The following is a 57,111-nucleotide window of genomic DNA, read 5'->3' on the forward strand; positions in this document are numbered from 1 at the left end:
TACACGGGCGTAGCGGGAATTGAGTATACCTTCGATCACGTCGGCCCCATGGCGCGTACCGTGGCTGATTGCGCCTTGTTGCTTGAAGTCATCGCTGGAGAGGATGGTATTGATGGCCGCCAACGCAACGTAAAGGTTCAGCCCTATACCAAGGCGTTGGGACGCGGTGTGAAGGGCTTGAAAATAGGCGTGGTGAAGGAAGGGTTTGGGCGTCCCGAAACAGAGCAAGGCGTTGATGACGTTGTACGTGCTGAAATCAAGCGTCTGGAATCTTTGGGCGCTACCGTCGAGGAAATCTCCATCCCGTGGCATAACATCGGTTCGGCTTTGTGGTTGCCTATCGGTATCGAAGGCTCCTATCATAATATTGTGCGGGGTCATGGTGTGGGTTATGGCGGCATCGGCGCGTACTCTCTAACCTATATGAAAGCGTTCGAAAGCTGGCCGGCACATGCCGCCGAGTTGGCCGCACCGATAAAAGCTGTGTTGTTGTCGGGCCGTGTGCTGGAGCGCCACGGCGGCCGTCTTTATGCCAAAGCTCAGAATCTGCGTCGCCGCTTACGTAATGAATACGACGCATGGCTGCAGAAATTCGATGTGCTGGTAATGCCCACCACTCCCATGACAGCCACACCTATGCCGGGGGCCGACGCCGGGCCGCAGGAAATAGTGCATCGTTCGTGGGAAATGTTGCAAAATACCAGCCCGTTCGATTTAACCGGCCATCCTGCTATTTCGGTTAATTGTGGAGAGCACGACAGCCGACCGGTCGGCTTCATGGTAGTGGGGCGCCATTTCGATGAGCAAACGGTTTTTCAGGTGGCTGAAGCGGTGCATCGAGACTAAGGATTGCGAGCGGGGCGGGCAGATTACTCTATGTTCTGGGCCTGAACGTTGATTGGTAAATAAAAAACAATAAAAATCAATCAGTTAAATGTATTTTTCAGCCTATTTTTCAATTGTACCCACCAGTGTACTCACCATTTGGGTTGGGGCTTTAGCTGTCAGGCCTGTTTTTAGCACAGATAGGCTCACTTGCATGGTGCTATTTTTAGCTCTATATTTGTAGCTGATTTAACGGGAGGTACCTATGGACACCATTTACGCAGATTATTCGGTCAGCATGTCCGAGTTCAAAAAGAACCCCGCTCAGGTCCTGCGCACGGCGGGTGAGAAGCCCGTGGCGGTACTCAACCACAACCGCCCGGCGTTCTACATGATCACCCCCAAGCTCTTCGAAGCGCTGGTCGAGGAGCTGTCCGATCGTGACTTGGCGGAACTGGCCCGTCAGCGCCTGGCGAACAAGGGCGCAGCGGTCGAGGTGGACATTGACAGTCTCTGATGCCTCCCCGGCACCGGCGCGTTACCGTCTCAAGTTCTTGCCCGAGGCACTGGCCGAGTGGAACGCGCTGGACGGCAGTGTCAAGGCAGTCCTTAAAAAGTTGCTGTTGAAACGCCTGGAACAGCCACGTACGCCAGGCGCTGAACTGCGCGGTGACTTGCGCGATTGCTACAAGATCAAGCTGCTCAAACAGGGGTACCGGTTGGTTTATCTGGTTGAGGATGACGTTCTGGTCGTCCTCGTGTTGGCGGTGTCCAAGCGCGAAGACATGGAGGTCTACCGGGCAGCAGTTGATCGCTTGCTTTCTGGCTAACAGACGACAGACGTACATGACAGGCTATTGATGTCAGGACAACGATTGCCTGAGTCACCGTAACCCAGTCAGGCAGGCACTTGTGCCAACAAATATACCAACACGGCCGAATGTCCGCGTCATCTAGTCAAATTTCTCGCGGATCTCGGACTCTAGTCGTCGGTACTCCTTATTGATCAAATCTGACAACACTTCGTTAATCTGGCAGCGATTGTAACGCGCCAAAAGAGCCAACCGCTCTTTTACCTTAACGTCAACGTAGCTGTTGATGGCTTTTTTTTCCTTTTGATCTTGACGTCTTTGACGTTCCCGCCATGCCCTACTCATGTTTTTCAGCAGGAGGGTTTTCTCTGCCTTGTGAGCAGTCCAGTTTCGTAATACACCATATATCGCTAGAAATTTCTCATGATCGTTTATGGGGTGGAAAGAAAATAGAACGGGGATGCCAGGGCGGAAGTCCGAATTCTCTTTGCGGTGGTAGTCCTCCAAATAATTCCACGCCCATTCGCATTGCTCCCGTTCTGGTTTATTTAGCCAGTTTAGTGTTTTTACTTCGCTCAGCATGGACACCCAACGATTTTTGATGTTGTCCATGAAGAGCGATTTGCTGTAAGTCGAATTCGGTCCAATGATCCAGGTGTCAAAGTACAGCTTGATGCAGGCAAACCGCTCAGCGTGCGAAGACGGCGTTGGGTTAAGACGAAGTTGGTGGTAGAGAATCAACTGACGTTGATCGATCCAAGGCTCCTGGGTTTCTTGCCCGAAGAGAAAGTAATTGGCGGTGGTAGATAAATACCCCCAAATTGCCGAGCAGGCGTCTTGGTTCTCATTTAACCAATCAAACCGTTCATTGGGAATGATATTCCTGTTGCCCTCTGATATAAGCCAGTTTACCGCTCCCCATCTCGATTCGAGGTCGGGATATGTCGTGACGAGATGGTCAATAAGCGCCGATTTCAGCGTGTTTCTTTCGTTCGCGGCCAAGGCGCTTATGACTGGATGGTTGGCTGCGCTATTGAGTATATGGGCGAAACATTGGAGCGTGCGGAGATCACTGACTTCACGTATCAGGTCTTCCGGGTTCTTCTGTCGGTGATGAGGATAGATATGAACGGTCATGTCTGAAAGAGCGCCAATGTTTCGCTTCAAGTAAGCCACTACGTGGCCGGATGTGTCTTACATATGTCGATTTGTATCACAATATCACCTTGTTGTGGTGCGCCTACGTGGCTTATGGGTTAGCTATGCGTCCAGTCCACGTCGAGAAACCGTGTGATTTTTTAAGTTTTTGAGGTGTTATGTGAGTGATGCGGGAGTGTTCGGAGCAGCAGTATCTGGAGGCGGTTGTTAGCTCTGTTCGTAAACATGCCGGGGTAGATGCAGCGCTTACACCAACATGACCGATCGAGTTGGACCACTAATCTCGGAGTTGGCGTGACCACCCGGTACCCACTGTTTCCGTCTTTCAATAATGGCCGTCGACCACGTTTCTAGCACTTTTCAAAATTGGTCCTTGTCGGTTTAGTAATAGAAGAAGAACGAGAAGACATTCTGTAGGATGCAGAGGCAGCAAGCCTCTGTGTGACGATGAGTCAGTAAAAATATATACATCACCTCCCTCTGTATGAAACCAACCATACGGAGAATGTGATGAACACACCCTTTACATACAACCCCTACTACCAAGCACGGATCGTCGAGACAGTGGACAAGGCGCTCATACGCCATCCTCGTACGACAGCTATCCGGGTGGACTTGAGAATTCCTAATGCCTACTGGTCTACATTCCCTTCCGCACTAATCACGAGATTTTTCGAGTCATTAAAAGCGAAGGTGGCAGTTGACCTACGGAAAAAGGAACTTTCATGGCAAAAAAAATTAGCCTGTAAGTTGAGCTATGTATGGGTTCGAGAACTTGGACCCATTAGCGGGAAGCTGCACTTCCATGTCCTTTTGATGCTGAACAAAGATATTTACCTATCACTTGGCGATTTTCGACAAGTGAGTGGCACGCTTGCCTCGTTGGTTCAGCAGGCTTGGTGCAGCGCCCTGGGTTTGCCGTACCCCGAGTATCGGCAGCTGGTGCATTTTCCCAGAGGCGGAGTGATGCACATGGACAGTAATCATCCCGATTTCACGCAGCAGTGGCAGTTAGTTATGGGAAAGGCTGACTACCTGGCCAAGGAAGCCACCAAGCACTATGGGGATGGTCTGCGATCCTTTGGGTGTAGTCGCTGAGTAGTAGTTTTTTATCGCAACAGGCCATGTTGTGGAAGAGATGTCGGTTGACCTCGATCGACATCGACTTCTGCCTTTTACCAAGACAGGAGAGCAACATGATCAACGCCGTCCCGACAAATGTACGTTCTGCAGTTTGCCCAAATGACGACTCTTTTCCTTTGATGCAGGATCAGTTCGTGGATATGGCGTTCATGACGGAATACACGGGATTAACCGACAAATGGTTCTACAAGCTGATTCAAGACGGAAAGTTCCCCAAGCCGGTGAAATTCGGGCGCAGTTCCCGCTGGTTGAAAAGCGAGCTGGAGACCTGGATACAGGAGCGTATCCAGGAATCACGGGCAGCATAAGCCGACATGGTCGTGTGGAGCCGTACTTTCCGCTTGCCTTAGGAAACGGCCTTATCTACACATTCCTTCCAGCGTTTTCGGAGACATGCGTTTTCCGCCTTGAGCCTTTGATATCGTAGGTAATGCTGGTAGCTGTAATGCACCACTACGGCGAAGCCCACGGTGGCAAGCAGGTTCTTCATCATTGCGATTTTCCTTTATCGTCAGGGCGCTTGAATTGCTGGCGCTACCGAAACCTTAGACTGATGCCACTTCCGCTTCCGCTGCAATCCTTTCCAGCTTCGCGTTCAAAGACGGCGTCTGCACTGGCTTGGCGGTTTCTGCCGGTCGGTCTGGGTAGAACTCCTCCATCACATCCAATGCTTCGTCAGGATCATCTTCAAACGCGCCATTACCAAAACCGGCTCTGGCCACCGCATCCAGCGCCTGCTGGTCATAGGCCAATGCCTGGCGCTCCGCATGGGTCTGGCGAGCCTGCAACAAGGCCTGTTCAATCGTCATGCCTTCGCGCAGGGTGATATCGGCGTAGTAAATCGGGGTGCCACGCGATTGAGTGGTGCTTTTGCCGCGTAACCGAAGCTCCAGGGGTAGGCAGGCAAGCATGTCCCCTGAAATTGCCTTGAAGTATTGCAGCCTGGCCGCCAATGTGCGAATGCTGTTGTATCCGGTCGTGCGAAATACAAAGGTCCCCAGCTCATCATCCTCACCGATCTTGACGTTTAAGCGTCCGTAGGGCTTGCAAGCGCCGCCTTGTCCCGTCTCGCAGTTGTCGGGCGATGGACAGGGCAGCGCTTGTACGCCACTGCTGGTCACGCGTCGGCAGGTTTCGCCGTTACCTACGCACATCGGTCGGCCAGTTGTTCTGTCAAACATCGAATATTCGGCCCGAAGGTTCAGGTCAGGGTCGTTAAACAGTAGGGTGATGGGGATGGAGCGCAACTTGCCGTTTGGGTTGTTCTTGCGCAAGGCCTCATCCAGTGGGTGCGGCAGCCAACCTTCTTTGGTCTGTATTTGGCTGGTGATGGTGAACTGGTCGTCTTTTTCAGGCAGACGCTTGCCGTTGCGTTCAATGACGCGACCAATTGAAATGCGTCCAAGAACGGGTGGGGTGATTGATAAACCTTTGATCATGATGGACTCCAAAATAGAAAAAGCCCGCCGGGTGCGCAGCGGGCAGGGTGGTGTGGTGACGACGTGCGGTGAAGGTTGTGGCTTTACATCAGGCCTTTTTCAGCCAAGGAGGTACAACCCTGGGCTGCGACTACGATGTGATCCAGAACCCGGATATTGATCAAGGCCAAGGCTTGTTTCAGGTGCTTGGTCAATTGAATGTCGCTGCTACTTGGGGTTGGATCGCCCGACGGGTGGTTGTGTGCCATGATTAGTGCGGCAGCGTTGTGCTTGAGCGCCAGTTTCACGACTTCGCGCGGATGAACTGTCGTGGTGTCCAATGTGCCCTGAAACATTTCGTGGACACCGATGCTGCGCAGACGGGAATCGAGAAGGACTACGACAAAAACTTCGTGCTCGTAGTCTTGCAAAAGTGTCTGCATTTGCGATTGCACAGTGTCAGGATTGGACAGTTCCCGACCTTTGGCCAGACGTTGACGCGCAAATTGGTTGGCCATGGTCAAAATGTCCGCTTCGGTGACCTTGGGTGATTGCATGATGTAAACACCAGGTTCGTCGCTGGCTTTAAGCTTGTGATAACGCATGTGATGCTCCTTGACGGCAAAAAAGCCGTCGCTATGGACGGCCTGATTTAGTAAGTGGAAATGAAAGGCGGGGAGGGGCTATGTGCTGGCGTAACTTGAGTCGCCTAGCCTTGAACCAGAAACCGACGACTTCCCGGTCGGGGTTGGCTGTACTTGGCAGCCAACTCGGGGTAATCAGCCTGCAGCTTCTTTGAGTCCAGCGTGATGCCGTCTTTGCTGCGCTTCCAGCTCACGGCCCCCGTTTCGAAGGTGGCGTGGCTGGCTTCGCCCATGGCTTGCTGTATTTGTTGCTTGAACTGTTCTTCCAGCAAGGTGTATTTTTCGACCTGAAAGCGGGCGTCCTGCAGATCGGTAAAGAGCGCTGACATCTGGCTGTCCTGGCTAAAGTCCAGACGTACCCCATTGTCTCTGGGGTAAAGGCACTGCAAGGCGGTAGCTGCTGAATCTGAACCATCGACCGGTGGCGGAGTATCGGTCGTGACGTAGTGCCAGAATCGCTCTTGCAGGGTAATCAGACGGGCAATGAGCCCATCATCACGTTCAATGCGATAGACCTTCAAGGCTTGACCACACAAAAGCACGGCAACATCAGCGGCTTGTTTGCCCGTAACGGCCAGTTGATGCTGTACCTGAAGCTGCACGTATTCCGGTACGCCATCGCGCCAGAGCCGTGCGCCGAACTCCCCGGCTGTCTTACATTCCAGAATCTGTACATCAGGCGACCCAACGACCTCCCGGTCAATGTTGGCCAACATCCAGGGGATGTTTGGGTGCTGCAGTACGGCGTTGACCTTGCGTACCTTGCGACCGGTTTGCTTGGTATAGGACGCGGCCACAATCGGTTCTAGCAGGGTTCCCCAGTAAACCGGGGCCGTGGTGTCGTCGGGATCAGGTTTGGGCAGGTCGGCATCCCGGCCGGTCTTTTCCAGCCAGAGGGTTAATTGGCTCTTATAGGGATTCAGGCCAACGGCAGCAGCGGCGTCGGAGCTACCAATGCCGTGTTTACGTACTTCTAGCCAATCGTCGCGGGTGATCGTGTTGGTCTTGACCAGGCGAAGGGCGGGGCGAAGCGGTTGAATGTGTTCGTGGTTTAAGGCGATAGCCATGATAGTGCTCCATAAAAAAGCATAAGGCCCGGCGCAGTGAAGTCGCCGGGCCTTATGCCGTGGTGGTAGAGATCAGGTTTTTCGTAAGGGGCTAACAGCAGGCCATGGTTTGAGTGGCTTTGTCTTGATGCGTCACATTAATCAAGTTAGTTTGCAGTACATGGTCAGATATCACAATTGTGATATCAGCAGCCAGGAACGCTTAACTCATGACCGATCGTGACGGCGGTCACTTGAACGTTCTTGAACGCTTGAGCTGCAACGTCGTCGAAACGTGCTTCACAGTTAAAACGGGTATCCATGACATAGTCCTCGCCAGCGGCTTTTGTCATGTGCTCGCCCCAGGCGCTGGCAGCAGCGTAGGCGGCATCCTCAACCAGCACCACTTCCAGCAAGACCTGCATAAAACCAGCCGCTCGAGGGCCTTCCCAATGCGCGTAAGCCGACGGATCGTAGGCGTTTCCACACATGGTTAAGCAATTGGCCAGGTACCGTAAATCACCGCCAGACGTCTGTGCAAATGCCCCAAAAGTAAGTTTTGAGGTCGCGGCCGGTGCGTAGTCGCCAATAAAGGATCTAAGGTCGGCGCGGCACGTATCGCTAAGTGGCATATGCAACGCAGAGACACTGCCGCCTTTGATGGTGGCTGTGATGTCGCACCCCTTGACCCGAAAGGTGTGATTTTCACCAAGAGACTGGCGAGGAATGCCAGCAACGGACTCGAAATACCGCTGAGTCGTGCCAAGCATTTCACCGTTGAAAACTTCTTTGACGTCTGCCGCTATTGCTACGCTAGAAAAAACGCCAGTCAGAAGTGATGTGATGAGGGCGCGGAAAAGATACGACATAAGTGTGTTCCTTGTTTTTAGAGATCAATAAAGTTAAATGTTGATACATTTTGTATTGTGCCATTGTTGTCGGGCTGAAGTCCGAAGAGGGGCGACCGACATGACCGGCACTATGGGTTGTTGTGACACGCACGCTCATGCCAGCATCAGCAAAGTCCGATCCAGGGCCTTTTGTTTAAGGGCAGCCCCCTGACCGAACCAGGCAGAATCCAATCGGTAATCCGTGTTACGGGCACGACGCTCGTGGTCTACGAATTCGGTGATGGCATTAAGCAGCCCCAGGGCGGTGCCGCTTGACGTACCCAGTTCAGCCCCGCGGCCTCGCCCGTTGTAAAGCTCCAGAACTTTAGCCATGGCCGATTCGTTGGGTTGGATGCTTGCGCTTTGGCGTGGCTCGGAAAACAGATGGCGAATGAATGCTTCAGCTTCGACGTGTTTGACCTTGCGCTGGCTTAGGACTTTCATGCGGTACATGAACGTATCCCAATTTGAGACAGAAATGCCCAGTTGCCGTTTAACTGCCTGTGCGTCGAAGGCAGTGCTGTGGGGCACCTTGACGGCCCCTCTGCTGTCATCAATCGCCACGGCCAGGGTGTTGTTGCACACGACGCGAACGGCTGTGAATTGCGCGGTGGTCGCCAAGGTTCCATCGCAAGCGGTGGCCAGCAGCACATAGGCGTTGGTGACATCGTTACCCTGTATCGTGGCCGAATGGCCCGTGCGTGCCAGGGCCCATACTTTCTTACCACCCTTAAGAACGCCAGCCGTTTCCAGTTGGAAACCAGAGATTTCGGTTAGATCGCGGTAAAACTCGAGAATTTCGCGTGGCTGAACGACTTGATAGCGTTGGCTGACGACCGACAGGGGTGTGCGGTTGTCGGAGCGGTACAGCACTTTGCTTTGTGGGAAGGTGATCAAGCGTGATTGAGTGTCATCAACGGCATCCATGAACTGAACGGGGGCTTCTTTGATGTCCCAGTTCATTCCGGCTTGCTGTTGCCAGACCTCAATAGGTTGGTTTGGACTGAGTTGATTTCCCAAGCCATGCCAGGGGGTTTGGCCGACATAGGCCATTTGTTCAACAAGGTGAGCCATAGCGGTTCTCCAGACAAAATGTTCAAAAGGTTCGAAAGGTGTGACCACACGTGTGGCATATGTGGTTGTTCAGAATTGTTTCGTCTACGGCTTGACCCAACGCAGCGCCGGCAGCACAACCCACTGCGCCACCTGCCAGAGCGCCGAGCACTGCTGTCGTGACTCCGTTTAGGGGTGTTGATGAGGCCATCGCGCGAAACCCCATAAAGGCACCGATACTGGCACCCTTTTGGGCACCGGCCATCGCGCTGAAGACGCCAGCGCATGTACCGAGCGCCCCACCTAGCCTTTTGCCGTGATTTTTGAGTCGGGTTTTGGGTGATCCGCACAGCGGGCAGTTGACGGACCTGGAGGGTCTGTCTGGGCGATAAGTAAAGTGATATGCGTTTGGATTGGGAGGTGTTGTCATGCTGAAAATCCTTGGATAGGGAAGGCGGCATAAAAAAGGCCCCAGAGGGTGAGCTCTGGGGCCAGTACGGGTAGATTGGTTGGTCAGGAACGGGTAGCAGGAGTTGGGTAAGGTAGCAGGGCTATCGTGTCACTGATGCTTAGTGTTAATTCGGCGGCTAGCCAAAGTAGGTTGTCTTGAATTTCGGCAGAAAGGGTATTGAAGTTCTCTAGGCCATCAGCGTGCAGGCACGTTAATAGGGCGTGTAGCTGCCCGAGCTTGCCCGTGATTTGGCCGATGGGGTCGGTCGTGAGTTGAGGGTTCGGCAGGGTGTCTGTTTGGATTTGTGACCGATTTCTAGTCATACATACTCCTAGTGATAGGGTGACACCGTCTGGTGCTCGACTAGGTGATATGTGAGTAAAGAAATCTGGATTCTGCTTTGGACATTAGGACCGCGTTTTTAGCTGTCTAACTGGCTGTCACCAGGATCGCGCACCTTCTATAGGCGAACCAGGGATAGCGCCTTTCAAGGTAACGACTCGTCGATACAAGTTTTGGCAACAATAAGCAATGTCTATGTTGGGTCGGTCTTGGAGAGCCGCCTTTGGCTGCAATCGGGCTAGGCCGTGTGAAAACTTGTTGAAGTATGAAATTCAGGGGTCATCTCACCATTAACCTAGTCAAGAAAAATGCATACAGAACGATCTGAGAGGTCAATTTTTTGCCGCGGTCGGTGTCTGATGTGTTTTCACATAGCCTCGACCTTAAGCGGAAGTAATGCTGATTTGGCATCTGTAGTAGATACAGATATAGTGTAACAATTATTTTTGAACCGATGAGGTCCGGTCGGCAATGTGCTTTATTGCTATTGTCGCGCAGTGCGGATCAGAATAAAAACGAGGAAATGCGATCAATGAATGCAATGGAGGCAATGCAGTTGCATGTGCAGGACTGCATCGGCAAGTTGCCCGTCATTTTGCTTGGTAGCGGTGCATCTGCAGCGCATGGCATCCCAGGCATGGATTTACTGGGAAAGCACCTGGCGGCGTCGACTTTGCCTGCGGTCTGTCAGAGCGAGCCGCACCTTACAGGGTGGCTACAATTTCTGGAGAACGTCCAGAAGATGGATCTTGAGTCAGCTCTGACCAGTGTCAATGTTACTACCGAAGTGCTCGGGCACATTGTGCTCACTACCTGGACTTTCCTCAATGAAGCGGACTTCTTAATTTTCGAGCGGGTGTTGGCCGACCGGCGCCTCTTGCCGCTCAGTCAATTGTTTCAGCATCTTCTACGCAGCACTGCCATGCAACTCCAGGTCGTGACTCCAAACTACGATCGGCTTGCTGAGTACGCTGCTGAGGCAGCCGGCTATTGCGCCTACACAGGGTTCACCTTCGGAATGTTTGGCGTGCGTGCAGTCGATTTGCCGCGGATTTATACAGGGCAGCGACAGGTGCGAACGGTTAACGTTTGGAAAGTGCATGGCTCACTGGGCTGGTTCAGCGGAACAGACGGCTCCATCGTCGCACTGCCACCGATGAGAGCCGTCCCAGATGGCTTCACTCCGGTCATCGTCACGCCAGGTACTGAGAAGTACCGGCGTACGCATGAAGAGCCGTTTCGCAGCGCCATGCACAGTGCAGACGATGCGGTTGCCCGGGCAAGCGCTTTCCTGTGCATTGGGTACGGTTTTAATGATGACCACCTACAGCCCCTGATGATGGAGCGCTGCACGCGTCCGGATGTCCCTTTGGTCTTGATCACGAAGGAAATTAGCTCCACGGCCCATCAGTTTCTCAAGAGCGGGCGTTGCAGCCGCTATGTAGCACTCGAGGAGTGCCCAAATGGCACCCGGATGTTTAGCCACGATGTGCCAGACGGCCTCGAGCTGCCCGGCGAATCCGTTTGGCGTCTTGATCGCTTCCTGTCCTTTGTCACTGGATGAGCACATATGAGCATTCTCAACTATAAAGACAATGAGTCGCTAGGGCGCGTGCGCTCAGTTGACACCGCGACCGTCGTCATTGCCGTGGATGATGTTGAGCGCCTGCGTAAGCTGCAAGTAAATCGCCTCGCAGTACTGCAGAGTAGCCGCGCTGGCCAGCACCTGATTGGCATCATCCAGAAGATCACGCGCACAGCCGTCGACGGCAAGGAAAACTCGGTCGATGCTGAGGAACCACTGGACGACGACCGGATGGGCGAACTCAACGTGGTGCGTATCGCACTCATCGGTACGCTGATGGACAAGGTCGGACTCCGTAACAACGTCTTTTTGCGCACGCTCGAAACGGTTCCAGAGATTGACGCTAACTGTTTCGCACTTGAAGGAGAACGGCTTACTTCCTTTATGCGTGTCATCGCCAACATTTCGGGCGACGGGCAGAAACTCTCGCTTGGTCACTACACACTTGACGAGAGTGCAGATGCGTTCCTGAACGGAAATAAGTTCTTTCAGCGCCATGCGGTCGTCGTTGGAAGCACGGGCTCCGGCAAATCTTGGACCACGGCCCGAATCCTTGAGCAAGTGGCAGCCCTACCAAACGCCAATGCGATCGTCTTCGACATTCACGGCGAATACGCGCCACTCGCTTCAAAAGGCTTCCAGCATTTCCGGATCGCTGGACCTGCTGACCTTACCGACGAGGCTTTGCTCGGCGATGGCGTGATTTTCCTCCCATACTGGCTACTTGGCTACGAGGCTATGACGTCAATGTTCGTTGATCGCTCTGACCAGAACGCGCCTAATCAAGCGATGGTAATGTCTCGCGCTATCTTGGCAGCCAAACAGAAATACCTGGAAGGGCAGGGGCGCAAGGACGTGCTCGAAAACTTCACTATTGACAGCCCCATTCCCTTCGATCTCACCAGCGTTATTGACGATCTTCGCAAACTCAACGATGAGATGGTGCCGGGCGCACGCGCTGGTTCGGAGAAGGCGGGCGAGTTCAACGGCAAATTAAGCCGGATGATTCAGCGGCTCGAGAACAAGCGTACAGACCGGCGATTGGGTTTCCTGTTTCAAGGCACCGGAGAAACGCAGGCGTTTGACTGGCTCGATCGATTCGTCAGCGCATTGCTGGCCGGATCGGTCGACCAGAAGTGCGGCGGAGGGGGCGTGAAGGTAATCGACTTCTCTGAAGTCCCGTCCGACGTGTTACCGCTGATGGTGAGCCTAGTTGCAAAACTCGCGTTCTCGGTGCAGCAGTGGACCGAAGCCTCGATGCGCCATCCCATCGCTATCTTCTGCGACGAAGCGCACCTCTACATTCCCGAGCGACAACAAGCCGGTGGAGCAGGGGAAATCTCTGTTGAGATCTTCGAACGGATTGCTAAGGAAGGCCGCAAGTACGGCGTCGGCCTGGTCGTCATCAGCCAGCGCCCTTCCGAGGTTAATCGGACGGTCCTGAGCCAGTGCAATAACCTGGTGGCCATGCGTTTGACCAATGGCGACGATCAGGCGGTGGTGCGCAGGCTGTTGCCGGATAGCTTGGCAGGATTTGGTGACCTCTTGCCAGTGCTAGATACGGGCGAGGCGCTTGTTGTGGGGGATGCTAGCCTCCTGCCGACGCGGATCCGGGTCTCAACACCGGAGCATCGGCCCAATAGCGGAACCGTCGAATTCTGGGAACGCTGGGCCTCCGACCAGGCAGTCGGTGGCCTTGCTGTAGCCGTCGACGCCTGGCGAAAGCAGACTATGCAGGCTTAGAATGTCAGTGTCTCTTGATAGCGCCCCGGGTCAGAGCAGAGCTGGGGACGCAGCACCATTGCGAGCGACCGATCCCGGCCGAGGCTGTGTGAAAACGCATCAAGCACTGGCACCGGCAAAAAACCGACCTCTCAGATCGCTCCGCATGCGATTTTTTTGCTATAGGTAATGGTAAAAGAAGACCCTTGAATTTTGTAGTTTCCTGAGTTTTCACACAGCCTCGGCCAGAAGCGGACGATCACCAAGGGCTGCTTTGAGACGCCTCTGCTGCGACGAGTGCATTGAGCGGGTTGCGCGCCGCCCTGCCCGTGCGTGTAGCTCATGGTGGTTGCAACGTCGGCATGCCCCAGCAGCTCTTGTAAGGTACGGAGTCGCTGCCGGCTTGCAGCAGGTGGGTTGCGAAACAGCGCCGCAGCGTATGCTTGCCGGCTTGGTGATGCCGGCCAAGCCCAACACCCACTCTAAAGCGCGGTGGAACGTCTTGTCGTGGATGTGGTGGCGCCGAACGACGCCACTGCTCGGAACGGTCGAGAGATGGTCTTAAGGAAAGACCCAGAAGCAAGCCCATGACAGACCGGCCCGCGATTACTTCCGTTCCAATGCATATGGCTTCTCGAGCCGGGCTGGCCAACCTCTATATCGGCGGCCCCCACCAGCCGTGCGCGAGCGAGTTTGGCATGGAGCTCAACGGCCAATGACTGCGGCAGCATTGCCACTCGGTGCCTGCGGTCCTTGCCGTCCTTGACTGAGCGGACGATCAGCGATTGAAGCGCGAAGTCGAGATCCTTCAGTAAGGTTCCGGTAAACCCACATTGACGAACGGCCGCATGAGCGGCCGTTGTGATTTATTCGTTTGCTTGCAGCTGCCAATGATGCGGCAACAATTCTTCAATGCGGCGATTGGGATGGGTTGGCAAGCGGGTCAGCACATCTTTCAAATAAGCATGCGGATCGTGACCGTTGAGCCGGGCCGAATGAATCAGGCTCATTACCGCTGCAGCACGACGCCCAGCCCGCAGTGAACCCGCGAAGAGCCAATTCTTCCTGTTATGTCTATCTTGGCATAAGGGAATTTATGTTCAGCCGTTGATTATGTTGAGTCGCCGACAGCGGTCCGCCCTATTTGCGGCGGTCCGATCCTGTCGGCTGCACATAATCAAAGAGCCTGAAGAAACTCCAACAGTGCATCTGTCGGCCGGTAGCGCGTGCGTGGAATTTCAGGGGGCGCGATCGCAGCCAAGGCGCGTTCCTTCATAGCCAGGTCCGCTTCGACGTAACTGTGAGTCGTTACAGGGCTTTCATGTCCGAGCCACAAGGCAATGACGGTGAGGTCGACGCCGGACTGCAGTAGGTGCATAGCGGTCGTGTGACGCAGCGTGTGCGGGGAGATGTTCCGCCCTTGGAGCGACGGACACTGTGGCGTCGCCGTGCTCACAGCCCGTGCGATCCGTTGTGCGATATTGGAGCGAGTCATCGGTTTGCCCCAGCGGTTGGGCAGCAACGGTTGCTCCGTCTGAAGGCTCGTCGATTGAAGCCAACGGCGGATTTCTACGACGGTTTCCTTCCACAGTGGTACGGTGCGCTGCTTGCGCCCCTTACCGTGCAAACGCACTGACGATGTGACTTCGAGTTCCAGATCGCGGACGCGGATGCCGATAAGTTCAGATACGCGGGCGCCGGTGTTGTAGAGCAGTTGAAGCAGCACTCGATCCCGGCGGCCGCACCAGGTCGTCGGATCAGGCGCCGTCAGGAGTGCATGCACCTCATGGCGGGACAGGAATCCGAGCAGGGGCTTGTCGAAGCGTTTCATCGGAATAGCGAGAATGCGCTGGATGATCAGCAGTGCCGGCGGGCACTGCACGGCAACGTACCGGGCAAAGGCACGGACCGCAGCGAGCCGTGCATTGCGGCTGCGCACCGTATTGTGGCGCTCGGCCTCAAGGTGTTCCAGAAAGTCGAGAATCAATTCCGCATCGAAATCATTCAAGGCCAGCTTGACAGGCGGCTTGCCGAGTTTGCGCTCGGCGTAGCCCAAAAGGAGCCGGAAGGTGTCCCGGTACGCCGCCACAGTCCGGGAGCTGACAGCTTGCTGCTGAAGAAGACGGTTGGCAAAGAAGTGCTGGATCAGGGCGGAGAATTCGGCGGGATCGGTCAGTATTGGACTCATGTCGGCTCCCCTTGGGCATAACGATGGAAGCGCTCAGCCGCGACGGCCATCAGCTCGGGGGTCCCCGTGAGGTACCAGTAGGTATCGACCACCTTGGCGTGCCCCACGTAGATCGAGATTGCCGGCAGACCTTGCTCAACAGCGCCGCCTTGCTCATAGAGGCGCAGTACGCTGCGGACGATGAAGGTATGGCGCAGATCATGTAACCGGTGATGAGCATGATCTCCGCGCGATTGCCAGCCGTGTTGGCGACACACCCACTGCAGCGCGTATAAGATATTGCGCCGATCAACGGCCTTGCCGTCGTCGCGCAGGAAGAAGTGATCGCAGCACGGGCGAGGGACGAGTTGGTCTCGCAACTGCGCATACGCCTGCAAGTGTGGAATCGTGCTCGAATGCAAAGGAACAAAACGGCGCTGGTGACGCTTGGCGTCTCGGATGTCGAGCACACCCGCCTCGAGATCTACATCGGCCCGGGCCAGCTTAAGTGCTTCTGAGATGCGCAGTCCGGTGGCTGCCAGCAGCCCGAAGACGGTTCGGCAGGTCGCCGGACGCAGCCTGCCTGGTGGGCTCAGCAGGTCACTCGCTTCCAGGAGGCTTCGCAGTTCGTCGTCGGTATAGATATGCGGCACTAACCGTCGGTGTGCTGGGCCGAAAAGCTTGCGTGGGGGCACTACCGTATCCGGGTCAGTGCGAAGGCAAAAAGCAGCAAACCCGCGTAATACCTCGATGCGACGCGCCCAGCTGATCGGACGGGGATGGCGTGAGGCCCGGGCCCAGTCTGCGGCCAACTCCAGCGTGAGCCGTTCGGCTGCGCGTTGGTCAGCAAAGCGGGCAAACGAGCTAAGCTGCCCACCCTCAACCGAGAGCCCAAAGCCGAAGCTGCGTCGATAGGCGAGGTAGGCGGCCACCCGAGCTGCCCAGGTTATGGCGGCGGCGTTCATGATGTGCTCCCCGGCCAAGGCAAGGCGACAGAACGCAGGCGTTCCAGGTCAACACGGGCATACACTCGGGCGGTGTTCACATCCCGATGACGTAGCAGATCGGCGATCTCCTTGATTGATACGCCGGTCTTCTGCAGTCGAGTGGCCATTGAGCGCCGAAGCACATGGGTATTGCAGAACTGGCCTGCTAAGCCGCAACGGGCAAAAGCACGATTCATCGCGTTGCGGATAGCCGCCACGCTTAGGGGAATACCGAATGGTGCCCGATGCCGTATGAACAGGGTACGGCTATCGGTCTGTGGGCGTCCTTCGCGCAGGTAGCGGACGAGCGCTTCACCGGTCAACGCCGGCATAGGCAGATGCTGGACTCGCTGACTCTTGGTGTGGTGGAGCTTCATAGTACCGTTTCGCCAATCCACGGCCTCCAGCGTCAAGTGGGTGACCTCGGCGCCCCGCAGGCCCAGATCAAGCAGGCATCGGGCAATGGCGTAGTCACGCAGCCCGACCGGATCGGTCAGGTCGAAAGCTTGCAGAAAACGCTCAATCTGACTATCCGTGAGCACTTTAGGAGGATGCCGACGGGGCCAGTTGGCGATGACGGGCAACGTCGCCGATAGTATCCGCGTGTCGTCGCCCAGCAGAGTGCGGAAACGCAAATAGCTGCGCAAGCTTGAGCAGACCACCTTACATGACGAGGGCTTCCAGCGAGTAGCCAAGCCATTAAGAAAAGTATCGATATCTCCAGCGGACAGCCGTCCAATCTCGAGGGTGTCATTCCCGAAGCAACTAACCAGGAAGGCCTCCACATGGCGAACCCGATAAGTGCAGGTCAGCGGCGCCAAGCCGCACGTGTGGCGCAAATGATGGGCGAAGTGCTCAACCTCGGCGGCAATGTGGCCCGTCGTCGCCACATCGTCTGACTCGGGCAGCAGGTCCAGCAAATGGTGAAGAGCCGCCCGCATATCCGTTATCTCTGATCTGCACGGCGCAGGACAGGAGCAAGACGGCAAGTGGTTCTGCAGAAACCGCTCGATAAGCACCTGATCGATGTCCGCAGCAGTCAGCCCTTCACCCCGCATCCAATAGCTGAAATGCGCCAAACAGCGCAGATAAGCGATGAGGGTGTTCCTTGCATAGCGCCGACTCTGAAGTGCCTCGATGTACGAAACGATGAGTTCGTTCAGCGGGCCGTCCGTCAGCCAGTCACGGCGAACAAGGTGAGCCAGGAATTTATTGGTGGGCATGATGGCCTCCTGTAGTGAAGAATGGAAACCACAGAAAACCACCAATGATTATGCGTAGGCAAGATTAGCCGTTGACTCTTGTAGGAAGCACGAGCCTTACCGTTACGGCTCCCCGCCACGAGCGACTCAACATAATCAACGGCTGAACATAATTCCTGCCCAGGGCTACCGGACGAATCTGATTTTCGATGTGATTGTTATCAATGGGAAGCCAGCCGTTATCCAGGTAACGCGTCAGCGCCGCCCAACGCTTCAGGCTGTAGTCCAGTGCCTTGGCAATGCCCGAACCATCGGGCACCCGCAACCGCTGCGCAAGCAACCAGGCATGCAACTGATCAATAATGGGTTTGGCGTGCGTCTGCCTTATTCGCCTTCGTTCCTGTGGCGTTAAGGTTTTGGCTTCGCGCTCAATGTCATACAGTTGGCCGAAGTACTGTAATGCCTGCTCGGCAATCTGGCTCTGGTTGTTTGCATGTAGCTCGAAGAACTTGCGCCGTGCGTGCGCCATGCAACCGATTTCGGTCACGCCTTGCTCTTGGAAGGTCTTTTTGTAGCCGGTATAGTCGTCCGTCACCAGGTTACCTTGCCAGCTTCCCAGGAAGGCACGGGCATGCTCGCCGGCACGGCTGGGTGCAAAGTCGTATACAACGGCTTTTAGGTCTTCAAACGCACCGGGGGCATAAGCCCACAGGTACGCACGATGGGTCTTTTTGCCCGTTTCCGGGCGCAGCACCTGCACCGGCGTTTCATCAGCATGCAGTACATCATGCTTCAGAATTGCTTGATGCAAGGCATCGACCAGCGGTTGCAGATGAACCCCGCAGACACCCACCCAGTCAGCCAAGGTGGAGGTGGGTAATTTGACGCCAGCCCGCTCGAAGATCTTTTGTTGACGGTACAGCGGAAGATGATCGGCATATTTGGACACCAATACATGGGCCAACAAGCCGGTTGTCGGCAAGCCTTTATCGATGATGTGCGCCGGAACAGGCGCCTGCGTGGGTGTCTCGCACTGGCGACACGCCCATTTACCTCGAATATGGCGTTCAACACGTGCGATGCCGGGGATATAGTCCAGTTTCTCAGCCACATCTTCGCCAATACGTTGCAGTTGGCAACCGCAGGAGCAGGCGGCGGAGTCGGGCTCATGGCGAATCTCGACTCGAGGCAGATCAGGCGGCAGGGCCTGGCGTTTGGCCTGTTGCTGTGGCACAGCCTTGCGCGGATGGTCGGTCAACTGTTGTAGTTCTTGTTCAATGGCGGCAATGTCAGCCGTCACAGCTTCTTCCAGCAAGCTGCCCTGTACGCCATTGACTTGTTCACTCTTTTTGCCGAACCTGAACCGGCGCAGCACCGCAATCTCATGCGTGAGTTTGGCGATGGTGGTGTCTTTTAAATGGATGACACGTTCGTGGCGGGCGAATGCTTGCTCATGATCGGACAGCCGTTGATGCGCTTGCGCCAGTTGCTGATCGCGCTCACGCAACAAGGCGCGTAGCGCATCAGCATCCAGATTCTCTAGCGGGTCAGACAACGGCAAACTCATGGATCAGCAGTGTGCCACAGCCCGTGGCCCGCCCACCATCGGCGCATGCCCGGATTGATTTTATGGTGTAGTTTGGTGCCTAAATAACGTCGATAATGCCGCCATCACCGATACGTTGCCAAGGTAGCCCAATCACCAGGGCTTGCAACTGTGCGTCGGTTACCTCAACGTGTACTTTACCTGCGCGTGGCCAGACAAACCGACCCTGATTCAGTCTTCGTGCAGCCAGCCAGACACCTAAGCCGTCATGCACCAGTATCTTCAAGCGGTTGGCGCGCCGGTTCGCAAAGACATAAGCATGGTGTGGGTGGGCAGCGCCGAAGTCTTTGACCACACGAGCCAGCGCCGTGTCAGGGCCGGCACGCATATCCATGGGTTGTACGGCTAACCACACCCGCTCAACATGAATCACGCCAACACTTCCCGCGTCCAACGGGCAAAGGCCTGATAATCGCGGGTCGGCCAACGCACCTTCATCGTCAGGCCCCTGGCGGACAACTCCAGTTCAACCATCGTATCCGATGTTGCTGATCGTGAGGGCGTGGCGGCCGCCTTGGCATTGTTCGCTTTAGGTGCCTGCACTGCATGCGCAGGCTTTAACGCGACCCAGTTGGCCGGGGTGATATCAATTGTTTGATCATTAGGCGTTGGCTGGACGCTTTGCAGACTATGCTTGCCGTAACGCGCGTGCTCGGTGACCCAACGGTGCAGCACGTTTGGGTTCATGCCATGGTCTACCGCCAACGCGGTTAAAGATGTATGCCCCTCAAGGCACTGGGCCACCAGCTCAGCTTTAAATTGCGGGCTGTAGGTGCGGCGCTGGGGCTTGGAGTTAAGAGACTCGTCCATCAGATCGTATCCACGATAAATAAGCGGACACTTATATTCTCTTAATCGTGACACCCCGCTCAAGGTGGGTTTACCGGATGCTTACGGATGTCGACGACTTCAGCCCATTCCAACGCCCGTCGATGGCGCCGATCGAAATCAAATCTCTCGCAGGTAGACATATTCCGTTGCGGCTTGCCTTTTAAGCATGCCCAACCTTGTTTCGTGCTGCACGAACTGATTTTTCTCTAGCGCTCTGATTGAACCGATGTTTCGAGAGTCCACGGTTGCCCTCAGAGTTCGAATGTTTGAATCTAACTGCGAGATGGACTTTGCGATGATCTGTGATCCGAAGCCTCGCCGCCAATACGCACGTCCAAGCATAAATCCGACATCAGCGAGCCCAGCACGTTGGATGTTTACTTCAAGAAGCCCAATAGGTACTTTCCGTTCTGAATCTAGATAGGCGCCAAACGACAGCCTGGAGTTCATGAGGCTATGGCGGTTGCAAAAATCAGCCAGTGTTAACGGCTGCGGGGCTGGAATGAACTGATAGATGGCGTCGTCAGCTAATACTGAAAAAAATGCATCAATCGACCGGGGGGCGGTCAATTGAAAAACCAAGACTTGCTGCTCGTTCTCAAACATAGATTGCCACTGCTCCAATATTTCGAAAATCTGAGAAACGAAACGCTGTGTTTTCAATCATCTTTGCCAAGCCTTCCGAGCACTTCCCCATTTTTCGAGCGCTCGATGCAATCGCACTGTTGTCTTGACTCAACGTCTGGTAGACTTTCAGAAGGGCCTCTTGGCACGCTAGGCCGGCGAGCAATCGGTCCAGCAAAAACAGCCCAAACACCGCTGCATATCTAGGATCAACCGGCCAGAGGTGTGAAACGACAACTTGGCTCCCTGACGCGAGAGCAGCAGCCATTCCTGAGTTGTTTGGGTTATAGCTGATTCGGGTTGCTGCACCGTCGCAAAGATTCAAAATCAAGGTCTTACGAGAATTCCACTTGCTTTTAGTTTTCAGGAGTTCATCAACAGCAACCTCTGAGCTATTGGAGAAGTGTATCTTATCCGGCTCGCGTTCCCAGTGATCGAATTTGCCGTGTGCAGAGATGTAAATGTGCGTCAGTCGCTGATCATTGATTGCCGCAATGACATCGTCCGGTTTCGGATTAATGCGAATGTCAGCGGAATCACCAAATGCTCCCCTGATCCACTGCGACTCAAGTTCAACCGTGTAGGTCGATTCAGCCAAGAAGAATACAAAATTCTTATCCACTGATTCGTCCACCACATCTTGGAGGCTTGTTGAAAGAAAAGGTGGCAAAACACCCAGCGAGCACAGTGCACCTTGCACGGGGTGATTGTGTGATGGGACGAGGGTCAGCAGACTGACCTCCTTGAAAAAGTCATCTTGCAGGTGATAGTGCTCGATGACTGCCAGCCTCAGGGCTTCGAAGGCATCCTCCTGTATTGGCTTCCCGAAGTCATCGAATTTTTCAACGGCAGATCCGAGTTCCTCTTGACCTCGTATTGATATCGCAACGCCATTCAATTTATTACACAAACGCATCAGGCGAGCATAGTTGTCGCCATTCCCTTCGATTGAAAACTGGATGCGCTCGTTCGCTTTGAGGGCCGTAAATGCGTTGTTAATATTGGGAAGAACGAACGCGTGACCAGACTTGAAGCCTTCCTTCCTAATGTCCGATCGGAGACATCTGATAAGGAATAGGAGATCGTTGTAGTTGTTCTTGTCCTGAAGCGTCCAGATGACGGGCTCAAGCAATCCGATTTTGCCCACCCTGATATACGCCAATTCATGCCAATTCAGTGCCGAAATTATCCATCCCAGCACTTCGGACGAGGCGTCTAATTGGCAGTAGTAGTTGATGTACGCCTGAAGCTTTTGAATATGTGGCAGATGCGGAGAGAGCGCCAGTGTCTTTTCTACATGCTCAAGATGGTCCGATTGCCCTTGGTTGATCCTTGATGAAAGAATGAGCGATCGTATGGCCTCATCCTTTGCCGACGACAGGCGCACGGTTTTCAGGTAGCGGCGAGCTCGGTCGGCGAAGTCATCATCATAGACGGCTGCCCATGCGGCCATTTGACTCCTAGCGGCAAGCGTCGAATGAGACCGTTCGAACATGTCCAGGATCATCCAACAGCAATACCAAACACCTTTTGCTTCCCTAGGAAATGCAGCCATCTCCAGGAAGTAAAAATAGAGGACTTCAACCCACTTGATGAAGAACTGCGGTGCGCTTTCAATCGCGACCTGCATTTGTTTGTCTTCGAGAAACACAGAGATGTGTATTGGACTAATGGCAGCTGACGGTTCATGCTGCTCTTTGCCCGAGAAAAATGACATGACTGGCAAGCCAACAGCAGCAAGCCGTCCGGTTTCAAAGACCTCGATTGTGCGCTCCATCTGTTCCAAGTAGAAATGAAATGGAGAAAGTTCTTCACCGTCGATCAGAATTGGCATGTTTTCCGCGTATGGACTTTCATAGGGCGGCAAGCGTGACTTTATGAAGTACCGCCTGCCGCACGACCTATGAATCGACTAGAAAAGGTTGGTTGCAGGCCGTAGAACTGGCTTCGCTAGCAATGGCTAGGCGTTAGCTTAACGGAAAGAACCGCGACGCGCCGTAGAAAAATTGCGAGATGAGGGGCTGCTTTCGCTGTAATTTAGACGCCCGGCCACCCTGTCGGGACAGGTTTCCGAGCCAGTCGCGACCGACCGCTTCGAGGTAGCCATTTAGCGCTAGCCGGCGGCGGCACTGGGTCGATAACGGACGGCAGGCAAACGCCGCTATCGACCGAAGCAGTGTGAAAACGCATTAATAAGCGTAGACTTTTGCAAAACACCGACCCTAAGATCGCTCTGTATGCGTTTTACTTGCCCTAGGTGATGGTTATGAGATCCCTCAATTTGTTCGTTAAACGGGTTTTTACACAGATTCGACCCAGAGCAGACTGTCATACCAAAGGACTTTTCAGAGCCGGTTTCTAAGAGAAGCTGCCGCTAATACTTGACTACCAGCAGGTCAGCTAAAACTTCATGCACTGCGACTTCGATATTCGCTGATCTGGTTTGCCATTCCGTTTGCGCGATCACTGATAGTCATCTGCCAGTCCGCTGGCGAACAACTCCTCTGCATCATTGGCTATGGCAATCGCATCTCGCACTTCCGGTCGCTTCAAGTCGAGCACGCGCAGCTTGTCGTTGCCTTTAACTTGGGTAATGGACTCTATCCGACGATAGATATCAGCATGGTTGGCAGCGTACAGCGCCAAGCCTTGCAGCTTGACCAGCGCGTCGCTCAAATGCAGGCCGTGCGGGTCAACCAGATCGACTACGAGGGAGCCAGCCCCTTGCGTTGCAAAGAACAGAAAGTCTGGGCGAACAATCCCATACTGCCCCAATTTCTCATAAGCAATACCAAGCGAAGCCTGACCAGGCTGCTGCGGGTTGCGATACCAGAACGAGAATCCCGGTCTTGCCGATTCAGTCTCGACGACCGTTCGCTCCCAGTCATTCAGTTCAGCGGGATACTTGCCGTCCTCATTGCACAACAAGTGGCTATCCCAGACAGGTAGCATCTTTATCTTTCCGTTTTCGTTCGCCTTGGTCGCCTCATACCGAGCTTCAGGCTTGAGCAAGCCCACATCCTGCGGCTCTGTGCTCAGTTCGATGATCTGCCTGTAGGACTCCCGTCGATCATCGCTGAGCGCCTTGATCTGCGTCCCATACTTAGCCAGCCAGTCCCTTGCCAGCTTGTCGGCTTCGGTATCAAAATAATCCTGCGCCTCTATCACCAGCCCCAAACCTGCAACGGTTACGCGGGACTCTATGATGGCCTCAAGAAAGCCTTCTGGGTCTTCGTCGCGGTCGGCTACCTGACTTGCCAGATGGTCAACATACGAATGGGCAATCGCCGGGCTGAAGATGCGCGCTGCACGACGGTAGGCATCGTCGATCACCGCCACATCGGCATCTTCCCAGAACTGTTCCAGGCTCCGGCCTTGGCCCAGCAGGTCTGCTTTCACGGTCTTGCCGTCCACCACCAATACTGACTGCCGCTTGGCTTTAATCTTGGCTTCGTTGTCAGCCTGAAACGCATCCAAAACCGTGTGCATCTCAGCGTGAGCCAACCGGCCTGCGCCGGGCAGAATATCGTCGGACGCCAGTTCGTGAGCCAGCGCGGTTAGCCTGATCGCCGGTCTGGCACCACGTTGCGGCCGCGTTTGTGACGGCAGCGCCTCGAACGTTTCCCACACGGCAGGCGCAACAGCAGGGTTCGGCCGCACCTCAATGTAGTCGATCAACACGCGCCCAGGTGTTGCCGCTTCATTGCCGGTTGTCAGCTCATCGACCACCTGCTCCACAGTCTTACGATTAAATTTGGGCAATAAGCAATCCACTGAGTTCAGGCGGTCATTACCGGGGATACGACGGGCCAACGGCGAACGCACCAGACGGCCCAGCAACTGCGTGATATGCGTCTTATCGCTGGCTGCACGGAACGACACCATAACTTCGGCACGCGGGCAATCCCAGCCGGTGCTAATGGCATCCTTGGCGATCAGCACCCGCACCCAGGTAGACTCTTGAACCCTCTGTGGCTCGATGTAGGGCACGTCGCGGTTACCGAAGCGCTGAGTGATGTGATCTCCGAAAACGTGTGCCACGCTGGCAGACGGCAGATCAGGGTAACGCTCGAAAATGGTATCCAGCGCCCGCCCGATTTCATCTGGGTCAGGCATGTTGGGTACCTGCAAAACCATCAACGGCACGACAGCCTGGGCTTCCTGTTGCTGCTTGGAATAAGCGCTCCAGGCAAGACTGGATTCCTTCAATTTATCGGTCGCCCGTCGCACCAGCACGGTATCGAAATCACCAACATTCTCTGGAATATCCAGCAGGATGGTGTCCTTGATCAGGCCAGACTCCTGCACTTTTGAAGCGTCAACTTCCACGTTAGGCAGTTTGATATGCTTACCTGCCGACTCGATCGCCTTATTGAACCGCTCCACAGTAGCTGAAATACCCCAAACTGCCGGGATGCCAGGCACGCTGCCCACGCCATTGATCAGTCTCTGGACAATGGTGCTCTTAGCATTCTGACTGGCTGCTGTCTGTGCGCTCATGCCACGATGCGCCTCATCCAGTACCAGATAAAGTGTCAAATCCGGGTCTTCAATGGTGTTCTGGATAGTGTCCCAAATCGTGTATGCCCGCAGGTCAGGTCGCATATTCGCGAAGGTGCCGTCCAGCTTGGCTGCCATCTCCTCAGGGTCATGGCCACGGACCAGCAAGCTGTTCTTGCTGAGTTTTTGAGTGTTGAGGAAATAGATTTTCCCCGCCTGGAATTTCGGCCTGTTAAAGGTGTTTTCCACCACAACCAAGTCGGTGTAATTGATGCGGTCACTGGCCTCAATAAAGCGAAATCGCGTCTGCTCGTTCAATGAAGGGTCGTCGCTGAACCAGATCACCACAGCGCCGGGGTCGGCATCGAAGCTGAACTCATCGTCACCGTGAAACAGCGCCTCGAAAGTAGCTGCAGCCATCACGGTCTTACCCGCGCCAGTTACCGCAGTGAGTGAAAACGCCGTTCTGTCGGTCTCACCATGCCACAAACGGCGTGCCTTGCCCAGGTTGTTCAAGGATTCGCGGACGGCGTCGCGCTGGTAGTCTTTGAGCGTGAACTTCATCCGTTATTCTCCGTTAGTGAAACTGAAATTAGTCAGATACGATTCGTACAGGCGTACCGGCTCGACGCCATCGGGCAAGCGTCTGGCAATGGCCTGAAAGCGGCGGTCGTCATCGGTGACGATATAGGCAATGCCGATTTCAGCAGCCTTGGTCAGCGCCTTGATAAAAGGTGTGGCCGCATCCACATTGCAGAGCAATCCATAGGCGTCTGCTATCGCCCAGCCATCGCCGGGCAGCTTGTCTATGCGGCTGCCCCGCGCTCCGGCTCGCAGCCACAACAACGGCGCAATCCTGTTGAACGCCAGGTTGTAATTGACCGATACCGGCGTCTCATATGTCAGCGTAAAGAACTCAGCGTTTTCCTCGAAGCCATCGGCCATCGGAAAATCATCGGTGAATTTGTAGTCACCCTTGATCAACTCGCCATCTGGCGTTAAGCCGGTAATGGCGGCAGCAACGCGAGGTTTCGTAATGTAGTCACAAATACCCCACTTTTCCCATTCGGCATCGCCGGGCCGCAAGCTTGCTTCGCGCAACTTTCTTTGCTCTTCGGCAGCGACTTCATTGTTGGTGACCGAAATGCACTGGCGATGGCCACCGTCCTGCTTATTAAGACGCATCACGGCGTGAGCGGTCGTACCTGACCCAGCAAAAAAATCAAGGACAATGGCGGTAGGCTTATGGGCCAAAAAAAATCGTAACGCGTCCTCAACAGCATAAAGCGATTTAGGAAAAGGAAATTTTCTACCCGGTATCAACGCACGAATAAGAAGTGCGCCATTGACTGATGAGTCATGAGACCTGATATTCCATTGTGTTCCGGGCACAACCGTTGGAGTGTAGTCGACCTCATCTACCTCAATGGAGCCGTCAGCGCGCCGACTTTTTATGGTGAATATGCCGCTCTCCACCTTACCAACTTCGCCGCGCGAGATGTACTGAAGAGTTGTATCTGCGCCACGAGGCCGACCAAGTCGTATATAACCCTTCTTTATTAGGTCTCTCACTCCATCTGCAGACACACGCCAACGCCCCTCCGATCCATCAGAGCGAATGGGCCAGCGGGCGACTACACCCTCGGGGTGTTTTACAGCATTTCTATCTTCACCAATCGAAATCGGTTCACCAACCGAAATAAATTGCGCAGCATCAGATGATATGTAAATTGGAAAAAAAAGATTAGGTGAGTCTTCCCGTCTTGCGCCCGGCCCAGTGCGCATCAACTCATTCCAATATAGGCCCATGCGTCTAGAGTTACCTCTGCCTGACATCCACTCATCTTCAAGATGTAGTGCTTTTACTGCGGCACTTCCAAACTTAACAAAATATATGTACTCGTCAGTCCTCGAAAAAGAACCTGGGCGCGATGATCCGGCTTGGTTGATAACAGAACTCACCATTTGAATGTCGCCATCTGGAAAAACTTGCTCAAGCAACAATCCAAGTCTTAAATACTCCTTCTCATCAATTGTGACTATCAGCACCGAATCAACAGGATTCAATATCTCTTTCGCCACCAACAAGCGCCGCTCCATCATTGCCAGCCATTTGCTGTGGCGGTATAGATCGTCGCCTTCCACGTAATCGTTGTTGTACTTCCAGTCCTTTGCCCCTGTGTTATACGGCGGGTCAATATAGATAACATCGACCTTACCTCGGTGCGTATAGGTCAACGCCTTAAGGACGTGGTAGTTCTCACCATTGATAACTGTGTGGCAGGGCTTGTCGCCACCACGCACGACCTTGCCCCAGTACTGATCAGGCCTGGATAAATGGTATCGCGGAACTCGGCCACCACCACCAGATCGTCCAGCGCCGCAGTCTGCGTTTCGATATCTGCCGCACCCAGCAGCTCCACGTCAGCCGTTTTCTTCGCCTTGTGGATAGCCTTTACCTGCCATAGACGCTGATCACCCTTTTGGGTAGTGCCACGCTCCGGCAGCACGCGCACCTTGTCGCCCTTGCGTATTGGGCGAAGCGGTAGCTCTACCGCTTCGGGACTATGTCGTTCGAAATTCAGGCCGAAGGGAAGGCGCGACGACAGAATCTTGAACTCACGATCCAATTCGGCCCCTAGGGCCGAATCTTTGGCTTTTGCTTTGGCAATCAAATCAGTCAGTCTGGACACGGAAACTCTTTCTCTCTTCTATCTTCGCTATTGACGGATGAAGCGGTTGTACGACGCCGCAATGCTTATAAATCGTTGTTCTCGACACGCAGTAGTCACGGGCCGCCTCGGCAAAGCTGGTGTTTGGATCGCGAAGCAATGACTTGATCTGGCGCATCTGTTTTGCGTCAAGTTTCCCGGCTGAGGGCACGAGCTGGGGTCAGCCCAGCTTGCGTGCGCTCCCGGATCAGGCTACGCTCGAACTCTGCCAGCGCCGCAAATACATGAAAAACCAACTTGCCCGCAACGCTGCCCGTCTTGATTTTTCCTGCCAAGCTCTCATAGCCAATGTTTCGTTGCTCAAGGTCAGCGATGATCTGCGCCAGGTCAAGCGAACTCCGACTAAGGTGATCCAAGCGCCCTGTCACTAGCGTATACCCTGGTGGCAGGGTCTTGCTGCACTGCTCAAGCTCTGAACGCACAGCGCTCTTGCCGCTGACCGTTTCCTCATAGCTTACGTAGCACCCAGCCTGCGCAAGCGCGTAACGCTGTGACTCAAGGTGCTGGTCATAGGTCGATATGTGAGCGTATCCTATCCGCTGATTCATAGACGCAACCAGTACATTGAAAAATTGACGGGAATCTTAACACTCGGTGAGGACAACGGCGATCAGAAAACATTGGATGATAGAGTGCCCAGGAAGCCATCCTTTATAGACGAATTTAGGTTGTTAAAGTCGGCGTGTAGAACCACGTCTTAATCATGAGCATGGAAGTAAGGGCTTGGTGATTTCCATTTCGTTGACTAGGCATAATCGACCATTTAGTCAATTGACTTGACAGGGTCTGAATTGCGGCGAAACACCACATTTTTCTTGCAATGCCTCGCAGCTACAAGCGCCTAGGTTTTGTGGTTTAAGCATCTATCATCACGCGATGTTGTTTATCTTACTAGCAGTACTTGATTATTGATTATCTTCTGATTTCCACAATTTGCCCCCAGTCCGTCGTATACGCTGGTGTTTTGCGCTCTTGCTTCATGCTCCAAACGGCGTCACTGTCATGAAGCGTACTGGCGTGCACGATCGTTGACTTTCCGTAGCGTTTATTTACGCCATCCATGGCCGGCATAATTTTTGAAGCGTTAGGCGCCGCTTTCGCCTCAGTCAAAGGCCCGAATAACGCCATTTGTCGATTGGCACGACTCATGGGTTCTATGTCTAGTAGGCAAACTCCGGCCTTGCCATAGTTGAAACCCGGTCGGAATATCTGTTTTAACCCTTTGCGAACGGCGTGCAGCATAACACTGGTGTCATCGGTTGCCTGGTACAGCGGTACGACGATACTGCCAGAGTAGGGCGGGTCGTTTCGAAAGAAGCTGGTTCGGGCAAACACGTTGATGGCACCGGCGACACTACGCTGGGCGCGTAATCGTTCTGCAGCCCGTGCTGTGAAAACGCTTTTCCGCATTTGTTGAGGAGGCTCATCTCAGCTACCCACCATTCTGAAATTTTAGTTCCGGCTCTTGCGTTAAAATGTCCGCTTGGTGTATATTATTATCGCCAGACGGACATTTTGGGCTCTATCATCAGTTCACATCGAAGATACATTGGTTCGTAATACGAGCTGGAAGAGTCTTAATCGTTGATTTGTTTTGTCGAGAATTATAGGAGAGAGACATGTTTCAAAAGAATGCGTGGTACGTAGCAGCAACCCCCGACGAAATTGATGGAAAGCCTCTAGGCAGAAAAATCTGTAATGAGCAAATCGTGTTTTATCGTGGCCCTGATGGCAAGCCGGTAGCCTTGGATGATTATTGCCCGCACCGCGGCGCACCCTTGTCGCTAGGCAAGGTAGAGAGTGGAAAGCTTATCTGCGGTTACCACGGATTGGCAATGGGAAGCGAGGGTAAAGCGGTTTCAATGCCAGGGCAGCGAGTCTCAGGTTTTCCTTGTGTACAAAGCTACCCGGTAGAAGAACGCTATGGCTTTATTTGGGTCTGGCCCGGAGACAAAGATAAAGCTGATCCCGAGCTAATCCACAAGCTTCATTGGGCGGACAACCCAGATTGGGCCTATGGCGGTGGTTTGTACCACTTCAATTGCGATTATCGATTCGTTATCGATAACTTGATGGATTTGACGCACGAAACCTATTTACATTCTACCAGTATTGGTCAGCGTGAAATTGAGGAAGTGCCTCCGACGAGTCGAATGGAAAATGGTAGCGCTATCACCAGTCGCTTCATGCATAACATCATGGCGCCACCCTTTTGGAAAGCTGCATTGAGGGGCAATAATCTCAAGGATGATGTACCTGTAGATCGTTGGCAGATCTGCCGCTTTTTTCCACCAAGTCATGTAATGATTGACGTGGGCGTAGCTCACGCTGGTCACGGTGGGTTTGAAGCTGATCCCGCGCACAAGGTGAGTAGCGTCGTGGTGGACTTCATTACGCCAGAAACTGAGACATCGACTTGGTATTTCTGGGGTATGGCGCGTAACTTCAATGCGCGTGACCAAGGGCTCACTGACCAGATTACTAGCAATCTTAGCAAAGTGTTTTTAGAGGACAAGGAGATGTTGGAGCGTCAGCAAGTTAATGTCGAGCGGACTCGTCGGCCTCTGCTCAGTCTCAATATTGATGGCGGCGGTATGCATGCGCGTAAGATTATTGATCAGCTTGTATCAGAAGAGCAGTCTACGTCGTGATTTGATGTGCAAGGCGCACGACATCTTATCTGATGTTGTACGCTACCGTTGAATTGAGCCTTATAAGTTAAAAAGACTAAGCCCCATGATTGGGGCTTAGTCTTTTTCCTGATCGTTTGACTCAGTTTTGTCGAGATCGCAGGTTTTAAACCTAACCACCAAGTTGACTTGATAGTGTCTTTGTTTCTGTCATGAGTAATTCGCCAAGCTCTTTGATTTGAGCAGTTCCTAATCTTACATTGGGGCCAAACACACCAATTGAGCCTGCGACCTGTGTTCCTCCGGTAAAAAAAGGTGCGGCAATAGCTACGGCGCCCGGGATAAGCTCTTGAAGACTAACGGCGTAGCCTTGCTGACGGGTTCTCGCCAATTCTTCTTGAAACTGCTTTGGGTCGAGATGAGTGTTTCTCAGGTACCCATTGAGTTGGTCTTGGTCAACGTCTGAGTACGCCAAGATGGCACGGCCACTCGCGCCCAGGACGATACTTTCGCGATAGCCCACACCCCTCTTAAAGCTTAACGGTTGAGCGCTAGGGAGCTCACTGATACATGTCCTGTAAGCGCCTTGAGGTATGAAAAGAGCGACAGTTTCACCTGTGGCTTCCCATATACGGCGTAGTACAGGCTTTGCAAATTCGCTTAGTTCAAAGCTCGATGTCCAGACGTGAACCAAGTGAGCGACCGATGGGCCAAGCCTGAACTTTTGTGGTTCTCCAACAGACATAACAAAGCCACTTTGCTCTAGCGTGTAGAGCAGTCTGTATAAAGTGGGTCTGCTGAGATCTACACGCTTTAGTAGTTCACCAGCGGATAGCTCATAGTCCGCTGCCGTGAATGCCATCAGGATATCCAGTGCGCGATCAACCGCGCGAACACTGTCCCCGAGCCTTTCTGTGGTCATGAAGTTCCTTCAGATGAATATTAAGTCGATACCTTGATCCGTAAAGACCCTGATAAAAAACACCGCAAGAATTTATCCGTCAGACGTATAATAGTATCGTCTGGCGGACAAATTCAATAAGGTCACTGCTAAGGGCGGGTTGTACTGTTGATTGACACACACCAAATGGTCGTCATTAGCAGTCTCCTTGTAGCTCGAAATTCATCGCCCCAATGCCCTGATAATTACTGGAATTGTATCTGAAACAGCCGTCTGGCTACCAGACTAACGAAACACAAAAGATCCATTTAATCAAACCATTGAGGACTAAGAATATGGATAGGAGCAAAAAATTAAGCGGACGCGTTGCCATCATTACTGGAGCTGCGCAGGGCATAGGCGCGAGCTACGCAAGCGCGTTGGCAGATGAGGGGGCTGCAATAGTGCTAGCCGATATTTTGGATGCTGAGCCATTAGCGCAAGAGATCCGCCAGCGAGGAGGGAAGGCGATGGCATTGAAGGTTGATGTCACCAGTGCGTCGTCGGTCAAGTCGATGGTCGCTAATTCGGTAGAAGAGTTTGGATCTGTCGATATTCTAATTAATAACGCAGCGCTATTCGGGAATGTTCAACCCAAGCCTTTTCTTCAAATTACATCCGAAGAGTGGGACCGAATGATGTCCGTAAACGTTAGGGGGGCGTTTGAATGTGTTAAAGCCGTTGCCCCGCAAATGAAAAAACAGAAATACGGAAAAATCGTAAATATTGCATCTGGGACTGTTTTCAAAGGTATACCGTTGATGCTGCACTATGTGTCATCCAAGGGCGCCATCGTAGCAATGACACGTTGTTTGGCGCGCGAGTTGGGTGACGATGGAGTTCGGGTTAATACGCTGGCACCCGGTCTCGTAATGAGTGAGAGCGTCTTGGACAATCCAGCTTGGCGTGGAGCCGTTGTTCAAAATAATGTGAATAGCCGCGCAATCAAACGTGATGCTACGCCAGAGGATATGTGCGGAACGATGGTTTACCTGTGCTCTTCTGAGAGCGACTTTGTCACTGGGCAGGTGCTTGTTGTTGATGGTGGGTCAGTGACTCATTAATGACCGCCAACGTTCACTTAAGGGTATGTAGATGAAAAGTCGTAATTTAATCGATGGCAATTGGGTTGAGGCTATAAGTGGGGAGCGTGCTAAGAGTATTGATCCCTCCACCGCTTTGCCGATTGGATCTTTTGCGGCGGGTGCGCGGGCCGATGCACAAGCGGCAATTGTTGCTGCATCAAAAGCATTTGAAGATTGCCACTGGGCGCAGAATCCTCGGTTGCGCCAGCTAGTGATGTTGCGCTGGGCAGATCGACTAGAGGAAAAATTAGAAGAGTTGGCAACACTCCTTGTAACGGAAAACGGAAAAATCATCCCTCACGCACGGGCCGAAATGGCGATTGCTATATCGGAAATTCGTTATTACGCTGGACTTGCCCGGCATATTCCAGGAAATGTTCTCGAGGTCGAACCGGGTGTATTTTCCACACTGTTGCGTGAGCCTGCCGGGGTCGCCGCGCTTATTATTCCTTGGAACGCCCCAGTTGCCTTATTGATTCGTTCCCTGACACCAGCCCTAGCTGCTGGGTGCACAGTCGTAATCAAGCCAGCGCCTCAGACTGTTCTGATCACGACTGAAATCATACGCGCTTTGCATGAAGATGAGGCACTCATGCCGGGCGTCGTGAATATGGTTGCAGAAACAGGGCATGAAGTGGCTCAAGAGTTTGTGACGTCGCCAGACGTTGCCGTTGTTAGTTTTACTGGGTCCAATTTGACTGGGCAACGCATCATGGCTGCAGCTGCGCCGACTATGAAAAAACTGTCGCTGGAGTTGGGTGGTAAATCATGTGCTCTTGTTTTTGAAGACGCTGACATAGCTCGGATGGCCCCTATGCTAACGGCCGGTGCCATCATTATTTCAGGACAGCAGTGTACGGCCGTACGCCGGATTTTGGTGCATGACTCCAAATATGAGGAGGTGAAGCGAGCTTTGAAGGTGAGCTTTGAGCAGATTGTTGTAGGGCCCGGTCATCAAGCGGGAGTTGATATGGGACCTATGATTGATGAGGCCTCTTTGTCTTTGATCCAATCAAATATATTGGAGGCGACGGATATTTGCGATGAAGTGATAGTGAGTGGTGGACGTCTAGGCGGTGCACTTGCGCGAGGTTACTTTTTAACGCCCACGTTAGTTGCACATGATGACCCCTCCGCTGACTTCTGTCAGAAAGAACTATTTGGCCCTTTTGTGGTGTTGGAAAGGTTTGCGGATGAAGCGGAGGCAATCGCGAAGACGAACTTTACCGAGTACGGGCTCTCAGCCAGCGTTTGGACACGTGACGGTGCCCGCGCAATGCGGCTGGCACGAGCACTTCGTAACGGTACCGTTTGGATTAATGACCACAATAAATTGTTTGCTGAGGCTGAGACTGGTGGCTATAAGCGTAGCGGTTTAGGTCGCTTGCACGGTTATGATGGTCTTATGGACTTTATGGAGATTAAGCACATTTACCAATCCGTAGGTGTTGCTGCGTGAACGTTTTTTGATCCTAACTGTAGATATATTTCTTTGCTGTTTGACTCTGAAACCTCGAGCTGCCGATAGGAAGCTCGGGGTTTTTTCATTGTTAGTCAATGTTCCTTTGCGAGCCATAGTCTGGCCTATCCGACAGCCTATAACTAAGTAATAACCCGCATTTTAAGCTGCCCTAAATATCCATACAATGGATACTTATCTTGCTAGACGGACATTTGCCAACCAATCAAAGGAGTTAAACATCATGAATTTAGAAATGTCGGAAACATTAGTTCGTACTGGTTCAGGGACCCGCATGGGTAGTTTGATGAGGTGTTATTGGATACCTATCCTGAAGTCCAATGAGATCGCTGAGCCCGATTGCCCCCCCGTCCGTGTGCAGGTATTGAGTGAAAAGCTCCTGGCATTTCGCGATACAGATGGCAATCCAGGGATCATCGATGAGTTTTGTTCTCACCGAGGGGTGTCTCTTTTTTTCGGTCGTAACGAAGAGAATGGGATTCGCTGCGCATATCACGGTGTGAAGTTTGACCGAAATGGTCAATGTGTTGACGTGCCATCCTCGCCAAAGGCTTGCGCCCATATGCATATCAAGTCATATCCGTGCATTGAGCGTGGTGGAATTGTGTGGGCCTACATGGGATCAAAAGATCGCATGCCGCCACCTGTTGATCTGGAGTGGGTGACTTTGCCAGAAAGTCATGTCCATGTGTCGCGACGCTGGCAGGAGTGTAACTATTTGCAGGCTATGGAAGGTGGTATCGATACTGCGCACGTTTCATATGTGCACCGTTACGAAGTGGATATTGATCCAATGCACCAAGGCACAAAGGCGCTTGATTACATCAAGGCAGACGGCAATGTGATGTTCGAAATCGAAAAGATGCCATTTGGATTGACTCTGTTCGGCCGTAGGAACGGAGAGGAAGATTCATATTACTGGCGAATCACGCAATGGTTGTTCCCCTGGTACACATTGATTGCCCCGTTTGGCGACCATTCCATGGCAGGTCACATTTTCGTGCCGATGGATGATCATAATTGCTGGGTTTGGAGCGTCAACTTCCATCCCCACAAACCTCTCTCAGACGAGGAGCGCCGTGAGCTCGAGCTCGGCAAGGGAATCCACGTAGAGTACGAGGAGGGCTCTCTGAGACCTAAGGCCAATAAGGACAATGACTATTTGATTGATCGACAGGCGCAGAAAGATAAGCGTTCATATAGTGGCGTCTTTGGTTTTGCACTTCAGGATTCATCATTGCAAGAGAGTATGGGGCCAATTCAGGATCGAGAAGCCGAACATTTGTTGCCTACTGATAGGGCAATTGTGATGGCAAGACGGATGCTTCACGATGCGGTAATTGGGATGGAGAAAGGAGAGCAGCCCCCTGCGTTAGATGCGGCGGCGCAGCATGTACGTTCAGCCGGCGTTCTACTGGATCGATCTGTGAATCCAGTTGAGTGGGCGCGTGCGCATCTGAACAACAACTTGGACAAGCCAATTTATACAGTCTGATAGATCTTGTTCAATTTAGGTGCACCATTTGAAGGGGTGTTTTAAGTGGGTAGATTAAGTAAAAAGAAAGCGTTGATTACCGGAGGTGGTGCTGGTATCGGCTCAGCATGTGCTCGATTGTTTTGTTCTGAAGGGGCAATTGTCACGATTGTCGATAGTGATAGGCAGTCGCTGGAACTTACAGTAGATTTAGTGAGGTCAACAATTCCTGACGCTTTGATTTCAAGCTTTGTGGCAGATGTTTCGTCAGCTGAGTTGGCTCAGTTGGCAGTTCAGCATTGTGTTGACTTCTCCGGCGGATTAGACGTCCTTGTAAATAACGCTGCTTGTCGGAATTATTCGACATTGGGTGAGGCCACTTTAGATGAGTGGAACGCCGTGGTATCCGTGAACTTGTTTGGAAATGCTAATTATTGCCGAGCATCTTTGCCGTATCTGCGTCAATCAGGGAGAGGCAGCATTGTGAATGTTTCGTCATGCTACGCAGTTAGTGGGCGTAAAGGAATGGGTCTTTACGACACCACCAAAGCAGGACAATTGGCGTTTACACGTACTTTGGCTCATGAGGAAGCATGCCATGGGGTCAGAGCCAATGTTGTTTGCCCTGGCTCAACCCTAACGGAATTTCATATTGCTAAAGCAGAAGCGAAGGGTAAGAGTGTTGATCAGCTTAAAACTGAGCGTAGTGTCACATCACTGCTTGGTCGTTGGGCTTCGCCAGAGGAAATTGCATGGCCAATTCTTTGGTTGGCTTCGGATGAGGCCTCCTTCGTTACAGGAGCGACCTTTATGGTTGATGGTGGATTGTCAGCTATGTGATTTACGTTGCCTTAGCGAATATATGGTATCCAAATAACCTTGTATTAATAGACTCGGTGGGTGGATTGAGAATCTGTGACTTGTCCCGGCCTTTTCGATCCACTGTAACTTGAGACAATGGCCTCTTAGGCGGAGAGAGGAATATGAAGCCCGATACGGCGATGAACAGATTGTTCGAATCGTGCGCGAAACTGACAAGGATACGGTGGCCGAGGTCGCCAAGCGCCACGGTATAAGCGAAGCGACGATATATGCCTGGCGCAAGAAATTTGGCAGCCTGGAAACGGACGAAGTGAAGCGGCTAAAAACGCTGGAAGCCGAGAACGCCCGGCTGCGGAAGCTGCTGGTTGACAGGGAGCTTGAGATCGACGTGATGAAGGAGATCAACGCAAAAAACTGGTGAGCGTACAGGGCCGATTAATGCAGGCACGATACGCCATTTCCCGTGGCGTATGCCAGCGTCGGGCCTGTGCGCTGATGAATGTCTCCCGCTGTGGTTTGTATTACACATTAAAGATGCCCGTAAAGGACGCCCCGGTGATTCAGGCTATGCAACGATTATCAGGACAGTACCCACGTTTTGGTTCGCGCCGTATTCGTATCTTTCTGGGTCGTGGGGGCATTCAGATTGGCAAAGAACAATGCTCACGCCTGTGGGGTCAAGCTGGTTTGCAAGTGCCGGCAAAACGCAAACGACGTAAGCGGATGGGGAACTACATTCCCCTCCCTGCCTCAAGCGCAAATTTTTTCAGAAACGGCGTCCACGCCGTCAGCCTGAGGTGCCACCCAGTTATGCGGCAATAGCTCGTCGATCCGGCTGTTCGGGTGTGTCGGCAAACGCGTGAGCACATCCTTCAGGTAGGCATGCGGATTCAAGCCATTGAGCTTGGCCGATTGAATCAGACTCATGATCGCGGCTGCGCGTTTGCCTGCACGCAATGAACCGGCAAATAACCAATTGATTCCCTTATGCCAAGATAGACATAACAGGAATTATGTTCAGCCGTTGATTATGTTGAGTCGCTCGTGGCGGGGAGCCGTAACGGTAAGGCTCGTGCTTCCTACAAGAGTCAACGGCTAATCTTGCCTACGCATAATCATTGGTGGTTTTCTGTGGTTTCCATTCTTCACTACAGGAGGCCATCATGCCCACCAATAAATTCCTGGCTCACCTTGTTCGCCGTGACTGGCTGACGGACGGCCCGCTGAACGAACTCATCGTTTCGTACATCGAGGCACTTCAGAGTCGGCGCTATGCAAGGAACACCCTCATCGCTTATCTGCGCTGTTTGGCGCATTTCAGCTATTGGATGCGGGGTGAAGGGCTGACTGCTGCGGACATCGATCAGGTGCTTATCGAGCGGTTTCTGCAGAACCACTTGCCGTCTTGCTCCTGTCCTGCGCCGTGCAGATCAGAGATAACGGATATGCGGGCGGCTCTTCACCATTTGCTGGACCTGCTGCCCGAGTCAGACGATGTGGCGACGACGGGCCACATTGCCGCCGAGGTTGAGCACTTCGCCCATCATTTGCGCCACACGTGCGGCTTGGCGCCGCTGACCTGCACTTATCGGGTTCGCCATGTGGAGGCCTTCCTGGTTAGTTGCTTCGGGAATGACACCCTCGAGATTGGACGGCTGTCCGCTGGAGATATCGATACTTTTCTTAATGGCTTGGCTACTCGCTGGAAGCCCTCGTCATGTAAGGTGGTCTGCTCAAGCTTGCGCAGCTATTTGCGTTTCCGCACTCTGCTGGGCGACGACACGCGGATACTATCGGCGACGTTGCCCGTCATCGCCAACTGGCCCCGTCGGCATCCTCCTAAAGTGCTCACGGATAGTCAGATTGAGCGTTTTCTGCAAGCTTTCGACCTGACCGATCCGGTCGGGCTGCGTGACTACGCCATTGCCCGATGCCTGCTTGATCTGGGCCTGCGGGGCGCCGAGGTCACCCACTTGACGCTGGAGGCCGTGGATTGGCGAAACGGTACTATGAAGCTCCACCACACCAAGAGTCAGCGAGTCCAGCATCTGCCTATGCCGGCGTTGACCGGTGAAGCGCTCGTCCGCTACCTGCGCGAAGGACGCCCACAGACCGATAGCCGTACCCTGTTCATACGGCATCGGGCACCATTCGGTATTCCCCTAAGCGTGGCGGCTATCCGCAACGCGATGAATCGTGCTTTTGCCCGTTGCGGCTTAGCAGGCCAGTTCTGCAATACCCATGTGCTTCGGCGCTCAATGGCCACTCGACTGCAGAAGACCGGCGTATCAATCAAGGAGATCGCCGATCTGCTACGTCATCGGGATGTGAACACCGCCCGAGTGTATGCCCGTGTTGACCTGGAACGCCTGCGTTCTGTCGCCTTGCCTTGGCCGGGGAGCACATCATGAACGCCGCCGCCATAACCTGGGCAGCTCGGGTGGCCGCCTACCTCGCCTATCGACGCAGCTTCGGCTTTGGGCTCTCGGTTGAGGGTGGGCAGCTTAGCTCGTTTGCCCGCTTTGCTGACCAACGCGCAGCCGAACGGCTCACGCTGGAGTTGGCCGCAGACTGGGCCCGGGCCTCACGCCATCCCCGTCCGATCAGCTGGGCGCGTCGCATCGAGGTATTACGCGGGTTTGCTGCTTTTTGCCTTCGCACTGACCCGGATACGGTAGTGCCCCCACGCAAGCTTTTCGGCCCAGCACACCGACGGTTAGTGCCGCATATCTATACCGACGACGAACTGCGAAGCCTCCTGGAAGCGAGTGACCTGCTGAGCCCACCAGGCAGGCTGCGTCCGGCGACCTGCCGAACCGTCTTCGGGCTGCTGGCAGCCACCGGACTGCGCATCTCAGAAGCACTTAAGCTGGCCCGGGCCGATGTAGATCTCGAGGCGGGTGTGCTCGACATCCGAGACGCCAAGCGTCACCAGCGCCGTTTTGTTCCTTTGCATTCGAGCACGATTCCACACTTGCAGGCGTATGCGCAGTTGCGAGACCAACTCGTCCCTCGCCCGTGCTGCGATCACTTCTTCCTGCGCGACGACGGCAAGGCCGTTGATCGGCGCAATATCTTATACGCGCTGCAGTGGGTGTGTCGCCAACACGGCTGGCAATCGCGCGGAGATCATGCTCATCACCGGTTACATGATCTGCGCCATACCTTCATCGTCCGCAGCGTACTGCGCCTCTATGAGCAAGGCGGCGCTGTTGAGCAAGGTCTGCCGGCAATCTCGATCTACGTGGGGCACGCCAAGGTGGTCGATACCTACTGGTACCTCACGGGGACCCCCGAGCTGATGGCCGTCGCGGCTGAGCGCTTCCATCGTTATGCCCAAGGGGAGCCGACATGAGTCCAATACTGACCGATCCCGCCGAATTCTCCGCCCTGATCCAGCACTTCTTTGCCAACCGTCTTCTTCAGCAGCAAGCTGTCAGCTCCCGGACTGTGGCGGCGTACCGGGACACCTTCCGGCTCCTTTTGGGCTACGCCGAGCGCAAACTCGGCAAGCCGCCTGTCAAGCTGGCCTTGAATGATTTCGATGCGGAATTGATTCTCGACTTTCTGGAACACCTTGAGGCCGAGCGCCACAATACGGTGCGCAGCCGCAATGCACGGCTCGCTGCGGTCCGTGCCTTTGCCCGGTACGTTGCCGTGCAGTGCCCGCCGGCACTGCTGATCATCCAGCGCATTCTCGCTATTCCGATGAAACGCTTCGACAAGCCCCTGCTCGGATTCCTGTCCCGCCATGAGGTGCATGCACTCCTGACGGCGCCTGATCCGACGACCTGGTGCGGCCGCCGGGATCGAGTGCTGCTTCAACTGCTCTACAACACCGGCGCCCGCGTATCTGAACTTATCGGCATCCGCGTCCGCGATCTGGAACTCGAAGTCACATCGTCAGTGCGTTTGCACGGTAAGGGGCGCAAGCAGCGCACCGTACCACTGTGGAAGGAAACCGTCGTAGAAATCCGCCGTTGGCTTCAATCGACGAGCCTTCAGACGGAGCAACCGTTGCTGCCCAACCGCTGGGGCAAACCGATGACTCGCTCCAATATCGCACAACGGATCGCACGGGCTGTGAGCACGGCGACGCCACAGTGTCCGTCGCTCCAAGGGCGGAACATCTCCCCGCACACGCTGCGTCACACGACCGCTATGCACCTACTGCAGTCCGGCGTCGACCTCACCGTCATTGCCTTGTGGCTCGGACATGAAAGCCCTGTAACGACTCACAGTTACGTCGAAGCGGACCTGGCTATGAAGGAACGCGCCTTGGCTGCGATCGCGCCCCCTGAAATTCCACGCACGCGCTACCGGCCGACAGATGCACTGTTGGAGTTTCTTCAGGCTCTTTGATTATGTGCAGCCGACAGGATCGGACCGCCGCAAATAGGGCGGACCGCTGTCGGCGACTCAACATAATCAACGGCTGAACATAAATTCCCTTATGCCAAGATAGACATAACAGGAAAAACTACCTGTTCCTAGGATCCGACGCGGGCGGTGAACGCGCGGCCACGATGTACAGCCTACTTGGCACCGCCAAGTTAAACGACATCAATCCCCAGGCGTATCTGCGTCACGTCTTGACCGTGATTGCTGACTATCCGGTCAATCAAGTCGACGAGTTGTTGCCCTGGAATGTGAACCTGCCCAGCGTCTCAACGCAATAGATCAGTTCCACGACTCGTGTTCAAGAGGGTCTGTCGACAAATCCCAAATCGTCGAGTGGTATTGCACCTCAAACCATTCCTTGAACATTTTACGGGTTCGGCGCTTAGGCCATAGCGAATCGTCAGTAAACCAACCGTGCAAAAACGTAGCGAACAGATTGCTAAAGCGCTGCAACGCCCACTGTTCGGCTTGCTCTGGGGTGTTGACCGTTCCACCTGCTAACAAATAGACCTCTTGCTCCTGGCGCAATTCCTCCAGCGTCAGTCCTTGAATCGGTTGCGGATCAACGCTTATGATCCAGTCTAACGCCGGTTGCTTGGGCAAAATGATAATTAAATTGCGATTGATGGTCTCATGATCCATATCGGGCCTAAATGTCGGTAAGAGGTGAAGGCCGATTTTAATTGTGAATGGATTGTTGAGCCCGCGCGGTCAAGACGGTACAGGCCGGAGCATTACGATACAGGGGCAAATGATCGGCATATTTGGAGATCAGGATATGGGCCAGCAACCCCACTGCGGCGATGCCTTTGTCGATGATATATGCAGGCATCGAGGCCTGCGTCATCGACTGGCAGTGGGTACACGCCCAGACCCCACGCACATGACGCTCAACGCTGAACGTGCCCGGGGTGTAGTCCAGCTTCTCGCTGACGTCTTCCCGGATACGCTTGAGCTGACAGCCGCAGTCGCAGGTGGTGGACGCCGGTTCATGGTGGATGGTGGTGCGGGGTAACTCGGGCGGCAAGGCGGCGCGGCGCGGTTTATTGCGAGGTTCGCCCGCCGCGGGCGGCGTTTTAAGTTTATTGAGCTCGCGTTCGATGGCCTCAAGGTCTTCGCCCACGGCCTCGTCAAACAACAACGCCTGCTCCCCGCTGAACTGTTCGCTTTTCTGGCCGAACTTGTGTCGGCGCAAGATGGCAATCTCGTGGGTCAGCGCCGAGATACGGGCCGCTTTGAACGTGATGTCTTGATCTTTGCGTGCATTGGCCAGCATGAGCTGACGCGCCAGTTCGCGCAACTGGTGCGCGTCTAGCTGGTCAAGGTCATCGGGCGTGTTCGTCATCATGAGGCGTAGTGTTACACAGGGCCTGTGCGCCGGCTATTGGCAACGTCCCCGATTGCAGAATGACGATCTTTTAGGGTTAAACCAGACGGATAATACCGGCCTGGCCGATGCGCTGCCAAGGCAAGCCCAGTACCAGGGCGTCGAGCTGTTCGTGCGTGAGTGATACGGTGCCATGGCCGTCATTTGACCACACGAAATGGCCTTGATTCAGACGCCGTGCCACCAACCAGACGCCTATGCCGTCATGAACCAACACCTTCATGCGATTGGCTCTTTTGTTGGCAAACACATACGCATGATGCGGATGCGCAGCGCCAAAGACCCGCACGACCCGTGCCAGGGCCGTATCGGCACCGGCGCGCATATCCAGGGGCTCAACAGCCATCCAGACCTGGTCGATACGGATCATGCCATCAATTCCCGAAGCACCTGCGCCAGTGCCTGGCTGTTGGAAGACGGCCAATGCAGGGTGATGTTCATCTGCGCTGCAGTCAGCTCGACCCGCACGGTAGCATCAGCCGTTGGGATGCGCTGGTGACGGTGCGTTGAGGCGGGCATCACCGACGAGGTCAACGTTGGCCGACCCAAAGGGATAAACTCGGGCAATGCCCCCGCAGGTGCTGGCACAGGCGCCGGGTCTGTGAGGCTATCATCAAGGGTATGCAGCCCCAAACGTTCATGCTCAATGACCCATCGACGTAAAAGGTTTGCATTCAGGCCGTGCTCAAGTGAGATGGCGGCCAGCGAGGCGCCACTGCTTAAGCACAACTGGACCAGTTCGGCCTTGTACGCGGGGGTGTGTTTACGGCGCCGACGCCGACCGTTAGTATCTTGGTGCATACGTGTCCATGGAAAAATAAATGGACACGTATGCTCTAACACAGCCTCAGCGGATTCAAGATGGGGTTGGCTGAACGCTTACCAAACGACTCCGCGTGGCTGGCACCCAGTGTCGCCCGTGTCTTCCTAACGGCAGAAAGAGCGTTTGGAGTTACGACTTCGTGTACGACGCCTGCGCCAACGGTCAGACACTTAAATGTTTGACCGTCGTGAACGAATACACCCGGGAATGCGTCGCCATTGACGTGGCCGTAAGCATTCGGGCCAACCGCGTGATCGACGTGCTTAGCCGTTTGGTGAGCTTGCATGGCTCGCCCTAATACCCGATACCTTCGAAGCGACAACGGTCCGGAGTTTGTGAGCACGCAGCTGTTGCAATGGGCCGTGGATGAAAAACTCGAAACGGTTCTGATCGAACCGGGCAAGCCATGGCAGAACGGCACCAACGAGAGCTTTAACGGAAAATTCCGCGACGAATGCCTGTCGATGGAATGGTTCCGCAATCGCTTGGAAGCCCGGGTCATCATCGAAGACCGATGTCGCCACTACAATGAGATCCGACTGCAACAAGACATTTTTGGGGGGTGCTGGTGAGGCCAACATCCTACATATTTGAAATCTGAGCAGGTCTAACTATATTTGTACAGTGGTGCTTTTGCTTGAGTCCATTGTTCTGGTTCATGGCCTGGACCCCAGCATTCGATCGCTGTGCCATCGCGACGAACGACTGGGCCGCATTTTTGTTAGGTGGAGCTTATAATTCCCGGAAGAGAAGGGCTTGCTTTGTGCCATTTGAGGAATGGTTGACGACCTACAGATCAAGCGTAAGCATTGCTGACTTAGCTCTAGAGCAGCAGGGCAGAATCTGGTTATTAGCTGTTTTCTCTGCATCCGTCAGGTATAAATCACGGTGATCAGGTTCACCTTCGATAACGCGAGTAAGACAAGTTCCGCAAACGCCCTCCTCACAAGACACGGGTATGAATACGTCATTCTCTTCCAGCACCCTTGTAATTGACTTACCCGGTGCGACATCAAGAATAGTTCCCGAACTAGCGATTTTTACCTTGAAGACTTTGTCGCCGCTGGTATCGATTTCCCCTGCTCCGAAGTATTCAAAATGGATTTGGTCACTCGACCACCCGGCTTCTTTGGCTGAGTCGACGACATAGTCGATAAATCCTTTTGGGCCGCACACATAAAGATGAGTTGTTGGCGAAGGTTTAGCCATTAATGTTTTGAGATCAAGTTTCTGAGCATCATCACCGTCGTCGAAGTGGAAATGAACGCGGTCTGAAAACTCTGATGATTGAATCGTGTCCAGGAATGCAGTACGTTCACGTGACCGAGTACAGTAGTGCATTCTGAAAGCAGCATTGGTGCGATTCAGTTGGTGTGCCATACTCAAAATCGGGGTTACACCAATACCACCAGCTAACAGCAAGCTTTGATTTGCACTAATGAGCGGAAAGTGATTTTTCGGCGTGCTAATTCTTAGTACGTCGCCCACTTTGATTTTTTTATGGATAGCGACTGAGCCCCCTCTTGACTCGGCATCTTTCAGTACAGCGATTACATAGCGGTGACTTTCGGTGGAATCGTTCAGCAGTGAATACTGCCTAACGATTCCACCAGGCAGGTGTACGTCTATATGCGCACCCGCGGTGAAGTATGGTAGTTGTTTTCCGTCTACTTCGGCTAATTCAAGGCTGATGATATCAACGGCTTCAAAGATTTTATTGACAACAGTTACTGATAATTGATTCATTACATTTAAAGGTTTAGTTGAGAAACTAGGCTTAAGAGCGAATTGAGTTGAATAGAAAGGTGAGCATCTCGGGCTCTGTATGCTTTTGGAGGTATTTCAAACGCCTAGATATTGAGTTAACAATTCAGGTTGTTGAATTAGGGCTGCACTCTGTTTTTCATGGACAACCACACCTTTCTCAAGGACAACGCAGCGGTCCGTGTTGGCCAGTACCTTGCGATAATTCCGATCAACGATCAGGGTGGCTACGCCAGTTTCACGAATCGTGCCGATAATGCGCCATATCTCGGCGATAATGAGGGGCGCTAGTCCCTCTGTTGCTTCATCAAGGATTAACACGTCCGGGTTCGTCATTAAGGCACGACCAATCGCTAGCATCTGCTGTTCACCCCCCGACAGCTGTTGTCCACCGTGCCCAAGCCGCTCTGTAAGCCTTGGAAATGTCTCTAGAACACGATCGTAGCTCCAGTCGTTGCGTTCGTTAACTCCGGGACGAGCTGCGACCAGTAGGTTTTCGCGAACATTTAGGTTTGGAAAAATACCTCTGCCTTCGGGTACATAAGCTACGCCGAGGCGTGATACTTGATGAGGTGCTGAGCGTGTGTGGTCATCACCTCGGATTTTGATTTGTCCAGAGCTAGGTCGTACATGTCCCATAAGAGTTCTGATCAATGTGCTCTTTCCCATGCCGTTTCGACCTAGTAGACCAACAGATTCACCAGGATTAATTTTAAAATTGACATCAAACAGAATATGGCTCTCACCGTAGTGGGTGTTTAGACTTTTTGCTTCGATCAAACTGCTCATGCTTCATCCCCCAAGTAAGCTGTTTGCACATCGGGGTTATTGCGGATTTCCTCAGGTTCACCATGAGCGATTACGCATCCGTTCACCATAACGGTGATTTCGTCGGAAATGCGAAAAACAGCATCCATGTCATGTTCGACTAGTAAGACAGCATGTTCTTTCTTTAGGTCGTTTAATAGGCCAAGCATGCGATCGGTTTCTTCTGCCCCCATGCCAGCGAGTGGCTCATCGAGTAGGAGCACTTTGGGTCGAGTGGCGAGACACATCGCGATTTCGAGTTGGCGTTTTCCACCATGAGAAAGAAGGCCAGCTTTGCGATGGGCAAACTGTGATAAACCCGCGAGCTCCAGTGCGTGACTGGCAGCTTCATTAGTAAAGTCACATTTTGTATGTGGTGTGCCCCAATTCCAGAATTTCTGGTGCTTGGATTGCGCGGAAATTCGACAGTTTTCGTGGACTGATAAGGAGGGGAAGATTGTTGTGCGTTGATAGCTTCGTCCGAGGCCTGCTTGAGCTCGATCTGGTTGTGACCAGTCTGTTATGTCTTTATCCAACATCTTAATTTGACCCTCGTTGGGTGGGATTTCACCTGATAGCACACTGACAAGTGTGGACTTTCCCGCACCGTTCGTACCGATCACTGCATGGACAGCACCCTGATTTAGGTTGAGTGATGCGTTGTTAATGGCGATTAAGCCTCCGAAGCGTCGTGTTATGTTTTTTGCTGATAAAAGTGTTTGAGACATGCCTAGACCTTAATGTACTGTTGCTGAGCGTACTGTTGGTGATGGTTTTTTTTTGCCACGTCTTTTACTGAGCTGTTTCGGCAGACCGATCAAACCTGTCGGCATAAGTGCCACCAGCGCGATCACGGTGAGACCAAAAGTTAGGTGCCAGTGGACAGCAAACGCGCCAAAAATTGCTTCTGATTGGAAGAGTTCTTGCAGAAAAATGAGGCCAGCTGCTCCGATCATCGCACCCCATAGTCGACTGGTCCCCCCCAGAATGACCATGAATAGAACAATGCCCGATTGCTCCCAGCTCAGCAATTCCGGATTGACGTAGCCGTCCTTAATCGCGTACAGCACTCCTGCAAGGCCGCCAAATCCTGCCGCTACGATGTAAGCGGTGAGCTTGTAACCAAAGGTCGAATACCCGACAGCTCGCATACGCTGTTCGTTGACGTGTATACCTGTTAGCGCCGCTCCGAACCGTGAACGCATGAGGATGGTCAGAAAACCCCAAGTAAATATCAGGCATCCGAGGGTAAAGACATAAAACGAGTAATTGCTACTGATGTCGAGAAGAACAGCGTCTCCGATTCGTAATTCTGGGCGCGTATTCAGATAAATGCCGTCAGTACCACCCCCGAGTTTGGTGTCGTGAAAGACGTAGTAGGCCATTTGCGCAAATGCTAGCGTGACCATGATGAAGTACACCCCTTTGGTTTTCAGGGCTAAAGGACCTGTGATTAAGGCGTAAACCATGGCAGATATCACCGCTACAGGCACAAGCCATAAAAGGTTGCCTGCCGCGAATTCGGGCGACAGTAGCGTGACTGCGTAAGCAGAAACTCCAAAAAAAGCGGCGTGTCCTAGGCTGATCAAACCTGTGCATCCAACCAGTAATTGAAGGCTCAGTGCAAAAATACTGTAGATCATGACTTTGATGATCAACGTCGTGTAGTAGGCGGTTGTTATCATTGGTAAAAAGGCGATAACAATAACCAGTGTTAGCATCAAAAGAGTGCGAGATTTTGAATTCATTTCGCATCAGCCTTGTTTAAATAGCCCTTCAGGCTTGAAGAGGAGAATGGTTGCCATCATTATGTAGACGAGAACTCCGGCGACCTGAGGAAATAGAATTTGACCGAAAGTGTCGACAAATCCAATCAACATTGCGGCGATAAAGGCACCCTTAATCGAGCCGATGCCACCGATGACCACGACGACAAAGCTGATAATGATGACGGCATTCCCCATGCCTGGATACACCGATGAAACTGGTACTGCAATTGCCCCCGCTAGTGCAGCCAAAGCAACGCCAAGTGCAAATACGACACGAAACAGTTGATTGATATCGATGCCCAGTGAGTTGATCATTTCCCGATTGCTGGCGCCGGCTCGGATCATCATGCCTAGTCGGGTGCGTGACAGTAGCCAATACATGAAGACAGCAACAATGATGCAAACCGCCGATATGAAAAGTCGGTAAGTTGGGTATGTCATGAGATCGCCAAGTTGAATAGAACCGCTGAGCCATTCTGGGGCCGATACGCCGTGTACATCGTTGTCGATGATAATGCTGCGTAGTTCCTCAAAAACCAAAATCAGCCCATAGGTCATAAGGACCTGTTGAAGGTGGTCGCGTGTGTACAGATAGCTGTAGAAGGCCCACTCAAGAAAATAGCCGAGTAGGGCAGCCAGAACAATGCAGACCAGAACAGTAGTAATGAAGCCCCCTCCCAGGTACTGCGCCACCAAAGGCTGGAGAGCAAAGGCCATATAGGCACCGATCATGTAGAAACTACCATGTGCCAGGTTAATAATGCCCATGATGCCGAAGATAAGTGTCAGTCCACTGGCTACTAAAAATAGCAGTAATCCATATTGGACAGCGTTCAGGCACTGAATAAGGTAAGTGGCCACGTCCACAACCGTTCCTTTTCTAAAGATTTGTGCCTCTTTCTTGACGATAAATTGATCATTGTCAAAAAAGAGGCGAGACAAATTAAAGTTTGCAGCCCCGTGCTGGGTCGGCAAGTTTCTCTACAGCAACTTTAACGATTTCATTTTTGCCATTCTTTACTTGGCGAAGATAAATATCTTGGATCGGATTGCCTGCAGCGGACAACTTGAATTGACCTCGGGGGCTGTCGACCACGGCGTTGCTCATAGCTTCATGCATTTGGTCGCGTTTCTTGATGTCGCCACCAACTGCTTTCAGGCCTGCGTCAAGTAACTGCGCCGCGTCGTAACCTTGCATCGCGTATACGTCAATCGGATTGGATGGATAGCGCTTCGAGAAACTAGCGCGGAAAGCATTGTCACGTGGAGTGTTTAAGTTGTCGGCGTAATGAAGCGTTGTTAAAAGGCCATCAGCTGAAGCACCTTGGGCTTCGAGAGTACCGTCGGTTAAGAAGCCGCTACCTACTAGTGGAATATTGGCAGCTAGGTTTGCGCCGGCATAATCTTGTACAAATTTGACTGCGCCACTACCCGCAAAGAAGGCATAAACAACGTCAGGCTTAATTGACGCAATTTCCGTCAATAGAGGCTGGAACTCAACGGTAGGGAAGGGTACAGTCAGGTGTCTGATTACTTTTCCGCCTTTCTCTTCAAAAGCCTCTTTGAATCCATCGGTCGATTCTTGGCCGGCAGCGTAGTTCCAAGTGATTGTGACGGCAGTCTTGTAACCCTTATCGATAGCGACCGGTCCCATCGCGTAGCCTGGTTGCCAATTTGAAAATGATGTTCGGAATACACCTTTGCTGCACAGTGGGCCAGTAATCGCATCAGCACCTGCATTAGGAATAATTAGTGTTACACCCGCATCCTTAGCAGCCTTTGCTAAGGCCATTGCTACGCCTGAGTGCACCGACCCGACCAGCACATCAACTTGGTCTCGTTTAATGAGTCTATTTGCATTGTCAGGACCTTTTGATGGATTGGATTCGTCATCGACCCGAAAGTACTGGATATCTTGACCTGCCAGTTTTCCACCTTGCTCTTCAACATAAAGCTTGAAGGCATTTTCGATCGTTTGTCCGATTGTTCCGTAAGCGCCACTGTACGGAAGCATGAAACCAACCTTTACAGTTGCTGAAGCTTGAGCGCAAGCGACTGTAAAGAGCGTTGCCGTGGCAAGAATCTTCAATTTCTTCATTTGTCTACTCCAGGTTATTTATTGACGCACAATACCGTCATTTTCAAAATGTCCATTAGGTGAACATTAGTATCATTTTAGGTGAAGAGGTTTGTATCCGCTAGTCTTATAGGTAGGCACCTAGGGAAATCCCCACGTTGATCCGACGTTTTGCAGCACTTAGGCCATTTTGTTTTATGACGGGTTAGTTGATGTGGCCTGTCCCGGCTTTTTCGATCTACGGTAACTTGAGATAATGGTCTCTTGGACGGAGAGAGGCACATGAAGAAGAACCGATACAGCGACTGGGTATTTCGGAGCAACGTGACCGACGGTTTCGCTCCAACGTGACCGCCCATTTCGGCTGAACGTGACCGATTTTTGCCTTTGACCGAAATGGGCGGTCACGATAGCGAAATGGCCGGTCACGATGCCGTGACGGCATCCTACAGCGGCGTGACGATGTTGCGCATAGAACGAACTTGAAGCGGGTACGCTTGTCGGTTTCCACGGAGAAGCCAATGCCCGCGCAAAGGATGACTATGCGTAAGATTAAAGATGTACTGTGCCTCAAATTGCAGGCAAGGTTGTCGCGTGAACACATTGCTACGGCCTTGCACATATCCAAAGGGGTCATTGCCAAATACATCGGCCTGGCCGGCGCGGCGGGGCTGGACTGGACTGGACTGGACTGGGTGTCGATCCGTGACCTTGACGAAACGCAACTAGAACACCGTTTGCTGAGCAAGCCGGTCAAGCGGTCGGACTACGTGCTGCCAGACTACGGTCGAATCTAGCAGGAGTTGCAGCGAAAAGGCGTGACCCTCATGCTGCTGTGGGACGAATACCAGACCGAGTATGCAGTCATTGATTTCATTGCGCTCCTTTTACCCCCTAGACCTTGACCTGCTACTCGCCCACAAGAGACGATGAACCCCGATATCAAGAGTCGGAAAAGCATGACGCATGCTACTAACAAACTTGATCCATAAGATCGTTGTTGCTGAGCCCCACCAGGGGTTTGCCTTCGAGGCTTGGGCGCATCACGCGCTCGCAGGAGCAGTAAAAGCTGTTGCCGTCGATCAGGGCGATACGCTGCTGGTGTGTGGTCGAAACGTCCATGTCACTACTCCCCAGACATACAGCTCTTGCCCGTCTTTAAGCTCGATGTTGGCAAACGTAGGGTTGGCGCAGTCCAGCCGAACCAAGCCTTTGCGCTTGTAAAGGCGCTTGACGGTGTATTCCCCGTCGACTACCGCCACCACAATACGCCCATGAGCCGGTGTGACTGACCGATCCACGATGACGTAATCCCCGTCTTGAATGCCAGCGTCGCGCATGGAGTCGCCGCGCACGCGCATGAAGAACGTGGCGTCGGGCTGCTTGACCAACAAATCATTCAGATCCAGCCGTTTCTGGGCATGATCTTGAGCGGGGCTAGGAAAGCCGCATTGCACAGTGCTGGGTATGCCCCAGACGGTGACTGGCAGCTCGCTTAAAGGGATAGGTTTGCCCATAGATAAACTGTATATAAAAACAGTATTTTAGCGTTATATGAGCAACAAATTAATCGTCGGCGGAAAATTCCTAACGAGGAAAACGGTTCGAGCCCTATCTGGGCTAACCTGACATCATTGGTGCGAGCTTCTTGGCAAGCAGCTCCAAAGCTTCCCTTCGTTCATTGAAGTAGTCATGTCGGTTGTAGATGCCCTCTACACCTTTGAGTTTATGGTTCAAGCACCGCTCTGCCACGTGCCCAGGAACGCTTAGCGAAGCTAACAAGCTCCGGCAGGTGCGTCGTAAGTCGTGAACGGTGAAATGCGCCAGATCTTCCATTTTGTTTTCAGGTTGCACATCTTTGCCAGGGTCCCTACCAAACAGTTTGCATATCGCCCGATTCAGTGTGTCTTTACCCATGTGTGGCATTTTGCTCGACCGCCTATTTGGGAAAACATAGTCAGACCCAAATGCACGCACTTTAAGCTCGTTTAGCCACTGAATGGCTAAGTCAGGTAATGGGATGTCAATGGCAATACCCGACTTGCTTCGTTCTTTGGGCAGGTACCAAACCTTTTCGTTCAGGTCGAATTCGCTCCACTTTGCTTCCGTTAGCTCGCCTTTTCTGACGCCCAACAAGACTAAAAGCCCACAGGCCAAGTAGTTTTCCCGGGTAAAGCTAGTTGCTTCTTCTCTGAACTTCTTGAACGCAAATGTAAGCTCTTCGAAGCTCAGGGCTCTATCTCTGCTTTTTTCTATACCGCCAGCATCGTCTACCGAAAAGGCAAAAGCTGGGTTGCTGGAAATGATGTCTAGTTTGATGGCGTGGTTAAACATCTGCTTGCAGTACAGCAACGCATCGTTGGCAATCGTTGGCCTGCCGCTTTCCGTAATGTTACGCAGAATCTGCCTGATATCGCGCCCCGTAACAGCCGCTGGCTGTATTTGCCCAATGACTGGGGCGATGTCTTTTGTGTAGACCCGAAAGGGGATGTGGTGGTGCTTCAGGCGCTTTTTATTGCCTTCGTGCCAGTCCTTGAAAAGGTCGTCGACGCAGTTGATCTCGCCATAACTGGCTCTCTTCTTTGCAACGAGGGGGTCAAGACCCTCTCGGAGTTGCTTCATCTGCAAAGCCGCCGCCACTCGGGCATCTGCAAGCGAAAGGTCGTCCACCTTGCCTAGAGTCATTTCTTTGCGCTTTGCGTTGGATGTGTAACGCAACATCCAGTACGCACGACCAACTTTGGGAACGACGAGGTAAAGGCCATTGCCATCGGCGAAACGTCCGGGCTCCCCCCTAATTCTTGCGCTTACGGCCTTGCTGGTAAGTTCTGCCATAACCCCCTCCAAATGTACCCACCACTAGGCTTGGTGGGTATTGCATCATACCCACCATTATACCCACCGATTTAGACTTGATTCTGGTGGGTATCAGTAGACTTCCATGGAGTTAGGTTTTTATATAAATCATTGATTTTGTTGGTTATATTGATCTATATTGACATTGATTTACATCACTCAATATTCTGGGCCTGCTCGCGCATCTGCTCAATAAGCAATTTCAAATCAATGGCCGCGCGCGTAACGCTAATGCCCGCAGCTTTCGAGCCCAGGGTGTTGGCTTCACGGTTCATTTCCTGAAACAGGAAGTCCAGCCGCTTCCCGGTGCTGCCTTTATTTTTTCGGGCATTTTTAGCCTGTGCTTCGGGTTCGTCACCGGCCAATAATTCACGCAATTCCGTTAAATGTGATTGCAGCCGGGTGAGTTCTTCGGCAACATCGATTCGCAAAGAAAACAGCGCGCTTTCCTGTGCGATACGGGCGGTAAGTTCTTCGCCGCTAATATTGGTGAAACCGTTGGGGTTAGCATTTTCCAGCGTTTCACGCAGCTTGCCGGCGAGCTTTTGGCGGTGTTCGTCCAGTAACTGGGGCAACACATGGCCGACACCTTCCACAATTTCATCAATCTGGTCGGCGCATTCCAATAGCATGGTGGCCAAACGAGTACCTTCACGTTCGCGGTTGGCCTGCATGTCGGACAGCGCCTGGTGCAAGGCTTGTTGTGCCAGCGTGACCCAGAAGTCCGGGGCCGTTTCTTCAGTGTCCTGCCCCGATGCGCCTTTAATTAAATCGGTTAAAGAGGGTGCCCCTGTGTCGGGCAAAACCTGGCGCGCCAAACGCAACTGTTCAGCCACTTTTTTCACGTACTCGTGGTCCAGTTTATCCATAGGGTCGGTGCGTTGACGACTATAAGATAGCCGGATCTCGACCTTGCCGCGTGACAAAGTACGGGCAATTTTTTCCCGCAAGTGTGTTTCCACCACGCGTAACTCGTCGGGCAGGCGGAAATTGATGTCCAGGTAGCGGCTGTTGACACTGCGTACTTCCAGCGTTACGAAGCCATCAGGGCCTTCTGCGCGGGCGGTGCCGTAGGCTGTCATGCTGCGAATAGTCATAAATATTCCATTCCCTGTTACGAGGTTACAAAAGCTTGCGGGGCATTATGAATTAACATTGATGCATTCACCAAACTACAGAAAGGATTGTTTTGACCGATATGACGCATGCCCGATCTGCCGGGCGAACACCCAATCAATTACGGTCGATGTCTTTGGTAACGGGTTATACCCGCTACGCGGAGGGGTCAGTGTTAATCAAGGCGGGTGAAACGCATGTGCTTTGCAATGCCAGTGTACTCGACAAGGTTCCACCTTTTTTGAAAGGTAAGGGGCAAGGCTGGGTGACGGCTGAATACGGTATGTTGCCGCGCTCCACGCATACCCGCTCTGACCGTGAGGCGGCACGGGGCAAACAAAGCGGGCGAACTCAGGAAATTCAGCGCCTTATTGGGCGTAGTCTGCGCGCCGTGTTCGATTTGGAAGCACTGGGCGAACGTACGCTGCACCTTGACTGCGACGTAATTCAGGCCGACGGCGGTACGCGTTGTGCCAGTATTACAGGCGCCTGGGTGGCGGCGGCGTTGGCGGTTCATACGTTGATGCGTGAGGAAGTGCTAACGCAGAACCCTATTCGAGATCATGTTGCCGCGGTATCTGTCGGCCTGGTTCAAGGCAAACCGGTGCTTGATCTTGACTACAACGAAGACAGCAACTGCGATGCCGATATGAATGTGGTGATGACGGGTTCGGGCCATTTTGTGGAAGTTCAGGGAACGGCTGAGGGCGCGGTGTTTGGGCGTACGGCCTTGAACGGGTTGCTCGATATGGCAACGGCCGGAATCGCCGAACTGGTCAAGCATCAGCGTCAGGCGCTGGATTTGGCAACTGAGTGAAATTGGGCGGTAACGTGAGAAAAGTTGTTCTGGCTTCAAATAACGCGGGCAAATTGCGCGAGTTTGATTCTTTGTTGGCGCCGAAAGGTTGGACACTGGTGCCGCAGGGTGAATTGGGTGTGCCCGAAGCACCCGAGCCTCACCTTACATTCGTGGAGAATGCGCTGGCAAAGGCGCGCCACGCTTGCGAATATACGGGCTTGCCGGCATTAGCCGACGATTCGGGGTTGTGTGTATCTGCGTTGGATGGTGCGCCGGGTGTTTATTCAGCACGCTTCGCCGCAATGAATGGGGGGGAAAAGTCGGATCAGGCGAACAACCTTTACCTGCAGCAGCAGCTTAAGGGCGTTACAGACCGCCGGGCGCATTATGTGGCCGTACTTGTTTTCATGCGTGCCGCCAACGATCCTCAACCTGTTATTGCGCAAGCGCAATGGCACGGCGAAATCATTTCCGAACCGATGGGCACAAACGGCTTTGGCTATGACCCTTATTTTTATTTACCCCAATTCAATAAAACTGTAGCGCAACTGCAGCCGGGCGAAAAGAATGCGAATAGCCATCGTGCACAGGCATTGCAGTTACTGGTTGGTCAACTTGGCGGTCATTCAATTTAATGGGTACGCGTCGCATTATTCCGGTTGTGCACGAGCAAGAGGGTGCGCCCTTGTCTGGTCGACTACAAGCACCCGTTAAAACCGTTGATATGGGCCGCACTGCGCTTACCAGTTTGCCGCCGTTGGCGCTTTATGTGCATGTGCCGTGGTGTGTGCGCAAGTGCCCTTATTGCGACTTCAATTCTCATGAGCTCAAGGAAGACTTGCCGGAAGAAGCCTATTTGCAGGCGCTCCAAGCCGATCTGGAACAGTCGCTGCCGGATATCTGGGGGCGTTCCGTTATATCGGTGTTTATTGGTGGCGGTACGCCCAGCTTGTTATCAGCCCGTGCCATTGATCGCATGTTGTCATTATTTCGATCGCATTTGAATTTATTGCCCGATGCTGAAATTACGATTGAAGCGAATCCCGGTACCGTTGAAGCCGGTCGATTCGATGATTACGCGCGTAGCGGCATTAATCGCATCTCTCTTGGAGTGCAAAGCTTCAACAATGCGGCGCTTCAAGCCTTGGGGCGTATTCACACAGCCGAGCAAGCCGACCGCGCTATTGAACTGGCTCAACGCGCAGTGGGCCGGGTTAACCTCGACGTGATGTTTGCTTTGCCGAATCAAACTTTTGCGCAATGTGAAGAAGATATCCGTCAGGCGGTCGCCTGGGCTACGTCGCATTTGTCATTTTATAACCTGACCCTTGAGCCGAACACCGTGTTCGCCAAGTATCCGCCGGCCATTCCTGATGATGATGCCGCGGCGGTGATGCAGGAGACGGTGGCGCAACATTTGCAGGATGCAGGCTATGAGCGTTATGAAGTTTCCGCTTATGCCAAACCTGGTGCCCGGTGCGTTCACAATGTGAATTACTGGGAGTTTGGTGATTATCTGGGTTTGGGCCCAGGGGCCCACGGAAAGCTCTCATTTCATCATGGCATTATCCGGCAGGCGCGACTTAAAAACCCGGTGTCCTGGATGGAAAACGCAGTGAAGCGCAACGGTTCGCATCTGGCACAGTCCGGCCCGGTTGATGCCGCCGATTTGCCATTTGAATTCATGTTGAATGCCTTGCGTTTGCGTAATGGGGTGCCGGCGCATTACTTTGAGGATCGAACCGGCTTGCCGCTGATTCAGGTTTCAAAGACCTTGCAGCAGTTGACGGAACAAGGTCTATTACGGCCGGATCCTTCGCGTCTGTGCGCGTCCGACCAGGGTTGGCAATATTTGAATGAGGTGTTGGCCCGTTTCCTTCCTTGAGTCGGTGTCGGAATGCGTATTTTTGCAGGCCCAAAATCGACTTTGTCGCACCAAAATGTAAAACCCGTTGGTTTGCACCATAATTCGCACCATAATAGTGCATTCGCACCGAAACGAGGCGCATGTGGCGTGTTTTGATCACCGTTTAGTTCGATTCGACTATAAAAGTGATCTGTTTTGGCGCATTAAAAGTTGGCACGGATATTGCTTTATTTCAAGCAGTAGTATTTGTTTCGTTGAACGCTTTTTGCTCAGGAGTTTTTATGTCCACCCCAGAAGAAGTCATTAAATTGATGCAAGACAAAGAAGTCGCGTTTGTGGACTTCCGCTTTACCGATACGCTTGGTCGCGAGCATCACATGACCGTGCCGTCACATACTGTTGATGAAGAAAAATTGGAGTCAGGCCAAGCGTTCGACGGCTCATCGATCAGCGGCTGGAAGGGCATTGAAGCGTCTGATATGTTGCTGGTTCCCGATACTGGGTCGGCACGCCTGGATCCTTTCCGCGAAGAGTCAACCTTGATTCTGACTTGTGACGTTGTTGAACCCTCCGACCTCAAAGGCTATGATCGCGACCCGCGTTCGCTGGCCAAACGCGCGGAAGCCTACCTCAAATCCAGTGGCTTGGGCGACACCGCTTATTTTGGGCCGGAACCCGAGTTTTTCATCTTCGACGGTATTACCTGGAACGATGACGCGTCGGGTTGCTTTGTAAAAATCCAATCGGAAGAGGGTTCCTGGTCGCGCGGTATGGAACTTGAGGGCGGTAATCTGGGCCATCGCCCCAGCGTGAAAGGCGGTTATGTTCCCGTCCCCCCGGTGGATTCCTTCCACGATATGCGCTCCGAAATGTGCTTGCTGCTGGAGCAGCAAGGTGTGCCGGTTGAAGTGCATCACCACGAAGTGGCCGGCCCGGGTCAGTGTGAAATCGGTACCAAATTCAGTACGCTGGTTCAGCGCGCCGACTGGAACCAGATTCTGAAGTACACGGTTCACAATGTGGCCCATGTTTACGGTAAAACCGCGACATTCATGCCAAAGCCGGTAGTGGGTGATAACGGTTCCGGTATGCACGTGCACCAATCTGTCTGGAAAGACGGCCAAAACCTGTTTGCCGGTAATGGTTATGCCGGGCTTTCTGAGTTTGCTCTGTATTACATCGGCGGCATTATTAAACATGCCCGTGCACTCAACGCCTTAACTAATCCGGCTACCAACTCGTATAAGCGTTTGGTACCGCATTTTGAAGCACCCGTT

The 57,111-nt window shown here is 53.1% G+C and carries 54 protein-coding genes and 5 pseudogenes (2 of these 59 only partly in view); 23 read left to right on the forward strand and 36 right to left on the reverse strand.

Annotated elements, in window-relative coordinates; genetic code table 11:
* From G9Q38_RS10515 to G9Q38_RS10525, 3 genes are all read left to right on the forward strand, one after another.
* Positions 1-846 carry the 3' portion of an amidase gene (locus G9Q38_RS10515; RefSeq protein ID WP_166130728.1) on the forward strand. 648 nt of this gene lie to the left of the window's left edge, so only the last 846 of its 1,494 coding nucleotides appear in the window; its start codon lies off the left edge, out of view; the stop codon is at positions 844-846.
* Positions 847-1,090: 244 nt separating this feature from the next.
* Entirely contained in the window at positions 1,091-1,342 is a 252-nt protein-coding gene (locus G9Q38_RS10520; RefSeq protein ID WP_137430352.1) for a type II toxin-antitoxin system prevent-host-death family antitoxin, read from the forward strand.
* On the forward strand, positions 1,329-1,655 hold the full coding sequence (locus tag G9Q38_RS10525; protein WP_166130730.1) for a type II toxin-antitoxin system RelE family toxin: 327 nt from the start codon (positions 1,329-1,331) through the stop codon (positions 1,653-1,655). Before G9Q38_RS10520 ends, G9Q38_RS10525 begins: the two co-directional genes overlap by 14 nt.
* A gap of 123 nt (positions 1,656-1,778) precedes the next feature.
* Here the strand turns inward: G9Q38_RS10525 and G9Q38_RS10530 are convergent, their stop codons facing one another.
* The gene (locus G9Q38_RS10530) at positions 1,779-2,813 is read right to left on the reverse strand and encodes a hypothetical protein (RefSeq protein WP_166130733.1); all 1,035 of its coding nucleotides are present in this window, start codon (positions 2,811-2,813) and stop codon (positions 1,779-1,781) included.
* Positions 2,814-3,305: 492 nt separating this feature from the next.
* Between G9Q38_RS10530 and G9Q38_RS10535 the strand changes: the two genes are divergently transcribed.
* Entirely contained in the window at positions 3,306-3,893 is a 588-nt protein-coding gene (locus tag G9Q38_RS10535; protein WP_166130736.1) for an inovirus Gp2 family protein, read from the forward strand.
* Positions 3,894-3,991: 98 nt separating this feature from the next.
* Entirely contained in the window at positions 3,992-4,246 is a 255-nt protein-coding gene (locus G9Q38_RS10540) for a helix-turn-helix transcriptional regulator (protein WP_166130739.1), read from the forward strand.
* Between the two features lie 237 nt (positions 4,247-4,483).
* On the opposite strand, the gene G9Q38_RS10545 is transcribed toward G9Q38_RS10540, so the two are convergent.
* The 6 genes from G9Q38_RS10545 to G9Q38_RS10570 all read right to left on the reverse strand — a co-directional run bounded on the left by G9Q38_RS10545 (position 4,484) and on the right by G9Q38_RS10570 (position 9,763).
* Complete coding sequence (locus tag G9Q38_RS10545; protein ID WP_166130741.1) at positions 4,484-5,377, reverse strand: recombination directionality factor; 894 nt, start codon at positions 5,375-5,377, stop codon at positions 4,484-4,486.
* Between the two features lie 83 nt (positions 5,378-5,460).
* Positions 5,461-5,961 carry a RadC family protein gene (gene radC / locus G9Q38_RS10550; RefSeq protein WP_166130744.1) on the reverse strand — a complete coding sequence of 167 codons (501 nt, stop codon included), beginning with the start codon at positions 5,959-5,961 and terminating at the stop codon, positions 5,461-5,463.
* A 104-nt stretch (positions 5,962-6,065) separates the two neighbouring features.
* The gene (locus G9Q38_RS10555; protein ID WP_166130747.1) at positions 6,066-7,067 is read right to left on the reverse strand and encodes a YqaJ viral recombinase family nuclease; all 1,002 of its coding nucleotides are present in this window, start codon (positions 7,065-7,067) and stop codon (positions 6,066-6,068) included.
* 185 nt (positions 7,068-7,252) lie between these two features.
* On the reverse strand, positions 7,253-7,915 hold the full coding sequence (locus G9Q38_RS10560) for a hypothetical protein (RefSeq protein ID WP_166130750.1): 663 nt from the start codon (positions 7,913-7,915) through the stop codon (positions 7,253-7,255).
* 135 nt (positions 7,916-8,050) lie between these two features.
* Positions 8,051-9,010, reverse strand: coding sequence for a DUF932 domain-containing protein (locus G9Q38_RS10565; RefSeq protein WP_166130752.1), 960 nt, complete (start codon positions 9,008-9,010; stop codon positions 8,051-8,053).
* Between the two features lie 492 nt (positions 9,011-9,502).
* Positions 9,503-9,763, reverse strand: coding sequence for a hypothetical protein (locus G9Q38_RS10570; RefSeq protein WP_166130755.1), 261 nt, complete (start codon positions 9,761-9,763; stop codon positions 9,503-9,505).
* A 551-nt stretch (positions 9,764-10,314) separates the two neighbouring features.
* Here G9Q38_RS10570 and G9Q38_RS10575 point away from each other — a divergent pair.
* Positions 10,315-11,346: an SIR2 family protein gene (locus G9Q38_RS10575; protein ID WP_205962285.1), complete on the forward strand. Its 1,032-nt coding sequence runs from the start codon at positions 10,315-10,317 to the stop codon at positions 11,344-11,346.
* Between the two features lie 6 nt (positions 11,347-11,352).
* Positions 11,353-13,110, forward strand: coding sequence for an ATP-binding protein (locus tag G9Q38_RS10580; RefSeq protein WP_166130758.1), 1,758 nt, complete (start codon positions 11,353-11,355; stop codon positions 13,108-13,110).
* Between the two features lie 845 nt (positions 13,111-13,955).
* On the opposite strand, the pseudogene G9Q38_RS10585 reads toward G9Q38_RS10580, so the two are convergent.
* From G9Q38_RS10585 to G9Q38_RS10645, 14 genes and pseudogenes are all read right to left on the reverse strand, one after another.
* Positions 13,956-14,156 (reverse strand): annotated as a pseudogene (locus G9Q38_RS10585) (transposase domain-containing protein); the annotation flags it as partial.
* A gap of 110 nt (positions 14,157-14,266) precedes the next feature.
* Entirely contained in the window at positions 14,267-15,277 is a 1,011-nt protein-coding gene (locus G9Q38_RS10590; RefSeq protein ID WP_166130761.1) for a site-specific integrase, read from the reverse strand.
* Positions 15,274-16,221 carry a tyrosine-type recombinase/integrase gene (locus G9Q38_RS10595; RefSeq protein ID WP_166130764.1) on the reverse strand — a complete coding sequence of 316 codons (948 nt, stop codon included), beginning with the start codon at positions 16,219-16,221 and terminating at the stop codon, positions 15,274-15,276. Before G9Q38_RS10595 ends, G9Q38_RS10590 begins: the two co-directional genes overlap by 4 nt.
* A complete protein-coding gene (locus G9Q38_RS10600; RefSeq protein WP_205962286.1) occupies positions 16,218-17,231 on the reverse strand; it encodes a site-specific integrase in 1,014 nt (337 codons plus the stop codon). The genes G9Q38_RS10595 and G9Q38_RS10600 overlap by 4 nt, the downstream gene beginning before the upstream one ends.
* 301 nt (positions 17,232-17,532) lie before the next feature.
* Positions 17,533-19,011: pseudogene (tnpC, locus tag G9Q38_RS10605) on the reverse strand (IS66 family transposase); the annotation flags it as partial.
* Between the two features lie 79 nt (positions 19,012-19,090).
* On the reverse strand, positions 19,091-19,423 hold the full coding sequence (tnpB, locus tag G9Q38_RS10610) for an IS66 family insertion sequence element accessory protein TnpB (RefSeq protein ID WP_166130771.1): 333 nt from the start codon (positions 19,421-19,423) through the stop codon (positions 19,091-19,093).
* Positions 19,420-19,860 (reverse strand): transposase, encoded by a 441-nt coding sequence (locus G9Q38_RS10615; protein ID WP_166130774.1) that lies wholly within the window; start codon positions 19,858-19,860, stop codon positions 19,420-19,422. The genes tnpB (G9Q38_RS10610) and G9Q38_RS10615 overlap by 4 nt, the downstream gene beginning before the upstream one ends.
* 138 nt (positions 19,861-19,998) lie before the next feature.
* Positions 19,999-20,487, reverse strand: a complete 489-nt coding sequence (locus tag G9Q38_RS10620) for a GNAT family N-acetyltransferase (protein ID WP_166130776.1) — start codon at positions 20,485-20,487, stop codon at positions 19,999-20,001.
* Positions 20,480-22,339: a CHAT domain-containing protein gene (locus tag G9Q38_RS10625; protein WP_166130779.1), complete on the reverse strand. Its 1,860-nt coding sequence runs from the start codon at positions 22,337-22,339 to the stop codon at positions 20,480-20,482. Before G9Q38_RS10625 ends, G9Q38_RS10620 begins: the two co-directional genes overlap by 8 nt.
* 629 nt (positions 22,340-22,968) lie before the next feature.
* The gene (locus G9Q38_RS10630) at positions 22,969-25,569 is read right to left on the reverse strand and encodes a DEAD/DEAH box helicase (RefSeq protein WP_166130783.1); all 2,601 of its coding nucleotides are present in this window, start codon (positions 25,567-25,569) and stop codon (positions 22,969-22,971) included.
* A gap of 3 nt (positions 25,570-25,572) precedes the next feature.
* The gene (locus G9Q38_RS10635) at positions 25,573-27,309 is read right to left on the reverse strand and encodes a site-specific DNA-methyltransferase (protein WP_205962287.1); all 1,737 of its coding nucleotides are present in this window, start codon (positions 27,307-27,309) and stop codon (positions 25,573-25,575) included.
* Positions 27,240-27,698, reverse strand: a complete 459-nt coding sequence (locus G9Q38_RS15230; protein ID WP_205962288.1) for a hypothetical protein — start codon at positions 27,696-27,698, stop codon at positions 27,240-27,242. Before G9Q38_RS15230 ends, G9Q38_RS10635 begins: the two co-directional genes overlap by 70 nt.
* A gap of 167 nt (positions 27,699-27,865) precedes the next feature.
* Complete coding sequence (locus tag G9Q38_RS10640) at positions 27,866-28,285, reverse strand: recombinase family protein (RefSeq protein ID WP_370523851.1); 420 nt, start codon at positions 28,283-28,285, stop codon at positions 27,866-27,868.
* A gap of 364 nt (positions 28,286-28,649) precedes the next feature.
* Positions 28,650-29,147, reverse strand: a complete 498-nt coding sequence (locus tag G9Q38_RS10645) for a DUF4113 domain-containing protein (RefSeq protein ID WP_166130786.1) — start codon at positions 29,145-29,147, stop codon at positions 28,650-28,652.
* A 209-nt stretch (positions 29,148-29,356) separates the two neighbouring features.
* Between G9Q38_RS10645 and G9Q38_RS10650 the strand changes: the two genes are divergently transcribed.
* A complete protein-coding gene (locus tag G9Q38_RS10650) occupies positions 29,357-30,388 on the forward strand; it encodes an aromatic ring-hydroxylating dioxygenase subunit alpha (RefSeq protein ID WP_166130789.1) in 1,032 nt (343 codons plus the stop codon).
* Positions 30,389-30,539: 151 nt separating this feature from the next.
* On the opposite strand, the gene G9Q38_RS10655 is transcribed toward G9Q38_RS10650, so the two are convergent.
* Positions 30,540-31,289, reverse strand: coding sequence for an IclR family transcriptional regulator (locus tag G9Q38_RS10655; RefSeq protein WP_119443155.1), 750 nt, complete (start codon positions 31,287-31,289; stop codon positions 30,540-30,542).
* Positions 31,290-31,603: 314 nt separating this feature from the next.
* Here G9Q38_RS10655 and G9Q38_RS10660 point away from each other — a divergent pair, with 314 nt between their 5' ends.
* The 5 genes from G9Q38_RS10660 (at position 31,604) to G9Q38_RS10680 (ending at position 36,589) form a co-directional block, all read left to right on the forward strand.
* Positions 31,604-32,371: an SDR family NAD(P)-dependent oxidoreductase gene (locus tag G9Q38_RS10660; RefSeq protein ID WP_119443156.1), complete on the forward strand. Its 768-nt coding sequence runs from the start codon at positions 31,604-31,606 to the stop codon at positions 32,369-32,371.
* Between the two features lie 31 nt (positions 32,372-32,402).
* Positions 32,403-33,851 carry an aldehyde dehydrogenase family protein gene (locus G9Q38_RS10665; RefSeq protein WP_166130791.1) on the forward strand — a complete coding sequence of 483 codons (1,449 nt, stop codon included), beginning with the start codon at positions 32,403-32,405 and terminating at the stop codon, positions 33,849-33,851.
* A 244-nt stretch (positions 33,852-34,095) separates the two neighbouring features.
* Positions 34,096-35,367, forward strand: coding sequence for a Rieske 2Fe-2S domain-containing protein (locus G9Q38_RS10670; protein WP_166130794.1), 1,272 nt, complete (start codon positions 34,096-34,098; stop codon positions 35,365-35,367).
* Positions 35,368-35,412: 45 nt separating this feature from the next.
* Positions 35,413-36,186 carry an SDR family NAD(P)-dependent oxidoreductase gene (locus G9Q38_RS10675; protein WP_119443159.1) on the forward strand — a complete coding sequence of 258 codons (774 nt, stop codon included), beginning with the start codon at positions 35,413-35,415 and terminating at the stop codon, positions 36,184-36,186.
* A gap of 109 nt (positions 36,187-36,295) precedes the next feature.
* Positions 36,296-36,589, forward strand: a complete 294-nt coding sequence (locus G9Q38_RS10680; RefSeq protein WP_228276115.1) for a transposase — start codon at positions 36,296-36,298, stop codon at positions 36,587-36,589.
* Positions 36,590-36,918: 329 nt separating this feature from the next.
* Here the strand turns inward: G9Q38_RS10680 and G9Q38_RS10685 are convergent.
* A pseudogene (locus tag G9Q38_RS10685) lies at positions 36,919-37,146 on the reverse strand (transposase domain-containing protein); the annotation flags it as partial.
* 419 nt (positions 37,147-37,565) lie between these two features.
* On the opposite strand from G9Q38_RS10685, the gene G9Q38_RS10690 reads away from it, so the two are divergent.
* The 4 genes and pseudogenes from G9Q38_RS10690 to G9Q38_RS10705 all read left to right on the forward strand — a co-directional run.
* On the forward strand, positions 37,566-38,579 hold the full coding sequence (locus G9Q38_RS10690; RefSeq protein ID WP_205962286.1) for a site-specific integrase: 1,014 nt from the start codon (positions 37,566-37,568) through the stop codon (positions 38,577-38,579).
* Positions 38,576-39,523, forward strand: coding sequence for a tyrosine-type recombinase/integrase (locus G9Q38_RS10695; RefSeq protein WP_166130764.1), 948 nt, complete (start codon positions 38,576-38,578; stop codon positions 39,521-39,523). The genes G9Q38_RS10690 and G9Q38_RS10695 overlap by 4 nt, the downstream gene beginning before the upstream one ends.
* Positions 39,520-40,530 (forward strand): site-specific integrase, encoded by a 1,011-nt coding sequence (locus G9Q38_RS10700; RefSeq protein WP_166130761.1) that lies wholly within the window; start codon positions 39,520-39,522, stop codon positions 40,528-40,530. The genes G9Q38_RS10695 and G9Q38_RS10700 overlap by 4 nt, the downstream gene beginning before the upstream one ends.
* Positions 40,531-40,640: 110 nt before the next feature.
* Positions 40,641-40,847, forward strand: a pseudogene (locus G9Q38_RS10705) (transposase domain-containing protein); the annotation flags it as partial.
* A 1-nt stretch (position 40,848) separates the two neighbouring features.
* On the opposite strand, the gene G9Q38_RS10710 reads toward G9Q38_RS10705, so the two are convergent.
* From G9Q38_RS10710 to G9Q38_RS10725, 4 genes are all read right to left on the reverse strand, one after another.
* A complete protein-coding gene (locus tag G9Q38_RS10710) occupies positions 40,849-41,211 on the reverse strand; it encodes a hypothetical protein (RefSeq protein WP_123661203.1) in 363 nt (120 codons plus the stop codon).
* A gap of 37 nt (positions 41,212-41,248) precedes the next feature.
* Complete coding sequence (locus G9Q38_RS10715) at positions 41,249-41,917, reverse strand: IS66 family transposase (RefSeq protein WP_166130800.1); 669 nt, start codon at positions 41,915-41,917, stop codon at positions 41,249-41,251.
* 76 nt (positions 41,918-41,993) lie between these two features.
* The gene (tnpB, locus tag G9Q38_RS10720; RefSeq protein WP_166130802.1) at positions 41,994-42,326 is read right to left on the reverse strand and encodes an IS66 family insertion sequence element accessory protein TnpB; all 333 of its coding nucleotides are present in this window, start codon (positions 42,324-42,326) and stop codon (positions 41,994-41,996) included.
* A complete protein-coding gene (locus G9Q38_RS10725) occupies positions 42,323-42,757 on the reverse strand; it encodes a transposase (RefSeq protein WP_166130805.1) in 435 nt (144 codons plus the stop codon). The genes tnpB (G9Q38_RS10720) and G9Q38_RS10725 overlap by 4 nt, the downstream gene beginning before the upstream one ends.
* A gap of 86 nt (positions 42,758-42,843) precedes the next feature.
* Here G9Q38_RS10725 and G9Q38_RS10730 point away from each other — a divergent pair.
* Positions 42,844-43,318, forward strand: a pseudogene (locus tag G9Q38_RS10730) (integrase core domain-containing protein); the annotation flags it as partial.
* 250 nt (positions 43,319-43,568) lie between these two features.
* Here the strand turns inward: G9Q38_RS10730 and G9Q38_RS10735 are convergent.
* The 6 genes from G9Q38_RS10735 to G9Q38_RS10760 all read right to left on the reverse strand — a co-directional run bounded on the left by G9Q38_RS10735 (position 43,569) and on the right by G9Q38_RS10760 (position 49,217).
* Positions 43,569-44,525 (reverse strand): PDR/VanB family oxidoreductase, encoded by a 957-nt coding sequence (locus G9Q38_RS10735; protein WP_119442582.1) that lies wholly within the window; start codon positions 44,523-44,525, stop codon positions 43,569-43,571.
* A 96-nt stretch (positions 44,526-44,621) separates the two neighbouring features.
* Complete coding sequence (locus G9Q38_RS10740) at positions 44,622-45,332, reverse strand: ABC transporter ATP-binding protein (RefSeq protein WP_119442583.1); 711 nt, start codon at positions 45,330-45,332, stop codon at positions 44,622-44,624.
* Positions 45,329-46,078 carry an ABC transporter ATP-binding protein gene (locus tag G9Q38_RS10745; RefSeq protein ID WP_119442584.1) on the reverse strand — a complete coding sequence of 250 codons (750 nt, stop codon included), beginning with the start codon at positions 46,076-46,078 and terminating at the stop codon, positions 45,329-45,331. Before G9Q38_RS10745 ends, G9Q38_RS10740 begins: the two co-directional genes overlap by 4 nt.
* A 9-nt stretch (positions 46,079-46,087) precedes the next feature.
* Positions 46,088-47,098, reverse strand: coding sequence for a branched-chain amino acid ABC transporter permease (locus tag G9Q38_RS10750; protein ID WP_179950537.1), 1,011 nt, complete (start codon positions 47,096-47,098; stop codon positions 46,088-46,090).
* Between the two features lie 6 nt (positions 47,099-47,104).
* Positions 47,105-47,986: a branched-chain amino acid ABC transporter permease gene (locus G9Q38_RS10755; RefSeq protein WP_166132382.1), complete on the reverse strand. Its 882-nt coding sequence runs from the start codon at positions 47,984-47,986 to the stop codon at positions 47,105-47,107.
* 76 nt (positions 47,987-48,062) lie between these two features.
* Positions 48,063-49,217, reverse strand: a complete 1,155-nt coding sequence (locus G9Q38_RS10760; protein ID WP_166130808.1) for an ABC transporter substrate-binding protein — start codon at positions 49,215-49,217, stop codon at positions 48,063-48,065.
* 521 nt (positions 49,218-49,738) lie between these two features.
* On the opposite strand from G9Q38_RS10760, the gene G9Q38_RS10765 reads away from it, so the two are divergent.
* A complete protein-coding gene (locus G9Q38_RS10765) occupies positions 49,739-49,993 on the forward strand; it encodes a hypothetical protein (RefSeq protein ID WP_166130811.1) in 255 nt (84 codons plus the stop codon).
* A 285-nt stretch (positions 49,994-50,278) separates the two neighbouring features.
* On the opposite strand, the gene G9Q38_RS10770 is transcribed toward G9Q38_RS10765, so the two are convergent.
* The 3 genes from G9Q38_RS10770 to G9Q38_RS10780 form a co-directional block, all read right to left on the reverse strand.
* The gene (locus tag G9Q38_RS10770; protein WP_093970100.1) at positions 50,279-50,713 is read right to left on the reverse strand and encodes a LexA family protein; all 435 of its coding nucleotides are present in this window, start codon (positions 50,711-50,713) and stop codon (positions 50,279-50,281) included.
* Positions 50,714-50,816: 103 nt separating this feature from the next.
* A complete protein-coding gene (locus tag G9Q38_RS10775; protein WP_166130814.1) occupies positions 50,817-52,031 on the reverse strand; it encodes a tyrosine-type recombinase/integrase in 1,215 nt (404 codons plus the stop codon).
* 176 nt (positions 52,032-52,207) lie between these two features.
* On the reverse strand, positions 52,208-53,149 hold the full coding sequence (locus tag G9Q38_RS10780) for a YicC/YloC family endoribonuclease (protein ID WP_166130816.1): 942 nt from the start codon (positions 53,147-53,149) through the stop codon (positions 52,208-52,210).
* A gap of 101 nt (positions 53,150-53,250) precedes the next feature.
* Here G9Q38_RS10780 and rph point away from each other — a divergent pair, with 101 nt between their 5' ends.
* The 4 genes from rph to glnA all read left to right on the forward strand — a co-directional run.
* A complete protein-coding gene (rph, locus tag G9Q38_RS10785) occupies positions 53,251-53,985 on the forward strand; it encodes a ribonuclease PH (RefSeq protein ID WP_119442590.1) in 735 nt (244 codons plus the stop codon).
* A 14-nt stretch (positions 53,986-53,999) separates the two neighbouring features.
* Positions 54,000-54,602: an RdgB/HAM1 family non-canonical purine NTP pyrophosphatase gene (rdgB, locus tag G9Q38_RS10790; protein ID WP_166130819.1), complete on the forward strand. Its 603-nt coding sequence runs from the start codon at positions 54,000-54,002 to the stop codon at positions 54,600-54,602.
* On the forward strand, positions 54,602-55,852 hold the full coding sequence (gene hemW / locus G9Q38_RS10795; protein WP_166130822.1) for a radical SAM family heme chaperone HemW: 1,251 nt from the start codon (positions 54,602-54,604) through the stop codon (positions 55,850-55,852). The genes rdgB and hemW overlap by 1 nt, the downstream gene beginning before the upstream one ends.
* A 263-nt stretch (positions 55,853-56,115) precedes the next feature.
* Positions 56,116-57,111: the 5' portion of a type I glutamate--ammonia ligase gene (gene glnA / locus G9Q38_RS10800; RefSeq protein ID WP_114421624.1), read on the forward strand. The gene runs 417 nt beyond the window's last position; only the first 996 of its 1,413 coding nucleotides appear in the window; its start codon is at positions 56,116-56,118; its stop codon lies off the right edge, out of view.

Source organism: Pusillimonas sp. DMV24BSW_D (assembly GCF_011388195.1).
In the GTDB taxonomy this organism is placed as follows: Bacteria; Pseudomonadota; Gammaproteobacteria; order Burkholderiales; family Burkholderiaceae_B; genus Neopusillimonas; species Neopusillimonas aestuarii.

Bases quoted from the DNA above. Each gene is read 5' to 3' on its own strand.
- G9Q38_RS10660 (WP_119443156.1), top strand. From the start codon at position 31,604: ATGGATAGGAGCAAAAAATTAAGCGGACGCGTTGCCATCATTACTGGA.
- G9Q38_RS10615 (WP_166130774.1), bottom strand. From the start codon at position 19,860: ATGGACGAGTCTCTTAACTCCAAGCCCCAGCGCCGCACCTACAGCCCG.
- G9Q38_RS10735 (WP_119442582.1), bottom strand. From the start codon at position 44,525: ATGAATCAATTATCAGTAACTGTTGTCAATAAAATCTTTGAAGCCGTT.
- rph (WP_119442590.1), top strand. From the start codon at position 53,251: ATGACGCATGCCCGATCTGCCGGGCGAACACCCAATCAATTACGGTCG.
- G9Q38_RS10595 (WP_166130764.1), bottom strand. From the start codon at position 16,221: ATGAACGCCGCCGCCATAACCTGGGCAGCTCGGGTGGCCGCCTACCTC.
- G9Q38_RS10710 (WP_123661203.1), bottom strand. From the start codon at position 41,211: ATGGATCATGAGACCATCAATCGCAATTTAATTATCATTTTGCCCAAG.
- G9Q38_RS10725 (WP_166130805.1), bottom strand. From the start codon at position 42,757: ATGCACCAAGATACTAACGGTCGGCGTCGGCGCCGTAAACACACCCCC.
- G9Q38_RS10740 (WP_119442583.1), bottom strand. From the start codon at position 45,332: ATGAGCAGTTTGATCGAAGCAAAAAGTCTAAACACCCACTACGGTGAG.
- G9Q38_RS10765 (WP_166130811.1), top strand. From the start codon at position 49,739: ATGCGTAAGATTAAAGATGTACTGTGCCTCAAATTGCAGGCAAGGTTG.
- G9Q38_RS10695 (WP_166130764.1), top strand. From the start codon at position 38,576: ATGAACGCCGCCGCCATAACCTGGGCAGCTCGGGTGGCCGCCTACCTC.
- G9Q38_RS10520 (WP_137430352.1), top strand. From the start codon at position 1,091: ATGGACACCATTTACGCAGATTATTCGGTCAGCATGTCCGAGTTCAAA.
- G9Q38_RS10545 (WP_166130741.1), bottom strand. From the start codon at position 5,377: ATGATCAAAGGTTTATCAATCACCCCACCCGTTCTTGGACGCATTTCA.
- G9Q38_RS10580 (WP_166130758.1), top strand. From the start codon at position 11,353: ATGAGCATTCTCAACTATAAAGACAATGAGTCGCTAGGGCGCGTGCGC.
- G9Q38_RS10645 (WP_166130786.1), bottom strand. From the start codon at position 29,147: ATGCGGAAAAGCGTTTTCACAGCACGGGCTGCAGAACGATTACGCGCC.
- G9Q38_RS10655 (WP_119443155.1), bottom strand. From the start codon at position 31,289: ATGACCACAGAAAGGCTCGGGGACAGTGTTCGCGCGGTTGATCGCGCA.
- G9Q38_RS10590 (WP_166130761.1), bottom strand. From the start codon at position 15,277: ATGAGTCCAATACTGACCGATCCCGCCGAATTCTCCGCCCTGATCCAG.
- G9Q38_RS10640 (WP_370523851.1), bottom strand. From the start codon at position 28,285: ATGAATCAGCGGATAGGATACGCTCACATATCGACCTATGACCAGCAC.
- G9Q38_RS10670 (WP_166130794.1), top strand. From the start codon at position 34,096: ATGAATTTAGAAATGTCGGAAACATTAGTTCGTACTGGTTCAGGGACC.
- G9Q38_RS10770 (WP_093970100.1), bottom strand. From the start codon at position 50,713: ATGGGCAAACCTATCCCTTTAAGCGAGCTGCCAGTCACCGTCTGGGGC.
- G9Q38_RS10625 (WP_166130779.1), bottom strand. From the start codon at position 22,339: ATGCCAATTCTGATCGACGGTGAAGAACTTTCTCCATTTCATTTCTAC.
- G9Q38_RS10535 (WP_166130736.1), top strand. From the start codon at position 3,306: ATGAACACACCCTTTACATACAACCCCTACTACCAAGCACGGATCGTC.
- radC (WP_166130744.1), bottom strand. From the start codon at position 5,961: ATGCGTTATCACAAGCTTAAAGCCAGCGACGAACCTGGTGTTTACATC.
- G9Q38_RS10565 (WP_166130752.1), bottom strand. From the start codon at position 9,010: ATGGCTCACCTTGTTGAACAAATGGCCTATGTCGGCCAAACCCCCTGG.
- G9Q38_RS10560 (WP_166130750.1), bottom strand. From the start codon at position 7,915: ATGTCGTATCTTTTCCGCGCCCTCATCACATCACTTCTGACTGGCGTT.
- G9Q38_RS10775 (WP_166130814.1), bottom strand. From the start codon at position 52,031: ATGGCAGAACTTACCAGCAAGGCCGTAAGCGCAAGAATTAGGGGGGAG.
- G9Q38_RS10665 (WP_166130791.1), top strand. From the start codon at position 32,403: ATGAAAAGTCGTAATTTAATCGATGGCAATTGGGTTGAGGCTATAAGT.
- G9Q38_RS10745 (WP_119442584.1), bottom strand. From the start codon at position 46,078: ATGTCTCAAACACTTTTATCAGCAAAAAACATAACACGACGCTTCGGA.
- G9Q38_RS10760 (WP_166130808.1), bottom strand. From the start codon at position 49,217: ATGAAGAAATTGAAGATTCTTGCCACGGCAACGCTCTTTACAGTCGCT.
- G9Q38_RS10780 (WP_166130816.1), bottom strand. From the start codon at position 53,149: ATGACTATTCGCAGCATGACAGCCTACGGCACCGCCCGCGCAGAAGGC.
- G9Q38_RS10700 (WP_166130761.1), top strand. From the start codon at position 39,520: ATGAGTCCAATACTGACCGATCCCGCCGAATTCTCCGCCCTGATCCAG.
- tnpB (WP_166130802.1), bottom strand. From the start codon at position 42,326: ATGATCCGTATCGACCAGGTCTGGATGGCTGTTGAGCCCCTGGATATG.
- G9Q38_RS10715 (WP_166130800.1), bottom strand. From the start codon at position 41,917: ATGATGACGAACACGCCCGATGACCTTGACCAGCTAGACGCGCACCAG.
- G9Q38_RS10630 (WP_166130783.1), bottom strand. From the start codon at position 25,569: ATGAAGTTCACGCTCAAAGACTACCAGCGCGACGCCGTCCGCGAATCC.
- G9Q38_RS10555 (WP_166130747.1), bottom strand. From the start codon at position 7,067: ATGGCTATCGCCTTAAACCACGAACACATTCAACCGCTTCGCCCCGCC.
- G9Q38_RS10650 (WP_166130789.1), top strand. From the start codon at position 29,357: ATGTTTCAAAAGAATGCGTGGTACGTAGCAGCAACCCCCGACGAAATT.
- G9Q38_RS10540 (WP_166130739.1), top strand. From the start codon at position 3,992: ATGATCAACGCCGTCCCGACAAATGTACGTTCTGCAGTTTGCCCAAAT.
- G9Q38_RS10620 (WP_166130776.1), bottom strand. From the start codon at position 20,487: ATGTTTGAGAACGAGCAGCAAGTCTTGGTTTTTCAATTGACCGCCCCC.
- G9Q38_RS10575 (WP_205962285.1), top strand. From the start codon at position 10,315: ATGAATGCAATGGAGGCAATGCAGTTGCATGTGCAGGACTGCATCGGC.
- hemW (WP_166130822.1), top strand. From the start codon at position 54,602: ATGGGTACGCGTCGCATTATTCCGGTTGTGCACGAGCAAGAGGGTGCG.
- G9Q38_RS10750 (WP_179950537.1), bottom strand. From the start codon at position 47,098: ATGAATTCAAAATCTCGCACTCTTTTGATGCTAACACTGGTTATTGTT.
- G9Q38_RS10570 (WP_166130755.1), bottom strand. From the start codon at position 9,763: ATGACTAGAAATCGGTCACAAATCCAAACAGACACCCTGCCGAACCCT.